The organism is Brevibacterium mcbrellneri ATCC 49030 (assembly GCF_000178455.1).
Taxonomy (GTDB): domain Bacteria; phylum Actinomycetota; class Actinomycetes; order Actinomycetales; family Brevibacteriaceae; genus Brevibacterium; species Brevibacterium mcbrellneri.
The window spans coordinates 1-57,400 of record NZ_ADNU01000074.1 but is presented as its reverse complement, the minus strand read 5'-3'; the positions used below and the strand labels follow the sequence as shown (position 1 = coordinate 57,400).

At 59.1% G+C, this 57,400-nt stretch carries 49 protein-coding genes and 1 pseudogene (1 of these 50 cut by a window edge); 30 read left to right on the top strand and 20 right to left on the bottom strand.

Annotation, left to right across the window (positions count from 1 at the left end):
* The 5 genes from HMPREF0183_RS10985 to pknB form a co-directional block, all read left to right on the top strand.
* On the top strand, positions 1-677 hold the 3' portion of the coding sequence (locus HMPREF0183_RS10985; RefSeq protein WP_005886086.1) for a PP2C family protein-serine/threonine phosphatase. The gene continues 997 nt to the left of window position 1, outside the view; only the last 677 of its 1,674 coding nucleotides appear in the window; its start codon lies beyond the left edge, outside the window; the stop codon is at positions 675-677.
* Complete coding sequence (locus HMPREF0183_RS10980; RefSeq protein WP_005886084.1) at positions 674-2,257, top strand: FtsW/RodA/SpoVE family cell cycle protein; 1,584 nt, start codon at positions 674-676, stop codon at positions 2,255-2,257. Before HMPREF0183_RS10985 ends, HMPREF0183_RS10980 begins: the two co-directional genes overlap by 4 nt.
* On the top strand, positions 2,254-3,723 hold the full coding sequence (locus HMPREF0183_RS10975; protein ID WP_005886082.1) for a peptidoglycan D,D-transpeptidase FtsI family protein: 1,470 nt from the start codon (positions 2,254-2,256) through the stop codon (positions 3,721-3,723). Before HMPREF0183_RS10980 ends, HMPREF0183_RS10975 begins: the two co-directional genes overlap by 4 nt.
* Complete coding sequence (locus HMPREF0183_RS10970) at positions 3,720-5,333, top strand: protein kinase domain-containing protein (RefSeq protein ID WP_005886080.1); 1,614 nt, start codon at positions 3,720-3,722, stop codon at positions 5,331-5,333. Before HMPREF0183_RS10975 ends, HMPREF0183_RS10970 begins: the two co-directional genes overlap by 4 nt.
* Before the next feature lie 78 nt (positions 5,334-5,411).
* Entirely contained in the window at positions 5,412-7,283 is a 1,872-nt protein-coding gene (pknB, locus tag HMPREF0183_RS10965; RefSeq protein WP_005886079.1) for a Stk1 family PASTA domain-containing Ser/Thr kinase, read from the top strand.
* Positions 7,284-7,304: 21 nt separating this feature from the next.
* Here pknB and HMPREF0183_RS10960 read toward each other — a convergent pair whose 3' ends face one another.
* Genes HMPREF0183_RS10960 through HMPREF0183_RS10950 form a run of 3 tightly spaced genes read right to left on the bottom strand, consistent with a single transcriptional unit; the run spans position 7,305 to position 9,366 of the window.
* Positions 7,305-7,955: an anthranilate synthase component II gene (locus HMPREF0183_RS10960; RefSeq protein ID WP_005886077.1), complete on the bottom strand. Its 651-nt coding sequence runs from the start codon at positions 7,953-7,955 to the stop codon at positions 7,305-7,307.
* Positions 7,952-8,152, bottom strand: coding sequence for a hypothetical protein (locus HMPREF0183_RS10955; RefSeq protein WP_005886075.1), 201 nt, complete (start codon positions 8,150-8,152; stop codon positions 7,952-7,954). Before HMPREF0183_RS10955 ends, HMPREF0183_RS10960 begins: the two co-directional genes overlap by 4 nt.
* The gene (locus tag HMPREF0183_RS10950; protein WP_245527163.1) at positions 8,152-9,366 is read right to left on the bottom strand and encodes a class E sortase; all 1,215 of its coding nucleotides are present in this window, start codon (positions 9,364-9,366) and stop codon (positions 8,152-8,154) included. The genes HMPREF0183_RS10955 and HMPREF0183_RS10950 overlap by 1 nt, the downstream gene beginning before the upstream one ends.
* Positions 9,367-9,545: 179 nt before the next feature.
* Here HMPREF0183_RS10950 and HMPREF0183_RS12660 point away from each other — a divergent pair, with 179 nt between their 5' ends.
* Together HMPREF0183_RS12660 and yczE are read left to right on the top strand one after the other, a co-directional pair.
* On the top strand, positions 9,546-10,223 hold the full coding sequence (locus HMPREF0183_RS12660) for a cell division protein CrgA (protein ID WP_005886071.1): 678 nt from the start codon (positions 9,546-9,548) through the stop codon (positions 10,221-10,223).
* Positions 10,224-10,247: 24 nt separating this feature from the next.
* Positions 10,248-10,907 carry a membrane protein YczE gene (yczE, locus tag HMPREF0183_RS10940; RefSeq protein WP_245527162.1) on the top strand — a complete coding sequence of 220 codons (660 nt, stop codon included), beginning with the start codon at positions 10,248-10,250 and terminating at the stop codon, positions 10,905-10,907.
* A gap of 74 nt (positions 10,908-10,981) precedes the next feature.
* On the opposite strand, the gene HMPREF0183_RS10935 is transcribed toward yczE, so the two are convergent.
* Together HMPREF0183_RS10935 and HMPREF0183_RS10930 are read right to left on the bottom strand one after the other, a co-directional pair.
* Positions 10,982-11,668 (bottom strand): rhomboid family intramembrane serine protease, encoded by a 687-nt coding sequence (locus tag HMPREF0183_RS10935; RefSeq protein WP_005886068.1) that lies wholly within the window; start codon positions 11,666-11,668, stop codon positions 10,982-10,984.
* Between the two features lie 9 nt (positions 11,669-11,677).
* On the bottom strand, positions 11,678-12,211 hold the full coding sequence (locus HMPREF0183_RS10930; RefSeq protein ID WP_005886066.1) for a peptidylprolyl isomerase: 534 nt from the start codon (positions 12,209-12,211) through the stop codon (positions 11,678-11,680).
* A gap of 240 nt (positions 12,212-12,451) precedes the next feature.
* Here HMPREF0183_RS10930 and HMPREF0183_RS12305 point away from each other — a divergent pair, with 240 nt between their 5' ends.
* The 6 genes from HMPREF0183_RS12305 (at position 12,452) to HMPREF0183_RS10900 (ending at position 20,108) form a co-directional block, all read left to right on the top strand.
* On the top strand, positions 12,452-13,330 hold the full coding sequence (locus HMPREF0183_RS12305; protein WP_005886064.1) for a hypothetical protein: 879 nt from the start codon (positions 12,452-12,454) through the stop codon (positions 13,328-13,330).
* Positions 13,331-13,820: 490 nt separating this feature from the next.
* Positions 13,821-15,704, top strand: coding sequence for an acyl-CoA dehydrogenase family protein (locus tag HMPREF0183_RS10920; RefSeq protein WP_005886060.1), 1,884 nt, complete (start codon positions 13,821-13,823; stop codon positions 15,702-15,704).
* A gap of 119 nt (positions 15,705-15,823) precedes the next feature.
* Positions 15,824-16,597 carry a DUF5058 family protein gene (locus HMPREF0183_RS10915; RefSeq protein WP_005886058.1) on the top strand — a complete coding sequence of 258 codons (774 nt, stop codon included), beginning with the start codon at positions 15,824-15,826 and terminating at the stop codon, positions 16,595-16,597.
* 10 nt (positions 16,598-16,607) lie between these two features.
* Positions 16,608-17,318 (top strand): hypothetical protein, encoded by a 711-nt coding sequence (locus HMPREF0183_RS10910; protein WP_040349056.1) that lies wholly within the window; start codon positions 16,608-16,610, stop codon positions 17,316-17,318.
* 67 nt (positions 17,319-17,385) lie between these two features.
* Positions 17,386-18,621, top strand: a complete 1,236-nt coding sequence (locus tag HMPREF0183_RS10905) for an amidohydrolase (RefSeq protein ID WP_005886055.1) — start codon at positions 17,386-17,388, stop codon at positions 18,619-18,621.
* Positions 18,622-18,686: 65 nt separating this feature from the next.
* On the top strand, positions 18,687-20,108 hold the full coding sequence (locus tag HMPREF0183_RS10900; RefSeq protein ID WP_040349071.1) for an amidase: 1,422 nt from the start codon (positions 18,687-18,689) through the stop codon (positions 20,106-20,108).
* Positions 20,109-20,393: 285 nt separating this feature from the next.
* Here HMPREF0183_RS10900 and HMPREF0183_RS10895 read toward each other — a convergent pair whose 3' ends face one another.
* Positions 20,394-21,575, bottom strand: a complete 1,182-nt coding sequence (locus tag HMPREF0183_RS10895; RefSeq protein ID WP_005886051.1) for a phosphotransferase family protein — start codon at positions 21,573-21,575, stop codon at positions 20,394-20,396.
* Positions 21,572-22,372, bottom strand: coding sequence for an SDR family oxidoreductase (locus tag HMPREF0183_RS10890; RefSeq protein ID WP_005886049.1), 801 nt, complete (start codon positions 22,370-22,372; stop codon positions 21,572-21,574). The genes HMPREF0183_RS10895 and HMPREF0183_RS10890 overlap by 4 nt, the downstream gene beginning before the upstream one ends.
* A gap of 157 nt (positions 22,373-22,529) precedes the next feature.
* Between HMPREF0183_RS10890 and HMPREF0183_RS10885 the strand changes: the two genes are divergently transcribed.
* The 4 genes from HMPREF0183_RS10885 (at position 22,530) to HMPREF0183_RS10870 (ending at position 24,947) form a co-directional block, all read left to right on the top strand.
* Entirely contained in the window at positions 22,530-23,243 is a 714-nt protein-coding gene (locus HMPREF0183_RS10885; protein ID WP_211205350.1) for a TetR/AcrR family transcriptional regulator, read from the top strand.
* 220 nt (positions 23,244-23,463) lie between these two features.
* On the top strand, positions 23,464-23,718 hold the full coding sequence (locus HMPREF0183_RS10880; protein WP_005886044.1) for a type II toxin-antitoxin system Phd/YefM family antitoxin: 255 nt from the start codon (positions 23,464-23,466) through the stop codon (positions 23,716-23,718).
* Between the two features lie 2 nt (positions 23,719-23,720).
* A complete protein-coding gene (locus tag HMPREF0183_RS10875) occupies positions 23,721-23,984 on the top strand; it encodes a Txe/YoeB family addiction module toxin (RefSeq protein ID WP_005886042.1) in 264 nt (87 codons plus the stop codon).
* 138 nt (positions 23,985-24,122) lie between these two features.
* Positions 24,123-24,947, top strand: a complete 825-nt coding sequence (locus tag HMPREF0183_RS10870) for a crotonase/enoyl-CoA hydratase family protein (RefSeq protein WP_005886040.1) — start codon at positions 24,123-24,125, stop codon at positions 24,945-24,947.
* Positions 24,948-24,967: 20 nt separating this feature from the next.
* Here HMPREF0183_RS10870 and efeB read toward each other — a convergent pair whose 3' ends face one another.
* The 3 genes from efeB to efeU are packed head-to-tail and all read right to left on the bottom strand — an operon-like array spanning position 24,968 to position 28,575.
* Positions 24,968-26,275, bottom strand: coding sequence for an iron uptake transporter deferrochelatase/peroxidase subunit (gene efeB / locus HMPREF0183_RS10865; protein WP_005886038.1), 1,308 nt, complete (start codon positions 26,273-26,275; stop codon positions 24,968-24,970).
* A complete protein-coding gene (gene efeO, locus HMPREF0183_RS10860) occupies positions 26,275-27,525 on the bottom strand; it encodes an iron uptake system protein EfeO (RefSeq protein ID WP_005886037.1) in 1,251 nt (416 codons plus the stop codon). The genes efeB and efeO overlap by 1 nt, the downstream gene beginning before the upstream one ends.
* A 45-nt stretch (positions 27,526-27,570) precedes the next feature.
* The gene (gene efeU / locus HMPREF0183_RS10855) at positions 27,571-28,575 is read right to left on the bottom strand and encodes an iron uptake transporter permease EfeU (RefSeq protein WP_005886035.1); all 1,005 of its coding nucleotides are present in this window, start codon (positions 28,573-28,575) and stop codon (positions 27,571-27,573) included.
* A 269-nt stretch (positions 28,576-28,844) separates the two neighbouring features.
* Between efeU and HMPREF0183_RS10850 the strand changes: the two genes are divergently transcribed.
* Positions 28,845-29,780: a 3-hydroxyacyl-CoA dehydrogenase NAD-binding domain-containing protein gene (locus tag HMPREF0183_RS10850; RefSeq protein WP_005886033.1), complete on the top strand. Its 936-nt coding sequence runs from the start codon at positions 28,845-28,847 to the stop codon at positions 29,778-29,780.
* Positions 29,781-29,797: 17 nt separating this feature from the next.
* Here HMPREF0183_RS10850 and HMPREF0183_RS10845 read toward each other — a convergent pair whose 3' ends face one another.
* A complete protein-coding gene (locus tag HMPREF0183_RS10845) occupies positions 29,798-33,568 on the bottom strand; it encodes a proline dehydrogenase family protein (protein WP_005886031.1) in 3,771 nt (1,256 codons plus the stop codon).
* Between the two features lie 332 nt (positions 33,569-33,900).
* Here HMPREF0183_RS10845 and HMPREF0183_RS10840 point away from each other — a divergent pair, with 332 nt between their 5' ends.
* The gene (locus HMPREF0183_RS10840) at positions 33,901-34,662 is read left to right on the top strand and encodes an SDR family NAD(P)-dependent oxidoreductase (RefSeq protein ID WP_005886029.1); all 762 of its coding nucleotides are present in this window, start codon (positions 33,901-33,903) and stop codon (positions 34,660-34,662) included.
* An 89-nt stretch (positions 34,663-34,751) separates the two neighbouring features.
* Here the strand turns inward: HMPREF0183_RS10840 and HMPREF0183_RS10835 are convergent, their stop codons facing one another.
* Positions 34,752-34,913: a hypothetical protein gene (locus HMPREF0183_RS10835; RefSeq protein WP_040349055.1), complete on the bottom strand. Its 162-nt coding sequence runs from the start codon at positions 34,911-34,913 to the stop codon at positions 34,752-34,754.
* 175 nt (positions 34,914-35,088) lie between these two features.
* Between HMPREF0183_RS10835 and mgtE the strand changes: the two genes are divergently transcribed.
* The 3 genes from mgtE (at position 35,089) to HMPREF0183_RS10820 (ending at position 37,982) form a co-directional block, all read left to right on the top strand.
* Positions 35,089-36,453, top strand: coding sequence for a magnesium transporter (mgtE, locus tag HMPREF0183_RS10830; RefSeq protein WP_005886025.1), 1,365 nt, complete (start codon positions 35,089-35,091; stop codon positions 36,451-36,453).
* Positions 36,454-36,520: 67 nt separating this feature from the next.
* On the top strand, positions 36,521-37,561 hold the full coding sequence (locus HMPREF0183_RS10825; RefSeq protein WP_005886023.1) for a threonine aldolase family protein: 1,041 nt from the start codon (positions 36,521-36,523) through the stop codon (positions 37,559-37,561).
* A gap of 7 nt (positions 37,562-37,568) precedes the next feature.
* On the top strand, positions 37,569-37,982 hold the full coding sequence (locus HMPREF0183_RS10820; protein ID WP_005886021.1) for a hypothetical protein: 414 nt from the start codon (positions 37,569-37,571) through the stop codon (positions 37,980-37,982).
* Positions 37,983-38,086: 104 nt separating this feature from the next.
* Here HMPREF0183_RS10820 and HMPREF0183_RS10815 read toward each other — a convergent pair whose 3' ends face one another.
* Positions 38,087-38,635, bottom strand: a complete 549-nt coding sequence (locus tag HMPREF0183_RS10815) for a YceI family protein (RefSeq protein WP_005886018.1) — start codon at positions 38,633-38,635, stop codon at positions 38,087-38,089.
* A gap of 225 nt (positions 38,636-38,860) precedes the next feature.
* Here HMPREF0183_RS10815 and HMPREF0183_RS10810 point away from each other — a divergent pair, with 225 nt between their 5' ends.
* The 3 genes from HMPREF0183_RS10810 to HMPREF0183_RS10800 all read left to right on the top strand — a co-directional run bounded on the left by HMPREF0183_RS10810 (position 38,861) and on the right by HMPREF0183_RS10800 (position 42,034).
* Positions 38,861-40,333 (top strand): MFS transporter, encoded by a 1,473-nt coding sequence (locus tag HMPREF0183_RS10810; RefSeq protein WP_005886016.1) that lies wholly within the window; start codon positions 38,861-38,863, stop codon positions 40,331-40,333.
* A gap of 20 nt (positions 40,334-40,353) precedes the next feature.
* Positions 40,354-40,974, top strand: a complete 621-nt coding sequence (locus HMPREF0183_RS10805) for a universal stress protein (protein ID WP_005886014.1) — start codon at positions 40,354-40,356, stop codon at positions 40,972-40,974.
* A 115-nt stretch (positions 40,975-41,089) separates the two neighbouring features.
* Positions 41,090-42,034: an acyl-CoA thioesterase gene (locus tag HMPREF0183_RS10800; protein ID WP_005886011.1), complete on the top strand. Its 945-nt coding sequence runs from the start codon at positions 41,090-41,092 to the stop codon at positions 42,032-42,034.
* 79 nt (positions 42,035-42,113) lie between these two features.
* Here HMPREF0183_RS10800 and HMPREF0183_RS10795 read toward each other — a convergent pair whose 3' ends face one another.
* The 3 genes from HMPREF0183_RS10795 to HMPREF0183_RS12300 all read right to left on the bottom strand — a co-directional run bounded on the left by HMPREF0183_RS10795 (position 42,114) and on the right by HMPREF0183_RS12300 (position 45,649).
* Positions 42,114-43,691 carry an MDR family MFS transporter gene (locus HMPREF0183_RS10795; RefSeq protein WP_005886008.1) on the bottom strand — a complete coding sequence of 526 codons (1,578 nt, stop codon included), beginning with the start codon at positions 43,689-43,691 and terminating at the stop codon, positions 42,114-42,116.
* 197 nt (positions 43,692-43,888) lie between these two features.
* Positions 43,889-44,938 carry an ankyrin repeat domain-containing protein gene (locus HMPREF0183_RS10790; protein WP_005886004.1) on the bottom strand — a complete coding sequence of 350 codons (1,050 nt, stop codon included), beginning with the start codon at positions 44,936-44,938 and terminating at the stop codon, positions 43,889-43,891.
* Positions 44,939-45,028: 90 nt separating this feature from the next.
* A complete protein-coding gene (locus HMPREF0183_RS12300) occupies positions 45,029-45,649 on the bottom strand; it encodes a TetR/AcrR family transcriptional regulator (RefSeq protein WP_050775420.1) in 621 nt (206 codons plus the stop codon).
* A 212-nt stretch (positions 45,650-45,861) separates the two neighbouring features.
* Here HMPREF0183_RS12300 and HMPREF0183_RS10780 point away from each other — a divergent pair, with 212 nt between their 5' ends.
* Positions 45,862-47,505 (top strand): MDR family MFS transporter, encoded by a 1,644-nt coding sequence (locus HMPREF0183_RS10780; protein WP_005886000.1) that lies wholly within the window; start codon positions 45,862-45,864, stop codon positions 47,503-47,505.
* A 174-nt stretch (positions 47,506-47,679) separates the two neighbouring features.
* Here the strand turns inward: HMPREF0183_RS10780 and HMPREF0183_RS13355 are convergent, their stop codons facing one another.
* Entirely contained in the window at positions 47,680-49,452 is a 1,773-nt protein-coding gene (locus tag HMPREF0183_RS13355; RefSeq protein ID WP_342610927.1) for a choice-of-anchor M domain-containing protein, read from the bottom strand.
* A 242-nt stretch (positions 49,453-49,694) separates the two neighbouring features.
* A pseudogene (locus tag HMPREF0183_RS10770) lies at positions 49,695-50,789 on the bottom strand (ISL3 family transposase); the annotation flags it as partial.
* A gap of 40 nt (positions 50,790-50,829) precedes the next feature.
* Between HMPREF0183_RS10770 and HMPREF0183_RS10765 the strand changes: the two are divergent.
* From HMPREF0183_RS10765 to HMPREF0183_RS10750, 4 genes are all read left to right on the top strand, one after another.
* A complete protein-coding gene (locus tag HMPREF0183_RS10765) occupies positions 50,830-51,360 on the top strand; it encodes a DUF2975 domain-containing protein (RefSeq protein ID WP_005885993.1) in 531 nt (176 codons plus the stop codon).
* Position 51,361: 1 nt separating this feature from the next.
* Positions 51,362-51,571 (top strand): helix-turn-helix domain-containing protein, encoded by a 210-nt coding sequence (locus HMPREF0183_RS10760; protein WP_005885991.1) that lies wholly within the window; start codon positions 51,362-51,364, stop codon positions 51,569-51,571.
* Between the two features lie 305 nt (positions 51,572-51,876).
* On the top strand, positions 51,877-54,324 hold the full coding sequence (locus HMPREF0183_RS10755; protein ID WP_169309676.1) for a DUF5979 domain-containing protein: 2,448 nt from the start codon (positions 51,877-51,879) through the stop codon (positions 54,322-54,324).
* Between the two features lie 550 nt (positions 54,325-54,874).
* On the top strand, positions 54,875-55,381 hold the full coding sequence (locus tag HMPREF0183_RS10750) for a hypothetical protein (protein WP_005885987.1): 507 nt from the start codon (positions 54,875-54,877) through the stop codon (positions 55,379-55,381).
* Between the two features lie 207 nt (positions 55,382-55,588).
* Here HMPREF0183_RS10750 and HMPREF0183_RS10745 read toward each other — a convergent pair whose 3' ends face one another.
* Positions 55,589-56,446 (bottom strand): endo alpha-1,4 polygalactosaminidase, encoded by an 858-nt coding sequence (locus tag HMPREF0183_RS10745; RefSeq protein WP_005885985.1) that lies wholly within the window; start codon positions 56,444-56,446, stop codon positions 55,589-55,591.
* Between the two features lie 198 nt (positions 56,447-56,644).
* Positions 56,645-57,247, bottom strand: a complete 603-nt coding sequence (locus HMPREF0183_RS10740) for a recombinase family protein (protein ID WP_005885981.1) — start codon at positions 57,245-57,247, stop codon at positions 56,645-56,647.
* Between the last annotated feature and the right edge of the window lie 153 nt (positions 57,248-57,400).

Genomic DNA, 57,400 nt, shown 5'->3' with positions numbered 1-57,400 from the left:
CCGCCGAGGCGGTTTCTACTACCGCTGTTGGAGCGGCTGCGAGTTCGGCCGCGGCCGTTGCTGGTGACGGTAAGCGGGGCGGTCGGGGAAAAGCGCGAGCGACCAAGAGTCGCAAGCGTAAGGATCTTGGCGCTGACACTGACGATTTTGATGAGTTCTCTGACGAGGAACCTCGCCGTCGTTGGATTCCGTGGGCTATCGCTGGGGCGGTCATTGTTTTGCTTATCGTGGCCGGGTTTGCCGGGAAAGCGTTTATTCAGTCGCAGTATTACGTGACGGAAGAAAACGGCAAGGTCGCTGTTTATCAGGGGGTTTCGCAGAACCTGGGGCCGTTTAAACTGTCGAACCTGAACGAGACCACGGACATCGAAGTCGAGTACCTTCCTGCGTACACGCAGAGCAGGTTGAAAGAGACGATCCCTGCGTCCAGTCACGACGAAGCCCAGAAGATCGTTGAGAATCTGCGTTCTGCAGCAGATAAGACTCGCCAGCAAAGCGTTAGCGGTGGCGCAACGGACGGCAGTAGCACGGACCCCGCACCTTCTGCGCCGGGCGAACCTGGAAACAACCCTGAAAACAACCCGGCGCAGGGCACACAGCAGCAGCCGGGCCAACCTGATCAGCCGAACCAACCTCAGCAACCCGCGCAACAAGCCGAACAAGGTGAAAACCCATGAGTGTTGCCACGTGGAGTGTTGACGCAGGCGGAGACCAGGGCACATATCGAAACGCAAACGCGCAGTCACCTCAAACCAAGGGCCCGCGCACGTATCGCATTGCAGAACTTTTCCTGATTCTGCTCGCTATTGCTGTGTCCGCAGGTGCGTACGCACTGGTGGGCTTGGGAACCGACAAACAGATTCCAGCCAACGTTATCGAGTACTCAGTGTGGTTGGCTGCGTTGAGCATCATTCTTCACGCGGTCACCTGGTGGCGCGCCAAGTACGCCGACCCGGTGATCGTCCCCATCGCAGTGCTTCTCAACGGCTTGGGTTTGGCCATGATCTTTAGGCTTGACCAGGCAAAAGACACGCACGTGGCCGTCAACCAGCTCATCTGGATGACGCTGGGAGTGCTTTTGGCCTCTGCCACCGTCATCTTTGTGCGCGACCACCGCGTTTTGCGTCGCTGGACGTACACATTTGGCCTGGCTGCGTTGCTTCTCCTGGTGCTACCCCTGGTTCCAGGTCTTGGGAAGACCATTAACGGTGCCCGCATTTGGATCCACTTGGGCCCTTTCAGTTTCCAGCCTGGCGAACTCGCCAAAATTTTCCTGGCCATTTTCTTCGCAGGCTACCTTGTGACGTTCCGCGACCAGCTCACCGCCGCGGGCAAGAAGTTCCTGGGTCTGAGCTTCCCCCGTTTGCGCGACACCGGACCCATCGCAATCGCTTGGGTCGCGTCAGTTGGAATCTTGGTGTTCCAGCGTGACCTGGGAACGTCGCTGTTGTTCTTTGGACTCTTCGTGGCCATGCTCTACATCGCTACGAACAAGAAGTCGTGGATCCTCATTGGCCTGACGCTTTTTGTTGCCGGTGCAGTCGTCGCCTCGCAAATGTTTTCGCACGTCAACCAGCGTCTGAGCGGTTGGCTCAACGCGTTGAGCCCAGAAGAGTACAACAAGTCACCAGGTGGGTCGTACCAACTGGTGCAAGGCTTGTTCGGCATGGCTAAGGGTGGACTGGTGGGCACCGGTCTGGGCGAAGGACGCCCCAACGTGGTGCCGTACGCCGAATCCGACTTCATCTACGCCTCCCTTGGCGAAGAACTGGGTCTCATTGGGCTTTTCGTCATCCTCATCCTGTACGTCATTTTGTTCCAGCGTGGATTCAAAACCGCGTCCGAACTTCGTGACGGATTCGGCACCCTACTTCTCGCAGGCCTTTCGTTCACGGTCGCGCTACAGACGTTCATCGTGGTGGGTGGCGTGACGCGCCTCATCCCGCTCACGGGTCTGACCACGCCATTCTTGGCCGCCGGTGGTTCTTCCCTGGTTGCCAACTGGATCATCATTGGCCTGTTCTTGCGCGCCTCGGACAACGCCCGTCGCCCTGCGGAAGAGCTCGCTACGGGTGTTTTGCGGGTTGCGCCTTCCCGTGTGTCGGAACGTAAGTCTGGCAAGGGCACTGGAGGTTCCAACGCCGAGGCGGCCCCCACTTCCAGCGCTCGTTCTACTTCCGCTGCTGAAGACGCCCAGACTGACCAAGCTGGGTCGGAAGCACCCACCACCGTTTTGAACCAGAAGGAGGTCGAATGAATAAGCCGCTCAAGCACGTCGCTGTCGTGGGCTTTGTGATGTTCGCGTTCCTGTTTGGTTCCACCAGCTACGTTCAATACTTCTCAGCAGAGTCACTAAATGAGAACCCGCTCAACAACCGCACAGTTCTTGAGGAACTGTCGCGCAACCGTGGCCCCATCCTGGTGGATGGTGAGCCCGTGGCCCTTTCAACCCCCGTCGACGATCAGTACAAGTTCCAACGGGCTTACGGATCCGACAACCTCCCAGCCAAAATGTACAGCCCCGTAACAGGCTTCTTTTCGATCACCTCGGGCGCCACTGGACTTGAACGCACGGAAGGCAGCCTGCTGGCTGGAACTGACGACAAACTCTTCTACGACCGGGTATCCGGCTGGCTCACTGGGCAGGAACCCACGGGTGCCGCCGTCGAACTGACCCTCAACCCCAAGGCTCAGCGCGCCGCGTACCAGGCGCTGGATGGCCAGAAGGGTGCGGCCGTGGCCATGAACCCTAAGACTGGTGAGGTTCTGGCAATGGTGTCCACGCCTGGGTTCAACCCCAACGACATGGCGACGCACAACCGCAAGGACGCCGAGGCGGCGTATAAGTCGGCGCTAAAAGACCCGGACAGACCACTGTACAACCGCGCAATCGGGGGTAACTTGTACCCGCCAGGAAGCGTGTTCAAGCTGGTGACAGCCGCAGCAGCGATCGAATCAGGCGATTACAACGAAGACACTGAAATCGACGCACCAAACGCGCTGAAACTACCCCAGACCACTCACACCATCAAAAACGCGGGTGGTTCCACGTGTGCCGACGGGAAGAAGGCCACCCTCAAGCACGCGATCATGAAATCGTGCAACACTCCTATCGCCAAACTGGGCATGGACTTAGGTGCTGACGCGATGAACAAACAGGCCGAAAAGTTTGGTTTTGGCGACAACTTCACCATGCCGTTGCGAGTCAGCGCATCGACCTTCCCTGAATCGCCAAACGAACCAGAACTCGCACAGTCAGCAATTGGACAGTTCGAAGTGAAAACCACGCCCCTGCAGGTGTGCATGGTGACCGCGGCGATCGCTAACGGTGGCACAGAAATGCGCCCCAACCTGATCTCCGAAGTTCGCAATGCGCGCACCCTAGAAACCATTGAGAAGCCACGTCCGCGCGAATACTCGCGTCCGATCTCCAAAGACACGGCACGTCAACTCTCCGACATGATGGTCGACGTTGTGGATAAAGGAACCGGTACTGCCGCGCAGATATCGGGAGTGAAGGTAGCCGGGAAAACTGGAACAGCCCAGCACGCACAAGGAGCAGCACCGCACGCGTGGTTCACTGGTTTCGCTCCAGCGGATGATCCTCAAGTGGCTGTCGCAGTCGTCGTGGAATCCGGTGGAAATGCAGGGAACCAAGCCTCCGGCGGTCGAGTAGCGGGACCAATTGCGAAGAAAATCATGGAAGCGGTGGTGAACGAATGAGGCCTCAAAAGGGTACTCGTCTGGGTAGCAGGTACGAGCTCACCGGGCGGATCGCCGTCGGTGGAATGGGCGAAGTCTGGCGCGGCAAAGACACCGTGTTAGACCGTGAAGTCGCCGCGAAAATCATGAAGGAAGAGTACCGGACGGAACCGGGCTTCCTGGCACGCTTTAAGTCCGAAGCCCGCTCGATGGGTTCGGTTTCGCACCCTGGAATCGCCGCCGTGTACGACTACGGCGAAGAGGACGGAGCACCGTACCTGGTCATGGAGTACGTGCCAGGTGAAGCGCTTTCCACGATCCTGGAACGTAACGGCGGTTTGCCCGAAGGGGATGCGCTAGAAATCGTGGCACAGGCTGCCGAAGCCTTGAACGCCGCGCACAACGCGGGGGTTGTTCACCGTGACATCAAGCCGGGAAACCTGCTCATCACCCCTGACTTCAAAGTCAAAATCACTGACTTTGGGATTGCCCGCGTAGCCGACCAAGCGCCCCTGACCAAGACCGGTCAGGTCATGGGAACGGCCCAGTACCTGGCCCCAGAACAGGCCACAGGTAAAGGGTCCCGCCCGCAGTCTGACCTGTACTCGCTTGGTGTCATCCTGTATGAAGCCCTGGCTGGAGTGCGCCCGTTTACTGGCGAATCGCAAGTTGAAATCGCAATCGCCCAGGTCAACCGCAAACACCCACCGCTTCCGCAGTCGGTGTCAGAACCTGTGCGCCGACTGGTTGACGCTACCCTGTCGAAGAAACCAGAAGGACGCCCAGAAAGCGGAAAAGCTCTAGCAACCGCAGCGCGTGCCCTCATCGCCGGTGACGTCGCTGCAGCCGAAGCAGCCGTGCCGCAGATGAACCCGCGGCCAGAAACGGCCTCGGAAGCGGTCACCCGCGTATTCAACCAACCCGCACCCACACAAGCCACCCAGGTACTCCCCCAAACCGCGGTCAACCCGGTGGTGGAAGACCCGGAGGCGGGCACCTCGGACGTGGAGGAACCCCAAAAGAAATCCAAGGGTGCAGCCATTGCGATTGTTATTTTGTCGATTCTGGCAATAGCAGCGATCGCATGGGCCGTGTGGCAATTTGCAAAAACAGACGAAGAACCAAACCCAGAAACCACGGCCACCGCAACGCCTACGGAAGAAAACAAAACCGTCACCATCAACCCCGACGACTACGTGGGCCAAACAGCAACCACTGCTAAACGCAACCTCGAAAACCTGGGGCTGAAGGTCAAGCACGTGGACGTGGAATCCTCAAAACGCTCCGGGCGCGTGGTGAACGTACGCGAAGGCAACCGGGGTTACACGTTCGAAGAGGGCGACACCGTCACAATCGAAGTGTCCACCGGCCCTAGCGAGCCCGAACCCAAACCAGAGCCCACTCAAAAACAGAAGCCCAAGCCCACCAAACAGGCGCCGGGTGAAGGCAGCGACTCCGGCGACAACGGTGGCGACAATGGCGGAAATGGCAGCGTTGACGGCACCGGATCTGACGGAAGCGGCTCTGACGGCGGCCAGGACAAAGGCGACTCTGGTGACTCTGGTGACGGCGACGGGTCCGGAGGCAACGACAATGCGCCTAAACCTGAAAAGACAGCAGGCGGAAACTAGGCGTGGTCAACAGGTTAAGCGTTAATGAACATGGCACAGTAAAGTTGAACATTCACAATGCGTGGTTAGGAGGTCAGTGTGAACGCCGAGCGAATTCTGTCGGGTAGATATGAGATCAAAGAGCTACTCGGCCGTGGAGGCATGGCAGAAGTACACGCTGGGTGGGACACCCGGCTGGGTCGCCGTGTCGCGATCAAACTGTTGCGCTCCGACCTGGCACGTGACCCTTCATTCCACGAACGCATCAAGCGGGAAGCCCAATCAGCAGCCCGCCTGAACCACCCTGGCATTGTAGGTGTCTACGACTCGGGAGAAGAAACCTTCACTGAAAGTGGAGGCGGGGAAGTTCAAGTTCCCTTCATTGTGATGGAGTTTGTCGAAGGACAGACCCTCCGAGAAGTCATCACACAGCACGGACCACTCACCACACAAGAATCCCTAGACGTGGTCGCGGGGATACTGGCACCGCTGGACTACTCCCACCGCAAGGGAATTGTTCACCGTGACATCAAACCCGCCAACGTCATGCTCACCCCCGAAGGTGACATCAAGGTCATGGACTTTGGGATCGCGCGTGCACTGGAAGACACCAGTTCACTGACCCAAACCCAATCTGTTGTGGGTACCGCGCAGTACCTGTCACCCGAACAAGCAAAGGGTGAAGTGGTTGATGCACGGTCAGACCTGTACTCAACCGCGTGCGTTCTGTACGAACTGCTCACCGGGCGGCCACCGTTTGTGGGTGACTCGCAGCTGGCCGTTGCGTATCAGCACGTTGGGGAAACTCCCAAGGCTCCGTCTGAGCTCAACCACAATCTAAGCCCGGCTGTTGACCGCCTGCTCATGCACGCGCTTCAAAAGGAACGTGACGACCGGTACCAAGAGGCGTTCACATTCCGTGAAGACGTCCTGTGTGCCCGCGACGGCCGGCCTATGAGCATCGACAGCGAAGCGACCACGCAGCTGATGAACCAGCCGTACGCCTCAGAAACGGCTACGCGAGTCATGGCCACTCCAGCTGATTATCAGCCGGAGTACGGTTCCGGATCGGCGCACGCCTCCCAGCCAGGAACAGAGCCAGGAATTATGACCTCGGCGGTGGCTACCGTGCAAGAGGAAGAGCCGGACCCTGAGCGCGACCGCAAGAGGCGCGGGCTCATGTGGACCGGTATCGCCATGATTGTTTTGGTGCTGGCAGGTTTGGCGTTCTGGGTTTACCAAGCGTCGAAACCGCCAGAGATTGTCACCGTGCAGCTGGCTGACCTTTCCGACAAGTCGGTTGAGGAAGCTAAAGCGTACCTGCAGCAAAACAACCTGGTGGCTAAAGAGGAAGAGGTAGCCGACAACGACATTAAAGAAGGAAACGTTGTCAGCACTGATCCTGGCCCGGGCACCGAGGTGCCCGAAGGCGAGACGATTGTTCTCAAGGTCTCAACCGGGCCCGAGGACGTAAAGATTCCTGACCTTAAGGGCATGAGCGAGGCTCAAGCCCGGCAGGAACTGGAAAAGGTGGGACTCAACGCTGGGTCCAATATTGAAGAGAACTCGCCCGACGAAGACAAGGGCACAGTTCTCAGCACTGAACCCAAGAAGGGCTCAACCGTGAAGGCTGGGTCCACCGTGGACCTGGTGCTGTCCAGCGGAAAGGTCAAAGTACCCGACGTTATTGGCATGACCAAAGACGACGCCTGTGGTGCGCTTGAAGACAAGAAGACGCAGCTGAAGTGTGACGTCAAGGAAGTCGAAACAAGTGACCACACTGAAGGTGAAGTGTTTGAGCAGTCACTGCAGGGCGGTTCCACGGCCGATCAGCACTCGACGGTGACGATCCGCGTCGCTAAGGCGCCGCCACCGCCATCACCAGAGCCGTCGGAGGCACCGGAGCCATCACGCCCGCCGTTCTTCCCACCAGCACCGTCAGAAAACGACGTGCAGCAGAGGATTCCGTAGAGGGCTTGGGCTAAGTAACTGTTACTTATTCAGCGACGCAGTTGCAACAGGCGACCGGCCCGCGGCCTTGGCGGGCGCATCGGCAAGACCGCACCTAGCCAAGAAGTTCCCCACCATGAGGTAACCGTCCTCCGTGCGAACGGACTCAGGGTGGAACTGCACCCCGGCCAACGTTGCGTGACGGTGTTCAATCGCCATGATGACCCCGTCATCGGTGTGCGCGGTCGCTTCAAAAAGTTCGGTGGGAAGTGTGCTGTCGACAATCGCCAAAGAGTGATACCGGGTCGCAGTCAATGGGTTCCTGCATCCGGCAAAAATGCCAGACTCGCTGTGCCGAACAAGCGACGTCTTCCCATGCATCAGAACAGGTGAGTGCGCAACGGTGGCCCCGAACACCTCGGCCAGGGCTTGGTGACCCAAACACACGCCAAACATGGGTAGCGAGTGCGCCTCACACCAGCGGATCACCTGCGGGCACACACCCGAATCTGCCGGAGTACCCGGGCCGGGCGACACCAAGACCCCGTCGAACTGGGGCAGGTAGTCGTCCAGCTGGTCAGCGTTCACGTCATCATTGCGGATAACCGTGGTATCCGCGCCCAGTTCCTGCACATACCCAACGAGCGTGTACACAAAGCTGTCGTAGTTATCGATCACCAAAATGTGAGTCATGAGCCCAGTCCCGTCAAACCTTGCGCCGGGGCGAACGCGCCTTCTTCAACCGTGGCGTCGTTAAACGGCATGTACGGCGCGATCACGGGGAACACGTACTGCATGAGCACGAACACGATCCCAGCAATCAAAATCAGTGAAATCAAGGTCTTGACGAACCAGTTGCCTGGCAGAATCCGCCATATCAGTTCATACATCACTGACCTCCAGCCTTCTTGAACGCCGCAGAATCCTTAATGGCGTCGGGTGGCCCTTCAGATGCGGGGCGCCATTCGGTGAGCTCGGCGTAGATCACGTAGCGCTCTCGCGCCGAAAACATGGGGTTACACGCCGTCAACGTCATGAGCCGTTCTTTACCCTTGTATTCCGGGAATCCGGGAACTGGGGCGAGCACCTCGGTCTGATCAGGCAAAATGATGTCGAAGTTACGCATGGTGTACGTGTAGAAGCCTTCTTGGGTCTGAATGACAACCGGGTCGCCGGGGCGCATTTCAGCGATCAAGTTCAGAGGCTTTCCGTACGTCACGCGGTGCCCAGCCATAGCGAAGTTGCCCACTTCACCGGGCCGCGCGCTCGACGGGTAGTGACCCATCCCCATGCGGTTCAGAACGGGTTCGAGCTGCACACCTTCAGCAATGGTGCGGTAGTAGTCGTCGCCAAAACGTGGCACGTACATGATCCCGAACGCCTGGTTCTCTTCTGGCGTCTGGGCGATCACGGGCGTGTCGGGGTCGTTGGGGGTCTTGTCGCGTGGATTGTCTTTCCACTGCGTGACCAGGTTCGATGCGAGGTTTTCGTTGTCGCGGTTGGCTTCGATGTCAGTCCACCACAGCTGCCACACCACGAACAGAATCATGATCAGCCCGGCCGTGATGCACAGTTCACCGAACGTGCGGATCGTCCCACGCACAACCCCTAGCGGCTGTCGTTCGGGTTTCTGATTCTTGCGGTGTTGGGCGTGCGCCGCCTGGTCCTGCTCGCGTTTTTCGGCGCGGGTGGGCAGCGGTTCGTCCTGGGGGCGCTGCTCCGCCTGATCCTCCGGGCGTCCCTGCACGGCCTGGAACGGCTGCGTGTGGTCTATGTCCCTCTGCGCGCCGGGTTGCGCGCCCGGCTGGGGGTTGTGCTGGGCACCCGGCTGGGTGCTGTAGGAGTTGTTAGCGGCCGCCGAGGTGGCACTGGGTTCCGCTGGTCGAATGAACGGCCGCGAAGCAGCAGGCGCCTGGTAGGCCGTTTGTGGGAGCGTCACCGGCGAGAACTGTTCGGTAGGTTGGTCGGATTCTGGCGTGGCCCCACCTGCTCCACCAGCGCCTGACTGGCCAGAAGCAGGTTGCGCCGCTTGACGGGCTTGCTCAGCTTCTGCTCGGGCGCGCTCCATTTCGCGACGTTCCCTGCGGGTTCTGGGCTGTTCCACGAACACCTCACCATGCCTGTAACTGGCATTTAGACGACCAAACGAGCACCCGGCATAGCTCGCACACCGAGTTTCTCCCCATATATATTACGGTCTACTCTTAGAAGTCGGTGTAAACATGCGGTAATTCGACTCGTACCAAGTACAATCTTTGAGGACTTAACGAAAAGAGGAGAATCGTGGCTAAGCCCAACCGAGTGCAAAGGACTTCGCGAAACAAGGCAACGCAGGCTTCGCGGGATGCCCAGGCAAAGGACTCTGCGAAGCAACCGGTCGATTCCTCTGTCGCTGAGGATACTGAGAACGTAGAGACCGCCGAGGTGGAAGACGCGGACGTCGAGTCTGCAACCGACGCTGACAAGGGTTCCGAGGCTGGTAGCACGGCCGTAGGTGCCAAGGACGCCGCGGAGAAGGACGACGCAAAGTCGGAAACAACCTCGGCGAAGAAAGAAACCTCCTCCGAGAAGGACTCATCTTCCAAGACCGGCAAGTCCGAGTCCACCAAGAGCAACAAGGCTGGTAAGGACAAAAAAGGCAGTAAGGAAACTAAGAGCGGCAAGAGCGAGTCTGCGAAAAGCTCTGCCAAGCGCACCTCGAGGTCGGGCAACCCAGCGAAGCGCGCCTCGGGACGCAAAACCTCCTCCTACTCTTCTGCCGACCACGGCAAGGTCAACCGCCCCAACCCACGCTGGTTCCTGCCGGTCATGTTGGGGATCCTGTTGTTGGGTCTGGTGTGGCTCGTGGTGTTCTACATTTCGACTGGTAAGTGGCCGGTCGAGGCGTGGGGCAACTGGAACTTGCTGGTTGGGTTCGGGATCATGGTCGTGGGCCTTGGCATGTCGACTAGATGGCGATGATTCGCTGAGCTTATACTGCCCCTCGTGGGAGCTTCCGGAAAAAACTTCAGATTGCTAGCAAGCGCACCGATGTGGGTGCGCTTGCTCGCATTGTACGGCGGGCTCGTGTTGTACGGGCTGTCGTGCAGGTTGTTGCTGCAATCGGACCTGGGAAACATGCCGTGGGACGTGTTGCACCAGGGGCTGTCGAAGATGCTTGGGTTCAGCGTTGGGACGTGCACCGTCATGGTGTCGATTGTGGTGATGTTGCTGTGGATCCCTATTCGCAAGCACTTGCGCCCGGGGTTGGGCACCATTTCGAACGCGCTTTTGGTGGGCGTTTTTATTGACCTGTGGGGACTGGTCATTCCGGTGGCACCCAACCTGGTGTTGGCAGTGGTGTTCATGGTTGCAGGAATCGTGATTAACGCGTTGGCCACAGCGCTGTACATTGTGCCCAACTTTGGGCCGGGGCCGCGCGACGGCCTCATGACTGGCCTGGTCAGCGCCACGGGACGGCCGGTGTTTTTGGTGCGTTCTGTTCTCGAAGTTCTGGTGATGGGTCTGGGCTTTTTCATGGGCGGGCGACTGTTCGTGGGGACGATTCTGTACGCGTTCTTCGTTGGGCCGCTGACTCAGATCTTTTTGCGTGTGGGCGAACGGATGATTGGCCCCGCCAGCCCGTTTGATTCTGATGATGCTTAAGGCTGAAGGAGCTTAAGCAACCGACCAAACGGCGCAAAGTGAGCGAAACTACGCGTTATAACGCGTAGTTTCGCTCACTTTGCGTCGTTTCGCTTCATCGTCCACAGCCTGATCGCGCCCAGAATAAACCCAACGATCAGCCCGCCGAGGTGGGCTTCCCACGCAATGTTCGGCTCAACGAACAGCATGAGCACGTTTAACAACACAAACCCCACGACGCCGCCCCAGTTGCGGTCCAAGCGTTTGGACGGCACCAGCAGCACGCCCACCAAACCGAAAACCGCACCAGATGCACCCACGTACAGCGCGAACGGGTGCGCGATTCCTTGCGTGGCCAACAGCCACACCATCGCCGAACCGCCCACCCCAGACAGCACATACGTCACAGCAAAGAACACCGATCCCAACGCGCGTTCCAAGAACGTCCCAAAGATCAACAGCCCCATCATGTTGAACAGCACGTGCGTGGGGCTGGGCTGGGAGTGAACCAGCATCGTGGTGGCGAACCGCCACGGCTCGTCCAAGGCCCACAGCGGAACAAACGCCAGCCGCTCCTGCACATGCCACCCGGGAACAAACTGGGTCAGCCACACCAAGACCGTCACTGCGGCGATTGTCACGGTGACAGGGCTTTTGCGTAACGCCTCGACTGCTGGTGAGCGCCGGGCAACCGGGGTCTGCCCCACCTCGGGCGAATTATGCGAAAACGAAGACCGCCCACCGTTGGTGGGCGGCTCGTTGTGATCCGGGTGATCAGTCACAGGTGCGGTCTACTTGATGATTTCAACCGACTCGATGACAACAGGTTCCTGCGGGCGGTCCATGGCGCCGGTGGGGGTCGCTTCGATGTCGGCGACAACCTTGGCGGATTCCTCGTCAGCAACCTCACCGAAAATGGTGTGCTTGCCGTTGAGCCATTCGGTAGGAACCGTGGTGATGAAGAACTGCGAACCGTTGGTGCCCTTGCCGCCGCGAGTTCCAGCGTTTGCCATAGCCAGCAGGCCAGGCTTGGTGAACTGAAGTTCAGGGTGGATTTCGTCGTCAAACGTGTAGCCAGGGCCACCAGTTCCCTGACCCAACGGGCAACCACCCTGGATCATGAACTGCTTGATGATGCGGTGGAAGCCCAAGCCGTCGTAGTAACGGGTGGGATTGGTGCGGCCCGCGTCGTCCTTGTATTCGCGGGTGCCTTCGGCCAGTTCTACGAAGTTGGCCACGGTTTTTGGCGCGTGGTTTCCGAAAAGGTTGAGTTTGATGTCGCCCTTGTTGGTGTGCAGGATCGCCTGCTGCGTTGCAATACTCATAACTTCATTGTGTCATGACCGGCCTGTGGCCTTGTCAAGTTTCATTAAGGGTTCCGTGGTGGGGGTTGGTGGGGCGCTGAAGCGGGGGCCGGTGGGGGCTGGGTGCGGTTGGTGTGGGACACCTCGGACCAGCGCGCACACAGCAAAGACTCAGTCTCAGAAGGCCTGCTCAGGTGGCACTGCACAGTCAAACACGTAGGATAAAGGTAACGAGTTTTTATTCTCGAGCTTGGGAGGGCCATGTTTAAAAAATCGCCGGCTAAAAAAGTAGCAAAGAAGTCAACCGCAACCGCAAAATCATTTTTGGAAGAGGTTAGTGACGTGGCATCGCAGATTGGTAAGACAGTTCGAGAAGGTTCGGCACAGGCACTCGAGGCCACTGGCCCTGGCCTGGAGCGCGCCAACGAATTCATTCACGACATCACCGACGCAGCTGGCCCCAAGCTGAGCCAGACGAGCGACCGTCTGCACGAGGTTGCCGACCGTGTTCGCGCCCAGGCCGGCCCTCGTCTGCAGGAGCTGTCGGAGCAGGGTCGCGACCGTGCAGCTCAGGCAAGCGAACGCGTAAGCGGGTACTCCACCAAGGCAGCTTCTGACGCCAGCAAGCGTTTTGCTGACACGTCTTCGCAGGTAGCTGGTCTGTTGGCTTCCGCGTCTGCTCCAAAGGGAGTGGAAGAGTTCGTGGGTCGCGTGACCGGCGACAAGAAGGCCATCAAGAAGGCTCAGAAGGCTGCGGCTAAGCGCGCTAAGGAACTTTCGAAGCAGGCGTCGAAGACGTCGAAGGAACTGGCCAAGTCCAACAAGAAGAGCAACGGTTGGAACTGGGTCGTGTGGGTTCTGGCTCTGGGCGCGATTGGTGCCATTGGCTACTTCGTGTGGAAGAAGCTCCAGCCGGTTAACGACCCATGGTCAGAGCCGCTGCCTGGCAACCGTCCAGCTGACGCTCGCCCGCTGGGTTCGCACGACGCTGAAGAGTCCACCGCGACCGCTCCTATTGTGACCGAGGTGGAAGTTCCCGAAGGTCACGGCGACGACGAAGAAGAAGATGCCGAGGTTGTCGCATCCGACCTCGAAGACGTCAAGGACGCTGACGCCTCGGGTACCCCTGGCAAGCACTGAGGTGTGAAGGGCTTGAGTGACTAGCCCTTAAACACAAAACCGGCCGTGTGTATGTGTTGCACACGGCCGGTTTTGTGTGTGCTGGTTTGGCGTGCGCTTGTCTCACCTGGTCGAGGCAGTCCTATGATCGATTCGCGCAACATCGTTTGGATACAGTCCAGGCCGAGTTAGCCCGTCGACTGTAGCCAAAATCCCTCAAACTAGTGATGCCGGACACTAAATAGAGGTGTACTGGGGTCATTTCTCTACAGTCGAATAGCTGGACTGTAGCCAAACGGCTTTTCGAGCAGGAAGCCAGCCCCACGTAGGCCGCGTGCTCAACCCAAACTTCCTAACACCTCGGGCACCTAGCCAAGCCCTAACGGCGCAAAGCGAGCGAAACTACGCAATATAATGCGCCGTTTCGCTCACTTTGCGCCGTCTCACCCAGCTCCACCTGCAAAAACTGTAGGATGACCCCATACTTAACAATCGATCGCAAAGGAGCGACATGTCCAAGTCCGTGGTCTTCAACGAACGCGACGCAGAGTATCTCTTGTACGAATGGCTCAAAGTCGATGAGCTCACTCAACGCCAAAGGTTCAAGGAACACTCACGAGAAACGTTCGACGGGATCTTGGACGTAGCAAAGCAGATCGCGCTGGAGCACTTCGAGCCGCACTTCCAAAAGCTCGACGCGAACGAACCGCGCATAAACGCAGACGGGAAAGTCGAACTCATCGATGACGTGAAGCTCGCACTCGACGCGTTTTCCGCGGCAGACCTGATGTCGGCAGCCATGGACGAAAAGGTGGGAGGGTTCCAACTCCCCATGACCGTGGCTCGAGCGGTGTACATGTGGTTCCAGGCTGCGAACGCCTCAACCTACGCCTACGCCGGGCTGACCACCGCAGCCGCCCAGACCCTCTACCAGCACGGATCGCAAGAGCTGATCGATCGGTTCGTGCCGCACATGGCCTCGGGCCGGTTCTTCGGCGTGATGGCGCTGTCTGAACCAGAAGTCGGCTCGTCCCTGGGCGACCTCACTACACGCGGCGAACCACAACCGGATGGCACGTATCGCCTGTTTGGCACCAAGATGTGGATTTCGGGTGGTGACCAGGAGATCTCGGAAAACATCGTGGCCCTTGTGCTGGCCCGCCACGCAGGTGAGAACGCGCAGCCCGGACCAAAGGGCTTGAGCCTGTTCGCGGTGCCCAAGTTCATCACTGACGACAACGGTGACCTGGGCGAACGCAACGCGATCACCCTGGTGGGACTCAACCACAAAATGGGTAACCGCGGGACCACGAACACGCTCCTGGAGTTCGGCGACGACAAACACAGGCCAGTGAACGCGCAAGGTGAGCCAACCTCGGGCGCGGTGGGATACCTCATTGGCCGTGAAGGCGAGGGCCTTGCGCTGATGTTCCACATGATGAACGAGGCGCGGGTGTTCGTGGGTGCGGCGGCGGCTTCGGTGGGGCAGCGCTCGCACCTGACGGCCGTGCGGTACGCGGGCGAGCGCCGGCAGGGTCGCCTCCCGCAGGACAAGGGGCATGGTGGGCCCATGGTGCCTATCGTGGAGCACGCGGATGTGCGGCGAATGTTGCTGGCGTCGAAGTCCTACGCCGAGGTGTCAGTCGCGTTGGTCATGTTCTGTTCCCGGTTGCAGGATGAGGCGCAGACGGCGGAACGTGAGGAGGACCGTGAGGCGGCGGCGCTGTTGCTCGATGTGCTGACGCCGATCGCAAAGTCTTTCCCGTCGCAGTACGCGCTTAAGGCGTCTGACCTGGCTATTCAGGTGCATGGTGGGTACGGGTACACGCGAGACTTCACGGTGGAGCAGTTGTATCGGGACAATCGGCTCAATCCGATTCACGAAGGCACCCACGGCATTCAGGCCAACGACCTGTTGGGCCGCAAGGTGGCCATGCGTGGCGGGGCCGGGCTGGATCTGCTGGTCAGGCGCATTGCGCAAACGTGCGAGGCGGCTGGTGCCGGGGCTGGTGCCGGGGCCGACACCCAGGTCTGGGCAGCCAAACTGCGCGACGCGGTTGAGCGGGCGGTGCAGGTGACACGCAAGGTCCACGGTCGCGACAATGCGAATGCTGCCTTGAAGGACGCTGCGCTGTACTTGGAGGCGATGGGGCACATCGTTGCGGCATGGCTGTGGCTCGACATGGTGAACACGATTGACGGCCCCGAGGCTGGTGCAGGTGAGGGTGGTGCTGCCTCAAACGATGGAGCCGGAAGTGACGCTACGTTCTATGCAGGGAAGCGGGCGGCCGCGCAGTACTTCTTCGAGTATGAGCTCCCCCACGCGATGACGTTGCTCGATGTGATGGAGAACGCCTCGGACGTCTTGCTCGATGTAGACCCCAAGAGCCTGTGACGCTAAGGGGCTATAACCCCAGGTCAGCCTCAAATTTTACCGTCCGCCATGTGGCCTCCGCTCCCCTAACGTATAAGTCGTTGCTACTGTGACTTAAATCGCAATGGAGCGGAGGGTACATGCACCACAAAACGAACTATGAGTTACTTGCATCCAGTAGTTCACAGAACGCTGGACCAAGTGTCACCGAAATCGCCAACAACCCCATTCTGTGGGTTCTGGCATGCTCAGTCCTTCTGGTGATCGTGCTTCAGTCAGCTATCTACATGCGTGCGGTTCGCCAAAACGCTGAAGCAGCTGACATGACTCAAGCTGAAGTTTCAAAAGCATTTCGAGCAGGTAGCGTCGCAGCGATCGGACCATCACTAGCCGTCGTATTGGTCGCGATTGCACTTCTTCCTCTGTTCGGCACGCCTCCTGTGCTGGTCAGGATCGGTCTTATTGGGTCTGCCGCCACCGAGGTCGCATCCGCGTCCGTGGCGGCCGGAACTACCGGCGCCGAGCTTGGCGGGGAAGGCTATGACGCCAACACCTTCGTGATCGCTCTGGCTGCCATGAGCATCTCTGGAGCCGGTTGGATGATCGCGACACTAATCCTCACACCGATATTCCAGAAAAGTGAAGCGAAAATGCAGAGGGTAAATCCTGCGCTTATGACTATCGTTCCAAGCGCAGCTCTTCTTGCAGCTTTTGCCAGCCTTGCGGTTACCGAAGTTCCCAAGTCAAACGTGCACTTCGTAACAGTTATTACTTCGGCAGCTGTAATGGGCCTCTGTTTGTGGATCTCTAAAGCACTGAACCAAGCGTGGCTACGTGAGTGGGGCCTAGGCATTTCCATGTTTGTGGGGCTCGCAGTCGCGTACTTTGCCCACTACAACGGACTCAATGGGTAGGGATGGGACTATGGCACACACACCATCACACGCCACGTATCAGAGGACTACTTTCATCTGGGGTAATCTCACCCTGGCAATTGGTCTGATCATTTCCACGTCATTGCCGATCTACCTCATGTACTTCGCAGACGTTGATGTTTCTTGGTCCCAAGTCATTAAAGCGTTTCTTGCCGTGTTCGCCGTTTACGGTGTTTTCTACGTGGTAGAACCTCTCACGTACTACCCCATCTTGGGACCGGCTGGCATGTATCAGGCATTCATGATTGGAAACATTTCGAATAAATTGTTGCCTTCTGCCATCGTTGCCCAGGCCGCAATTAATGAAAAGCCGGGATCGCGAAAGGCATCCTATGCAGCAACAGCAGCGATCTGTGGTGCCGCCTACATTCACGTGATCAGCATGTTTCTCTTCGTAGGGATTTTGGGTACGTGGCTAGTCACTGTTATTCCCGAACACATCACCGACATAGCTCGCCTCTACATCCTTCCCGCGATTCTGGGTGGTGTAGCCGTGCAGCTGATTGCCACAGTGAAACAGCTTCGCGCTACTGTGATCGCCTTGGCCTGTGCGCTGTTTGTGGTCTTCGGACTCATTGTTTGGGTGCCTGCCCTCAAAGCGGGCGCCGTGGGTCTCGCAGTGCTCATGACCATTGTCCTCACCTGGTTCCTTCGCAAACGTGACGGATCTGCAGACATGAACGCAGCCACAATTAACTAACTTCTAATCACTCAAAACACTTCATTCACTCGCGTGCATTGCACGGCAACTGACACAAGGAGAAGACATGCCAGCAACGACCTCGGCCATTATGAGTCAGGTTCCGGAGTTCGCAGACTATTTTGTGGAACTCTACAAAGAGTTTCACCAGCACCCAGAGCTATCGATGCAGGAAACGTGGACAGTAGAACGCATCGAACAGGAGTTGAAGTCCTACGGCCTCGAAGCCACTCGCGTGGGAGGAACTGGGACAGTAACGATGATCGAAAACGGGGACGGGCCTACCATCGGGTTCCGCGCCGACACTGACGGTCTCCCCATGGTTGAAAAGACGGGTGTGGATTGGGCGTCAACCGTAACCACCTCGGACGCGGACGGAAACAAGGTTGGTGTCATGCACGGATGCGGTCATGACACCCACATCACATGCGCCCTACTCCTAGCAAAACTCATGCACGAAAACCGTGATGCATGGGCGGGCACACTCATCATTATTTTCCAGCCCGGTGAAGAAATCGGAGCAGGTGCCAACGCAATGGTCGAAGACGGCCTGTGGGAAAAATTCCCCAAACCAGAAGCCATTTTTGGTCAGCACATTTGGCCCGGGCTGGCCGATGAAGTTACTTTGTCCCACGGTACCGCGATGTCCATGGCAGACTCACTCAAGGTCACCGTGCACGGTAAACAGGCTCACGGGTCGCAACCAGAAAACGCAATTGACCCAATTGTGCTTGGGGCACACATGGTCACGCGGCTACAGACCGTGGTTTCCCGGGAAGTCGCAGGCTCAGACATGGTGGTGCTCACAGTGGGCACGTTCAATGCAGGCACAAAAGAGAACATCATTCCCCAAACTGCAACATTCAAACTGAACATTCGCACACAGGACGAAGCCGTCCGTGAACGCGTGCTAGAAGCAGTGGACCGCATTCTGAAAGGCGAAGCAGTTGCCTCAGGTGCACCGGAGCCAACAGTCGAGCCCATGTACCGTTTCCCCCGTTGCGATAACGACGTGCAACTGGCAAAAGACCTTGAACAGAGCTTCCGCGAATCTCTAGGAGAAGACAAGGTCAACATCAGCGGACCCGCTACCGGGTCTGAAGACTTTGGCATTTTAGGTGACTCCATTGATGTGCCATACGTGTTTTGGTTCTGGGGCGCGTACTCGGACGCAAAATACAAAGGTCCCGGCAGTGTTGCAGGAAACCACTCACCATTCTTTGTCACAGATGTTCCAGAGCAGTCCCTAACAACTGGAATCAAAGTCGGCCTCACCGCTGTTCTGTCCCGCTTGGGCAAGTGAACTCGGCAAGTAAACCTGCCCGTATTGACTACAAAAACCCAAGAGACGCAGAACCCAAGAAACCCATGGATACCTATACCTACACCTCACTCCGCTACACCGCCCAGGCACTGAGCCGCAAAGAGGTCAGCGCAACGGAGCTGGTGGACGCGCATTTCGCTCGGATTGACGCGATCAACCCCCAGGTCAACGCGGTGGTGACGCTCGATCAAGACCGCGCACGCCAAACCGCACAACAGATCGACAACGACCGCGCCTCGGGCAAAACCTTGCCCCCACTCGCCGGTGTCCCCATGACCCACAAGGACACTCACGAAGCGGCGGGCATGCGCACAACCTGGGGCTCCCCCATTTACAAGGACCACGTTTCTCACACCGATGACCTCATCATCGCCCGCATGCGCGAGGCCGGCATCATTCCCACCGGGAAGACCAACGTGCCAGAATTCGCCGCGGGCGCTCACACGTTCAACCCGGTGTTTGGCACAACGGTGAACCCGTACAACACGACGAAGTCGGCGGCCGGTTCGTCAGGTGGTGCGGCCGTGGTGATCGCGGCAGGGGTTCAGGCGGCCGGCGACGGGTCTGACATGGGCGGATCGCTGCGCTTTCCTGCGTCGTTTAACAACATCGCGGGCCTGCGACCGTCAAACGGGTGGCTCCCGCACCTTGCCCCTAAGAACCCGTACGGCTGGATTGCCCAGTCGGGCTTCATGGCTCGCGAGGTAGCCGACATTGCCCTTCTCATGAAACTCGCCTCGGGCCCGCACCCTGCCGGTCCCGTGGCTGTTCCGCCCGGGTCCTCGACGGCCTGGGATGACGCCCTCACGGCAGAAAACCTCACAGGCGTGCGCGTCGGGTTCTCCACTGATCTGGGCGGCCGGGTGCAGGTTGATGCACAGGTGCGCCATGTTATTGACGCCCAGGCCGAGGTGTTCGCAGGTTTGGGCGCCCACGTCACCGGGGCGTGCCCGGATTTGGACGTGGCTCGCCGGTTGTTCAGGCTTGAGCGGGCATTTGAGTTCGCTTTTGGTTTCCGTGAGGCCTATGAACTGCACGGCGACTTGATGAAGGAGTCACTGCGCACCAACATTGAAGCCGGTTTGGCAATGACACCTGAGGAGCACTTTGAGCGCGTGCGTTTACGCGGTCTCATGTGGCCGGCTCTCGCGGAGTTCTTCGACACGCATGACGTGTTCGTGTGTACGACGTCTCAGGTTCTGCCATTTGATGCTTCGGAGGAGTTCCCCACGCACATCAATGGTGAAGTTATGGAGGACTACTTGTCGTGGATGGAGTCAGCCACGCTGATTTCTGCAACCGGTTGCCCTGCCATCAGTGTTCCAGCCGGGTTCAGCGAGGATGGTTTGCCGGTTGGTGTGCAGATCGTGGGACGCCCTGGGGCTGATGCACATGTTCTGCGGGTTGCGGCTGCCTATGAAGCTGCGACGAAACACGCGTGGCACCATCCGCCGCTGCAGGTGTAACCCACCCGAAACCTCACAATAAGACCACACAAGCCGAACGCCACACGCATTTTGGATACAGTCCAGAAATTGGACTGTATCCAAAATGCCTCTTTTCACCCCACATTAGTGACCTGCGCCACACTTTTAGACACTTTTGGCTACACGCGAGCCCCAAATTCGAACTGGACTGTATCCAAACGACTTTCTGAGCAAAGAGCTCCGAGCGATTTAGCCAAGCCCAAAGGGCGCAAAACGAGCGAGACTACGCAACATAACGCGTAGTCTCGCTCACTTTGCGCAGTCTCACACCCACTCAAGCCCGCGGGCGGCCAGCTGCGGAACTCCTTGCTCCAACCTCGGCGCGAAATCATCACCGGGACGCTCGCCAGCCTTCCACCTGGTGAACATCGCCTCGAGGAACACACACGACTTGAACAGTGCCAATGCCTTATACCAGTCGATCCGGGACAGGTCAGGGGCGCTGCCTGACACCTCGGCGACCTCAGCGCTATACCGCTCCACGACCTGCTCTGGGGACAGATACCCTTCCGAGGTGGTCACGCGCGACAGCTCCATGACGGTCATCTCTCGGCCGCCGGGCTGCCCGGCCCCGGGCTCAGCGTACGTCGCCAGGAAGTACCCCAGGTCGGCCAGCGGGTCACCCAGCGTTGCCATCTCCCAGTCCAGGATCGCCATGACGTCCGGCGACCCTTCCGGCCGCACCATCACGTTGCCCAGCCGGTAGTCCCCGTGCACAACCGCGTGGAGTTGTGAAGTGGGGATGTCGGCGGCGAGGCGGCGGCCCAGCTCAACCACATCGGGCACCTCGCGCTTGGAGTTGACCTCCCACAGGCGCGTGAACGTGGCCACCTGACGCTCCAGGTAGCCGTCCGGCTTGCCCAGGCGAGCAACGTCGGGGTTCTCCACGTCCACCGAATGCAGTTTCACCAGCGAATCCACGAACGACTCCATGACGTGCGCGCGGTCCGCAGGCGTGGTGACGTTCGCGGGTTCAGCCGAATCGATCACGAACCCGTCCAGGAACTCCATAATGTAGAAGTTCACGCCCAGGATCGACTCGTCTTCGCCCACCGCCAAAATCTTTGGCACCGGAACGCCCTGCGCGGCGACGGCCTGCTGCACGCGCGCCTCGCGAACCATGTTGTGCGTGCCCTTGGGCAGTGGCGGCCGAGGTCCGCGCCGCAACACGAACTTCTCCCCACCGCGCGACAACACGAACGTGATATTGGACTGCCCGCCGCCCACGCGCTCCCACTCGACGGGACCCGCGCCCAAGCCGTGTTCGTCCAAGAACGCTTCGATCCGGTCCAGCACCAGAACTGGGGCCGCGGACCCGGTGAGGACGCCGTCAAAGGTGGGAACGACCTCGGCCGAGGTGGTCCCAGACTTCCCCGAGGTGTCCGCCTGAGTTGCGGGTTGGTTGGCTGCTGGCGTGTTCTGCGGGTTCGAGGTGGTGTCGTTCATGCTGTGCCCCCTGCGGCGGTGAGGCCACCGTCGACCAGCAACACCTGTGCGGTGATCCAGCTGGCGTTGTCGGAGACGAGGAATGCGACGGCTTGGGCGATGTCGGCTGGTACTCCCAGTCGGGCCATGGGGTAGGCGCTTGCGACTTCTTCTTCTTTGCCTTCGTAGAGGGCTTTTGCGAAGTCGGTCTTGACCACGGCGGGAGCGACGGCGTTGACGCGGATGTCGGGCCCAAGTTCCACGGCCAGTGTGCGGGTCAAGTGCGACACAGCGGCCTTGGTGACACCGTAGAAACCAATTCCGGGCGGAGGGGTTTCACCGGCGACAGACGACAGGTTTACAACTGAGCCCTTGCGCTCGCGGAACTTCAGGTCCGGGTGCTTCAGCGCTGCCTGCACCCACGCCAGTTGCGCGAGCACGTTGACTTCGAAGATCTTGCTTGCGGCACCCAGGTCCAGGTCTTCGAGCTTGCCGTAGACCGGGTTGATGCCAGCGTTGTTAATGAGGATGTCCAGGCCGCCGAACTCTTTAGCGGCGGTGTCAAGAACCTGAGCGCGGTGTTCGGGGTCGTGGGCTTTTCCGGCGATTCCCAGGGCGGAGCCTCGTGGCATTGTGCTCACTGCCGCGTCGAGGTTTTCTTGGCCACGCGCAGTGATGATGACACGCGCACCTTGTGAGACCAGTTCCTGCGCGATCGCCAAACCGATTCCGCGGCTACCACCTGTGACGACCGCGACCTTCCCGGCTAGGGTGTTTGAGTCGCCTGCAGCGCTTGAGCCGTTTGAAGCGTTGTCCATTGCAAATCTCCCTTGTTTTGCTGTGCCTGGCGCGGGTGCGGTCGCGGGCGTGGGTGCGGAAACACTCAACCCCAACTACACTGATCGACCAGACACTACACCGATCGATCGCTCGGTGTCCTTCAAATACTTATACTCTGACCATTAGGGCGATTCCTTGTCAACCGACGATTACCAGTCAAACACCTCGGAACCACCCCGCAACGTCACCCCCACAGCCACACCCCCGATCGAGAAAAGCATGAAACCCGAAACCAGCCCCAACGAAGCCAGCTCCCCCGCGATCTGGCGCGACTACAGTGACAACCCGTGGACCCCAGTACTGGGGGCGGCGCTTAGGTGCTTTGCACGGGCTGGCTATCACGGGACGTCGATCCGAAGTATCGCAACGGAAGCGCACCTGTCTGTCCCTGGGCTTTACCACCACTGGCCGTCCAAGCAGGCAATCTTGCAAGCACTCCTTGCTCAGGGCATGGAAGAGCTGTGGTGGCGCACCGAGCTTGCACGCGAAGAAGCTGGCCCGGATCCACTGACCCAGTTCACCAATGTCATGAACTGCATGCTGTGGTTCCACACCGTGCGCAAAGACGAAGCGCTGGTCAACGCCTCAGAAATCAGGTCATTAGATGCGGAAGGTTTAGCGACGCACCGGAAAGCTCGTTTACGGCAGCAGAAGCAGATCGACGGCATTGTGGTTGCCGGAGCCAAAGCTGGCGTGTTCACCGCACCTTACCCCTTGGATGCATCGCGAGCCGTGGTGTCTATGTGCGTTTCGGTTGCCTCGTGGTTTCAGCCCGACGGCGAGCTAACCGCCGCCCAAGTTGTGGAGCGTTACACGGATCTGTGCCTTCGCACCGTGGGGGCTAAGTGAGTTTCGCGGCGGTTTTGTCTACAACCCAACGCGCTTTGTTCCGAGAGGTGTAGAGTAACGGCTCGATTTTGGGCGAAAAACGTGAACAAAACGAACAAAAAGGGTGTCTACTCTACACTCCGGTTCGAAGGTTGTAGAGTAATGCAGCTCCGCGTCGATCATCACCCAAAAAGCTACTGTACAATTACCTGTACATCTACCTGCTTGAGGAGCCGCCAGCATGAAAACGATGAGCTATACCGAGTCCCGCGCAAACTACGCAAAAGTCCTTGACGCCGTGGTAAACGACCGCGAAGAAACGATCATCACGCGTGCGGGCCACGAACCCGTCGTGATCGTTTCTCTCACCGAGTACGAATCGTTGCGCGAAACCGCACACCTACTTCGAACACCGGCCAACGCCCGCCGCCTACTTGACTCAGTCGAAAGGCTTGAAAAGGGTCGTGGAACACGGCATGACCTCATCGAGGACTAACCATGGCGCTCCTCGTGTGGGATGAACACGCATGGGGGGACTATGTGTGGTGGCAGAAAGAAGATCGCCGGACACTCAAACGCATCAACCAGCTCATTCGCGACATCGCGCGCAACGGAAACGACGGGATTGGAAAACCTGAAGCCCTCAAGCACAGCCTGTCAGGTTATTGGTCACGCAGGATCACTGGTGAACACCGGCTCGTTTACAGGATCGTCGACGATGAGATTCGCATAGCAAGCTGTCGGTATCACTACGAACCCTAGCCGGGCCCTCACAAACTGGCCCACACCTCGGCACACCCACCCTCAACCCATACACTCTGTGAGACAACGCACACAAAAATCGCTCGTGACACAGCTCACCGAATAGGCTGGACGAAACCCTTGATCGAAGGAGATCCAATGACCCAGAACGAAAACCCAGCAGGCACCCAGCCTGACACCGCCCCGGCAACCAATGCAGAAAACCAGGTAGTACTGACCGAGGTCGTGGACAACGTCCTCGTCATCACCCTCAACCGCCCCGAGGCCAAGAACGCCGTCAACAAGGACGTGGCCCAGGGTGTCGCCTCCGCGATTGACCGCTTCAACGACGATGACGAGCTGGCCGTGGCCGTGATTACGGGTGCTGGTGGGACGTTCTGTTCGGGCATGGATTTGAAGGCGTTCGTGCGCGGTGAGTCCCCGTCCGTTGAGGGCCGCGGGTTTGCCGGGCTGACCGAGGCGCCCCCCGCCAAGCCGCTCATCGCAGCTGTCGAAGGGTACGCGTTGGCGGGCGGGTTTGAGACCATGCTGGCGTGCGACCTAGTGGTGGCCGCGGATAACGCTAAGTTCGGGCTTCCCGAGGTGAAACGCGGTCTGGTTGCCGCGGCAGGTGGCGTGTATACGCTTCCGGAACGCACGCACCGGGCCATCGCGATGGAGATGGCGCTGACCGGTGACCTCTACCCCACCGAGTTCGTGGCCGGTCACGGGCTGATCAACCGGGTCGTTCCCGCAGGTCAGGCGCTTGAAGGTGCACTTGAGCTGGCACGTACGATCGCGGCAAACGGGCCGTTGGCGGTGCGCACGTCCAAGCAGATCATCGTGGAATCCGCTGACTGGGCCAGCGACGAAAAAGCAGCCAAGCAGGAACCGCTCACACGCGACGTGTTCAGCTCGCACGACGCGATCGAAGGATCAAAGGCATTCGCCGAAAAGCGCGCACCGCGCTGGACTGGTAAGTAAAGGCGCCCGCCCTAACAGCCCTACGCCTCCAGGAGCGACTGCCCCACGTACCCGTCTGAGCCCACACCCGGCGGAACCAAAAACACGCCAGAACCAGTGGTCTTGAGGTATTCCACAAACATCTCGTCGCGTGACATGTTGCTGTGCACGCGCGCAAACCGACCGGGGTCGTTGACGAACGCAATGAAAAACAGTCCAGCGTTCAAACGACCCTGTTCGTCGTTTCCGTCCACAAAGTTATAACCGCGACGCAACATGCGGATACCCCCGTTGTTATCTGGGTGTACGCGCGCAACGTGCGAAGTCTCTTCCACCAAGGGGCGGCCTCGGCTGTTGAGCTTGTGGAAGTCCACGGGCGTGAATTCGTCTCCACCGGAAAGCGGGGCACCGTCGTGTTTGAACCGCCCGGTGACGCGTTCTTGCTCGGCTAGCTGGAGCGTGTCCCACACTTCGATCGTCATGTTGATACGCCTGGCAACCAGGTAACTACCGCCGTGCGCCCACGCAGGACCGGAATTGATCCACACGTGATCGTCCAGCGCCACCGTGTCCTCCGCTTTAATGTTTGCCGTTCCGTCCTTTTGCCCAAAGAGGTTTCGCGGAGTCTCCTGACTACGTGTGGTCGACGAAGTTCGCCCAAACCCCAGCTGCGACCATTTGATGCGGGTCTTGCCCACGCCCATCCGCGTGAGGTTTCGGATCGCGTGGACTGCCACCTGTGGGTCGTCCGCGCACGCCTGGATGCACAAGTCGCCGTCGGAGCGCTTAGGGTCAAGGAAGTCATTGGTCATGACGGGCAGATCGACAAACTCCTTTGGCATGTGTTTGCGCAGGCCAAAGCGGTCTTTCCCGTCGGCGGTGACAAACAGCGAGCGCCCAAACCCAAACGTCAGCGTCAAACCTGCCGGGTCCAGGCCGAATGCTTCACCTGTGTCATCGGGTGGAAAGTTGGGGCCACCTCCAAAGGCACCGCGCGCTGAAACCTCGCCACCTATGACCAAGCGGCGCGCCGCTTCGGTCCACTCCTCGAGGAGTTCAATCAGGTCCTCCCGCGTGGTCCCGTCTGTGAGGTCAAAGGTTGCGAAGTGCATGCGGTCTTGTGCTTCGGTGATGATTCCTGCCTGGTGATCGCCTTCGAACGGGAAAGTCTTTGGCGCCGAGGTGGTTGGCACCTGTGCGCGTTCACGTCCCCACGCGAACCCGGACACCCCGCCCAGAGCCAGCCCGGCCGCGCCGGCGCCCATGGCGCCGAGCAGACCGCGGCGGCCCACACCTCGGGCAGATTCTGGTGTTTCCTCTTCACCAGTTTGTTCCTGGCGTTCCACCATTATTTGATCTCCAGAACCGTTCCGGTCAGCTTGGACAGTGGTTCGCGAAGTTCGTCGATTTGGTGAGTGAGTTCTGCCTGTTGTTCGGCGGTGACGGTGTCGTAACTGACGAAGCCTTTGTCCAGGTTGCCGTACTTGCCCAATAGCTTGTTGAGTTCTCCGTACTCTTGCTCGATGTCTTTGACTAGTTGCTCGCCTTCGGAGCCTTTACGTTCCGCAATGGGTTTGACCAGGTCAAACGCAATCTTCGAGCCTTCTACGTTGGCTGCGAAGTCGTAGAGGTCTGTGTGTGACCACCAGTCTTCTTCACCTGTGACCTTGCTGACGGCAACCTCTTCGAGCAGACCGGAAGCACCGTTGGCAACGGTTGCAATGTTGATCTGCTGGTCTTCAATGAAGTTGTCTGCGTCCACGGTTTCGCGCAACTTGTGCACATCTTCTTTGAGGGTGTCCGCGATTCGTTTCCGGTCTCCGGGGCTGGACGGCTTCCACCCGTCGAAGGCGTCGGCACCGTCTGCGTTCTTGTCGCCCTTCTTGGGTGGGAAGAGGTCCTTTTCCATTCGGTGGAAGCCCAGCCATTCGGTGAAGGTTGGGTCGTCCTTTTTCAGGATGTCGGCTTCGGCTAGGTAGTCGACTTCGCGATAGTCGATACGCGGGTCGAGCACGCCCAAAGCCTCAGCAATCGGCTCGATGCGTTCGTAGTGTGTACGGGTTGTGGCGTACAGTTTCCGCGCTTGTTCGTCATCACCCTTTGCGTAGGCGTCAGCGAATTCGCCCACTTTTGGTTCAAGTTCAGCGACCTCGTTTTTCACGAACGCGATGTAGTCTTTCACCGCTTTGTCGAACAGCTCTTTGTCTTCACCGGAGACTTCCACGGGTTCGCCGGTGACCGTGAACTTAGCTTCCCCAACGTTTTCTCCGCGCAGTCCAGGTTTGCACGCGGTGAAGTAGGTGCCTGGTTGCAGCGAAACGGACAGTGTGGCTTCTGAACCGGGAGCGATGTTTTCTTTTTCGGCGACAATCCGCAGCCCGTCTTCACCCAGCAAATAAAACTCGGTGACGATGTCGCCCTCGTTTTTAATGGTGAATTCGCGAGTTCCCGACTCAGCCGTGTCGGCTGACACTGCGCACTCTGTGTTCGTTGCTTTTACGTTGAGCGCGCCGTCGCTTGCGTTGGGTTCACACGCGGCTAGAGCTGTTGCTGCGAGTGCTAGAACGGGCACTGCAGACATGCGGACGATCTTTTTCATAGTTTTCTCCTTGCTGGTTAAAAAGGGTGTGGATGGCACGCCCACTTAGGGGGTGGGGGCTGGTTGAGGGTTGGTGCCCGAGGTGTCCACCACCGGACGCTTGGGCGGATCCTCTTGCGCGTTCGGGGTTGCCTTCTTTGCCAAGGTGATGTGCTTGTTTTCACGGACTCGACGAATAAATTTGGGAATCACAAGGGCCATGTAGACGAACCATGCGAGTACTTCGAGCCATGACATTTGCGGAACGAAACCAACTGTTCCTTTGAGGAAGGTGGCGAGCACTCCGGACGGGTCGATCACATCGGAGACGTTGAATGCCCACCCAAAGGGGAATGCGGCTCCCCAGAACGGGTAGGTGAAGAACCCGGTGAGAACTTCGCCGGTGCGCGGGTGTGTGGGGGTGATGGGTGCTCCCGAAAATGGCCCGGGGAGCACTGCGGCTTCTTGCAGGTCATGGATGCCGTATGCCAGCACTCCGCCGGCGACCACGATGAGGGCGGCTCCTGACCACGTGAAAAAGGTGCCCAGGTTGAATCGAATGAGTCCTTTGAAGAGTGCCCAGCCGAGCACGATCGCAACAATGACGCCAACCAGCGCTCCGATTATGGCCAATGGGTTGTTGACCCACCCCCACAAAATGATGGTAGTTTCGATTCCTTCGCGGGCTACGGAAACGAATGCGACCGCGAAGACTGCAAGGCCCACACTCATGCGGCGGGCGCGCGCCTTTTCGATGTCCCCTTCGAGTGCGGCTTTCATTTTCTTGCCTGCGCTCATCATCCAGAAGATCATTCCGGTGATCATGATGACTGCCAGGATCGACATTGATCCGCCGATGATTTCCTGGGTCTTAAACGACAAGCGAGAGCGTCCAAACGTGCTGACTGCGCCTATTACTGCAGTGAGTACGACAGCGATGGCCACTCCGCTCCACATGTGGCGGATGGCTTCGCGACGTCCAAGTTTGCCTAGGTATGCAATCAGGATGCCGATAATCAGCGAGGCTTCAAGGCCTTCGCGCAGCCCAATTAAAAGTGACGCTAGAAACATTGAGATCCGAACTCGAGATTGTGAGTGCACGAGTCCGGGGACTCGCAACAGGAAGTATTTAGTTAAGGTTGGCCTTTCCTATTTAGGTAAGGCTCACCTACAGTACCATGAAATTTCTGTGCTCTTCGTTCTCACATCTCAAGGCGTAGATTGGGAGTACCCCTGGCGAAGCGGGTCGCATAACCTCGGAGTTCTATAGCCCGGTTGCACAAGCAGGTTCGTACTGTCAGTTCAGTCACCCCAAACCCGACCACCCCAAAGGAGTTCTTGTGAAGAAAGTCGCTGTTGTAGGTTTCGGAGTTATTGGTCAATCGTGGGCACGTCTATTTGCCAAGAACGGACTCGAGGTCACGGTCTCTGACGTTCGTGACGACCTCGACAAGCTCATCTCCCACATCAACGAAGACCTCCCCGACGACGAGCAACTCACAACCGCGCCCCTCGAGGAAGCCGTCAAAGACGCCGACCTCGTTCAAGAGTCCGGCCCCGAACGCGAACAGATCAAAAAAGACCTGTACGCAACCATGACGCAGGCAGCCAAAGACACCACGATCTTCGCTTCTTCGTCCTCGGGCATCCCATCATCCGTCGTCGCACAGGACCTACCCGCTAACGTGGCCGCCCGCATCCTCATCGCCCACCCCTTCAACCCGCCAGAGCTCCTGCCCCTGGTTGAAATCGTGCCCAACGAGCACACCTCGGAAGACGTACTCAACACCGTCACCGACTTCTACACACAACTGGGCAAAGTGCCAGTCCGACTCAACCGCGAAATCCCCGGCTTCGTCATCAACCGCCTGCAGTGGGCCATCATGAAAGAAGCGTCCTACCTGGTCAAACAGGGAATCGTGAACCCCGCCCAGTTGGACACCGCAGTGCGCAACTCAGTGGGTGTGCGCTGGGCATCCGTGGGACCGTTCGAGGCATTCCACCAAGGCTCCGACCACGGCTTCCGCGGCCTAGTGGACCACGTTCTGTCCACCTTTGACTCCTTCGAAACCGAAGCCACCACGTTTGGCGACAACTCCTACACCCCCGTCGTCGACGCAGTCGAAGAATCGTACGGCACCACCGCAACAGAAGAGTCGAAGGTAGCCCGCGACCGCCGCCTCATCGCGATCAGCGATGCGCTGACCAGGGCCGACGGCAACCAACGCCTCGCCGCAGTCACGGAAACCCAGAACCAAGCAGACGACGAAAAATAGCGGCGCGATCAACGCCTCTACCTCAGCCGCTTGGCCAGCTCCTGGAAGTCGCGGTCTGGGTTTCCAAACCGGTGCATGGTCATCGACACGGCCTGTTCGCGCATGTAATACCGTTGCTCAACCCGGCCGCTTACGGTCACCGGATCGGTGACCAGGGTGACGTTGATGTGACGCGCCGCCACCTCAACCAGCTCCTGCGGCACCTCGCCGATCATCCGAACCCGCACACCCATCGGGTCACTCACGGCGTCCAAGCGCGCGGTGAACGTTGCAACGTCGCTGACGTCCACCTCGGGCGCCATCGAACCGTCCTCCACATCCGCGCGAAGCTTTTCAATCACGCCCTTGACCTGCGGAAACACATCCGCGTCCACCGACCACTCGACGGGCGCACCCACCCGCGTAGCCGCGAGCGCACACCGGCGCATCTGTGCCTCCAAGCCGGCTGCCACCTCGGCGGTGTCCCCGGCCCCGGAAATCCCAGCACCCGCGGCCCCTGCGGGAGCCGTGCCCCCAGCTCCTCCAGAAGCCCCCGCACCCACGCGCAGGATCACGGGGCAGGGCCGGTAACGCAGAATGTTCGCCTCGGCTTCAAAGCCGTTGGGGTCGTGCGCCACGCCAAATTCGGTGTCCCACGCCTCCCGGTCGCTTTCCAGCGCCCGGTCTACCCACGCCGAGGTCGCCTCCACTGAGGTCGCCGCCTTGTCTGTCCACGCTCCGAGCATCATGAGGTAATTCGGTCCCCCGGCCTTGGAACCGAGCCCCGCCGTGGATTTCTTCCACCCGCCAAAGGGTTGCCGCTCCACGATGGCGCCAGTGATGGACCGGTTGACGTACAGGTTGCCCGCGTCTACACGGTCCAGCCAGGTTTCGACTTCGGCGGTATCCAGGGAGTGAATCCCTGCCGTGAGCCCGTAGTCCACGGCGTTCTGGAGCTCGATCGCGTGGTCGAGCGAGTCGGCGCGCATGAGCCCCAGCACCGGGCCAAAGCATTCGGTGAGGTGGAAGAACGACCCCGGTTTCACACCAGTTTTCACACCTGGCGACCACAGACGCCCGGAGCCATCCAGCCGCCGAGGTTCAACCAGCCACTCCTCACCCTCCTCAAGCTGGGTGAGCGCGCGCAGGAGCTTATCCGACGCATCGACGGTCAGCGGCCCCATTTCCGCACGCAGATTCGTGGGCACGTCCACCACCAGCGACTGCGCGGCGTCAACCAGTTGCTTCCGATAGCGCTCGGACTCATACACCGAGCCCACCATGATCCCCAACGAGGACGCCGAACACTTCTGGCCGGCGTGCCCAAATGCGGAGTACACCAGGTCGGCCACGGCCAGGTCGCGGTCCGCGGACGGGGTAATCACAATCGCGTTCTTCCCGCTGGTTTCCGCGTTGACCTGCAAACCGGGGCGGAAGGACTTAAACAGTTCCGCCGTTTCCGAGGCACCCGTAAGGATCACCCGGTCGACCGCCTCGTGCCCAATCAGCGCCCGCCCAAGGTCTCCTTCCATCGACGGCGCCAGCTGGAGCGCGGACTTGGGCACCCCGGCCTCCCACAGGCATTCGGCAATGAGGGCGCCGCACCGCGCGACCGCCCCGGCCGGTTTGAGGATCGCCGAGGCGCCCACCGCCAACGCTGCCACCGCACCTCCCGTGGGAATCGCCACAGGGAAGTTCCACGGCGGAGTCACCACGATCACCCGGTCTGGTTCAAAGTGCACACCGTCGCGTTCCTGGATGCGTTCGAGTTCGCACGCCTGCCGCGCGTAGTAGCGGATGAAGTCGATCGCTTCGGAGACCTCGGGGTCGGACTGCGCCAATGTCTTGCCCGCTTCATGCGCCATGACGCTTAAGAACTGCCCGCGTTTGGCGGCGAAAATATCTGCCGCCCGGTCCAAGACTTCGAGCCGTGCTGTGGGGCTCATGGCGCGCCATTCGTGCTGGTCACGGGCGGTTTCAACGCATCGGTTGACGTCCTCAACCGAGGTGAAAGGTTGGGCTTGCGGCTGTTCGTCCAGCCAGCCCGGCGCACTCGACTTCTCCATGAAATCCCGCACCCACGCCTGGTTGACGGGAAGGGAAATGTCGGTGTCGGGTTCGTTGCGGAAGCTGGAGGGAGTGGTGTCCGCGGGGCTGGTATTGGCGGGGCTGGTCTCGCTGGCCCCGGCAGTGCTCCCAGGCTCGCCGACCCCAGCACCTTCCTTCCACCGGTCCTGCTCCCGGTTGGGCGTGGGTGGTTCGCCTTTGGCCAGCAACTCGCCGAGGTCGTCCACAGACGCGCGGAACCTCGCCTCCTCCTTCTGGAAGGCGGGGCTACCGTTGGCGATCTCAAAAATTGAGGCCATGAAGTTCTGTGGTGAAGTGTTTTCTTCAAGCCTGCGCACCAGGTAGCTCACGGCGGCGTCGAACTGATCGGGATGGACGGCCGGCACGTACAGCAGCAGGTCACCCACGTCAGCGGAGATCACCTCGGCCTGTTTGGTAGCCATCCCCTGCAACATCTCAAACTCAACGCGGTCCGTGAGCCCCCGAGCCACGCTGAGCTCATGCGCGAACGCGATGTCGAACAGGTTGTGCCCGGCGACCCCTAAGCGCAGTCCCGAGGTGTTTTCCGGGGTGAGCGTCCAGTGGAGGATGCGTTTGTAGTTGGCGTCGGTGGCCTGCTTACTGGGGTTGACGGTGAGCGGCCAGTTGGCGAGTTCCGCGTGGACGCGCTCCATGGCCAGGTTCGCGCCCTTGACCAGGCGCACTTTGATTTCCGCGCCACCAGCCTCAACACGCGTTCGCGCAAATTCGCTCAAGCGCTGAATCGCAGGCAGGGCGTCCGGGAGGTACGCCTGAATGACGATCCCGGCTGACAACTGATGGAACTCTTCTTCCGACAGCAGTCGCATGAACACATCGATCGTGAGGTTGAGGTCGTTGTACTCCTCCATGTCGAGGTTGATGAACTTGGCACCTCGGGCCGCCTCTTCCTCACTCCCCGCCTGCTCCATTGCCTGCCGGTACAGTGGGCGCAACCGGTCCACAACGTAGGTGACTGTTTCGTCATAGGACCACATGTTGATGCGACTGGCCACGGACGACACCTTGATGGACACGTAGTCCACATCGTCACGGGCCAGCAGATCGTGAGTCTGTTCTAAGTGGTTGTCGGCCTCTTCTTCACCCAGGACAGCTTCACCCAGCAGGTTGATGTTGAGCCTGTGGCCGCCACGTTTCAGGGTGGCCACGGTTTTGCCGAACTGTTCCGGGCGCGCATCCACCACCATGTGCCCCACCATGTTGCGTAGCCGGGCGCGAGCTGCGGGGATGACGAGGTCGGGCATTGTGGTGGCGAGCGCAGCACCTGCCTGGATCTGCGCGCGGTCCGCAAGCGACATACTCTCAGGCGTCAGGCGGGCCACTTCCGTGAGTGCGCGCGCAGCCGCTTTGGTGTCTTCGATCCGGATGACTCGGTCCACAAAACCGCTGGTGAACGGCAACCCGTTGAGGTCAGACAGCACGGCGGCCAGGCGCTGTTCTTGTTTGAGCGCTTGGGTGCTTGCGTTCCGAGGTGAAGACCGCCGAGGTGACCCGGAGTTAAGTGACTGGCCGGACTTGGCGGCGAGCCAGCCGGACTTGGCTGGTTTCGCCGGTTTCGCTGTGGACAGTCGCAACCAGCGGCGCACCCGGTCAACGGCTTTGTTTGCGAGTTCGTCCAGGTCTGTGGTTGTGGCTCCGCCAAGTTCCCTGTTGGCTTCACTATTGGCGTGATCAGTTGGGACCTTGTGTGGGTCGCGCGGCATGTTTGGAGCGTGGTTCACAGTGCATCCTAACTGGGTCACTCACCCCGTTGAGCACCGCTCATGGGTAGGTCCTACCAGCTGTTTGGCCAGCAGTCCTACCTGCGAGGTAAGCCTCCCGTATGTCGTTGATTCGCCATTAAATCGTGTGCCCGAACGTTCGGTTATCGTTCGGTTCTCCCAGGCTACCCCTCAAACGGCGCAAAGCGAGCGAAACTACGCATTGTATTGCGCAGTTTCGCTCGTTTTGCGCGGTTTCACCCACACTCCACCACCAAAAACCTAGCCGCGCTGGTAGCGTCAGAACTGGCATTGGACTGTATATAGGAGTAGCCATGACAACCCTGTCCGACCGTTCAATCATCATCACTGGCGCTGGTTCCGGAATCGGGCGAGCAATCGCCCAAGAAGCCGCCGCAGCGGGCGCCCACATCATCGTTTCAGACCTCAACCAAGACACCGCTAACGAAACTGTCGAACTCATTCAGCGAGCCTCCGGGCACGCAACCGCCGTCGCTGGTGACGTCTCCTCGCCCGAGGTCGTCGACCAGCTGGTAGCTGCTGCCACCTCGGCGGGCCCCCTTTTAGGGCTGGTCAACAACGCCGGAGTCATGGACGACTTCGCAGGTGCCGCGGAAACCACCGACGCCACGTGGGAACTGTGCATGCGCGTCAACGTGACTGCACCGTTCATGTTGACCCGCGCGGTTCTTCCGCACCTGCTGGAGGCCGGTAAGGGTTCGATCGTGAACATGGGCTCCGAGGCCGGCCTGCGCGGAGGTGCCGCCGGAGCTGCGTACACGTCGTCGAAGCACGCGCTCGTGGGACTTACCAAGTCCACGGCGTTCCAGTACGCGCGCCAAAATGTGCGCGTCAACGCGATCATGCCCGGCGGCGTGGAAACCAACATCATCGAAACGGACTATTCCAAGCTCAACCAGGCGGGTCTCGCCGTCATGGGGCCACTGCACCAGACAGCAACCCGCATGGCGCAGCCTAGCGAAATTTCGGCTCTGGCAGTGTTCCTCTTGTCAGATGCGGCCTCGAACGTCAGCGGCGCAATCATTCCATGTGACGCAGGCTGGTCCGCGGGGTAAAGCCTCAGACGGCGCAAACGCCCAACGAAAAACTCAAGCCCGGCACATCACGTGCCGGGCTTGAGCTTTTATCTAAAGATCAGTGCAGATCAGTGCTCGTCGTAGTGACCTTCGTGTTCTGCGTGGCGGTGTCCGTCGTGAACGTAGTCAACGTGGTCACCGTGCTGAACGGCTTCGTGGCCACAGTTTTCACCGTGCTTGTGGTCTTCAACGGTGTGTTCTGCATGCTTGTGTTCGGTTCCAGCGGTCATGACTGCCTCCATGTGGTCAGTTACCTATGTCAGCTCGGACGAGCTGTTCTCACGCCTCAATTCTTGCACACTTATAAGCGCATAGCAATATGTTTATGAAAAAACGTCGCAGACCCCCACTCCTACCCACTCAACAGGCCCTTAAGATGAATGTGGTCCAGTGGGAGGAGCAGGCATGACGGTTGATGTCCACACTGCAATTGAACAGCTCGAAGATGAGCTCGCGAGCTCGCATCTTGATTCAGCGCACCTCGATGTCATTAATAGTCTTGCTAAACAGATTCCCACCCACGAACTGACGCGCCTGGTCAGCAACCGACCCATCGTGCAGTCGGCCGTACTGTTCCGGGTGCTTAAAAAAGATGAAGCCCTTGCCGTCTTCGAAAACCTCCCGCCCAGCTACCAGGCTGACTTAATCCAGGCGCTCCGCGGCCCCGATGTCGCCGAAATCATCGAAGGTCTGGACCCTGACGACCGCGCCGAACTCTTTGGCGAACTCCCCGCAATCGTCGTGAAGTCCATGATGAAGGGGCTGTCACACGACGAACGCACCAAGACCTCGATTGTGTTGGGCTACCCGCGTGAGGCGATCGGCCGTTACATGTCACCTGAGGTCCTGTCGCTCCACGACGACTGGGACGCCCGCCGCGCCTTAGAGGTTGTGCGGGAACGCATTCACGAACCAGAAACTGTGTACCTCCTGCCCGTCCTCGCCCGAGGTCGCACCCTAGCTGGCGTTGTGTCCTTGCGTACGTTGGTGGGGGCTTCACCTGATACACCAGTCACTGAGTTGATGCGTGAACCGTCGTCCGTTGAGGCCATGACTGACCGTGAAGATGCGGCGCGTAGCTTCTTGGATCAGCGGCTTATTGCAATGCCTGTGGTTGACGCTGAGAACCGCCTTTTGGGCATCCTGACCATGGATGACGTTCTTGACATTATTGACGAGGAAGACGCCGAGGACGCCGCCCGCGGATCTGGTTCGGAACCTTTGGACCGGTCCTACATGTCCTCGACCATTATGCAGATCGTTAAGAGCCGTATTGTGTGGCTGTTGGTGCTAGCTGTTTCAGCCGTCCTGACTGTGCAGGTCCTTGACCTGTATGAGGACCGCCTGTCTCAGGTGGTTGCCCTGGCTCTGTTCATCCCGCTGCTCACGGGTACTGGTGGGAACGCTGGTAACCAGGCAGCGACCACGGTGACGCGCGCGTTGGCCGTTGGCGAGGTGCGTGTACGTGACCTGATGATGGTGATGTGGCGCGAGGTCCGCGTGGGCGCTTCCCTGGGACTGGTGCTGGGAAGTCTGGGGTTCCTGATTTCTGGCGCCATTTACGGGTTCCAGCTGGGTTCCGTCATTGGGCTCACCCTGCTGTGTATCTGCACGATGGCCGCGTCCGTGGGCGGGCTCATGCCCATCCTGGCGAAGAAAGTTGGCGCCGACCCGGCCGTTTTTTCCAACCCGTTCATTTCGACATTTTGTGACGCAACGGGCCTCATCATTTACTTCACGATCGCTACTGTAAATTTGGGCCTGCACTAGTAACGTCGCGCCCGTACTCACCAACCCGCGCTAACCCGCCCACACTGACCCAACCCAGGAGGAAACCGTGAAACAACTGCACAACAGCGAACTCGTTCATTTTGGGTCGGATAACTACGCGGGAGCCCACCCCGAGGTGCTCGAGGCTCTACGTGTCGCCTCGGGCGGGCACGTGCCTGGGTACGGTGAGGACCCGTACACCCAGCGGTTGCGTGAGTGGGCACGCGAAACCTTCGGGCCTAATGCCCTCATCTTCCCAGTGTTCAACGGCACGGGCGCCAACGTCGTGTCGCTTGCCGCTCTCAACCCCAGGTGGGGGCATGTAATCGCGGCACCGTCGGCACACATCAACACCGATGAAACCGCGGCCCCTGAGTCTTCTGCCGGCCTCAAGGTTAAGCCTGCACCCGCCGTTGACGGCAAGCTCACCCCCGAGGCCGTCACCAGCACCCTGTCCAGCCGGGATTTCATTCACGAGGCCCAAACGACCTCGGTCAGCGTGTCCAACTCCACTGAGTTGGGCACCGTCTACCAGGTGGAGGAGTTCCGGGCCATCGCCGAGGTGGCCCACACCTCGGGCCTGTCTGTCCACCTTGACGGCGCACGGCTTGCGTGCGCGGCGGCCGCCACGGGGGCCGGGCTGGAGGAGCTGACTCGCGGCGCGGACGTGATCTCGCTGGGCGCGACGAAGAATGGCGCCTTGGGTGCAGAAGCGGTTGTGGTGCGCAATCCCGAGGCGGTTTCCGGGATTCAGTATTTGAATAAGTCGTTGTTGCAGTTACCGTCGAAGGCGCGCTTCATTTCAGCACAGTTGCTGGCCCTGTTCGATGGGGACCTGTGGTTGCGCAACGCCGAGCACGCGAACGCACAGGCCGCGAAGTTGGCGAAGGGCCTCATGGATGCTGGTTTTGACGTGCCGGTGAAGACGCAAGCGAACGCGGTGATTGCCAGCGTTGAGCCTGTAGTGGTAGAGCGCGTGCTGGCGCAGGGCGTGATTTTTTATGCGTGGCCGTTTGTGGAAAACGGGATTCGCCTCATGACCGCGTGGGACACTCCAGACTCTGCAATTGACGAGCTGATCAGCACTTTTGTAGCTGCCCGGGGGTAAGGACATCATGTCAGCACAGAATCAGCCAATTCACCAGTCCACGCCCATGTTTCACAGCTTCGAATCTTGGGAAGAGCAACCGCTTGAGAACAAGTGGGTCTACACGTTTGACACACGAAACTTCTACCAGCTCAAAAGCGCGTCACAGATCATGGATTTGATTCAGGGTCTGCGGCACGACGAATTCCTGACCGTGGAGAACGTCCAAGACCCATCGCACTTCACTCAATGCAAGCGTCAGGACAGCGGATTTATGGCTGAAGCGGCCATGCCCCACCAGCTCACCGGCTTTGGAGACAGCCCTGAATGTCTAGTTGTTTCCATGGCCACGTGCTACCAAATCATGTCCCACTATGTGACCACCAACGGGAGCGCACCAGCGTTTGAGTCGCTGTACACGTTCCCCATCGAAACGTATTAGCCACAAAAAGTGGGTTGTAGCGGCGTCACTGCGAGTGACCGGTCGCTACAACCCACCTGTATGGCACTACCTGTGTGCCTTGGCTGAACTACGCCGTTGTTGGCTTAGGCCTTGACAAGCTCTACGTCGATTTCCAGGTTGACCTTGTCTGCGACCAGCAGGTCGCCGCCTGGCATGGTGGCGCTGAAGCTCATGCCAAAGTCCTTGCGGTTGATCTTCGCGGTTGCTGATACACCGGTGATCTGGTTGCCGTTAGGGTCTTCGTTTGCACCCAGGAATTCGGCGTCGAAGACGACTTCTTTTGTCACACCAAGCAAGGTGAGCTCGCCCTTGAGCGTGAACTCTGAGCCGTCGAAGTCTTCCACGGAGGTGGATTTGAACACGATTTCTGGGTGCTCTTCGGTCTGGAAGAAGTCACCGGACTTCAGGTGCTCGTCGCGTGTCTCGTTTCCGGTGTTAATGCTTTTTGGGTCTGCAGTTGCGGTAACGGACAGGGACTCGAACGTGTCGCCCAGGGTCGCGGACCCAGCGATGACGTCGAACTTTCCGCGAGTCTTGGAAACCCCACCGTGGCGAACAGTGAATCCGATTGTCGAGTGAGCGCCATCAATGTTCCACGTGCCTGCAGAGAGTCCTTGAGGTAGCGAAGTCATGTGTACATCCCCCTAAGTAGTTGAAAGTTGTACTATTTATTCTAACGACCCTCAGGCCAAAGCGAAAGAGCATAGAGAAGAATCTGAATGTGTCTCTCATCACGTCATTGAGAAAGATACGTGCTATATCTGGAAAATGCTCGGCGCGCCCGAGGCCTCAGACTGATGACGCGACGAAGATAACCGAACACTCCCCCATCCCCGCAGTTAGCAGAAGGTGATCGCATGTCGACAGCGCAGTCAGCAACCGAAAAACCAATCAAGACCAGCATTCCCATCCGCATGCACGACATGCCGTGGTCACGATTCCACTGGATGGTCATTGTTGGTCTAGGCACCGCATGGATTCTCGACGGTGTTGAAGTCCAGATCGTCGCAGCTGGAGGTTTCGAATCCTCACTGAACATGACCACCCTGCAGGTCACGTTTGCTGCGACCATCTATTTGCTTGGCCAAGTCACGGGAGCGCTCTTATTTGGGCGGCTCACAGACACGGTGGGGCGCAAGAAGATGTTTGTGCTCACGCTTTTCCTCTACCTTGGGGCGTCACTGATCTGTGCGGCATCCCCAGCCCCCTGGTTCTTCTACATTTTCCGGTTTCTTGCCGGCATGGGAATCGGCGGTGAGTACTCCGCCGTCAACTCGGCAATCGACGAACTCATCCCCGGAAAACACCGCGGGCGCGTAGACCTGGCCATTAACGGAACCTACTGGCTAGGTGCCGGTATCGGTGCCGCCGTGAGCAGCGTGTTCCTCAACGAAGGGTACTTCGACCAAAACATCGGGTGGCGCCTCGCGTTCCTGGTGGGCCCAATCCTGGGGCTGGGAATCATCTACCTGCGCCGTCACATTCCGGAAAGCCCCCGCTGGTTGGCAAAGCACGGCCGCGAAGAAGAAGGCGAAAAGATTGTGCAAGCCATTGAGCAGGAGGTCAAGGAATCAGGACGTGAACTCCCAAAGCGCACCAAGGACGACTACATTTGGCTGCGCCGCACTGAAGGCCTGAACTTCAAACAACTCATCTGGGTATTCTTCAAGCTCTACCCCACGCGCACAGTGTTGGGCGCGACCCTGATGATCACGCAAAGCTTCCTCTACAACGCCATCTTCTTCACGTACTCGTTGGTCCTGCAAAACTTCTATGACTTAAAAGCCTCCGAAGCCGCGCTGTACTTCTTCCCGTTCGCACTAGGAAACCTGTTAGGCCCCATTCTGCTTGGCCCCCTCTTTGACACAGTTGGGCGCAGGAAGATGATCGCCGGGTGCTACAGCATCTCCGGTGTGGTGTTGGCGGTCTCGTCACTCATGTTCGTCAACGACATGCTCAACCCGCTCACCCATACACTGTTCTGGTGCGTATCGTTCTTCTTCGCATCCGCAGGAGCCTCCGCGGGATACCTGACAGTGTCTGAAATCTTCCCCCAGGAAGTACGCGGACAAGCAATTTCATACTTCTTCTCGATTGCCCAAATCGCAGGTTCGCTAGGTCCCGTCTTGTTTGGTGTCCTCATTGGTGAAGGAACCTCACGCGAACCCATGATGTGGGGCTACCTCTTAGCCACCGGAATCATGCTTATAGGTGCGGCAGTCGCTGCCGTGTGGGGTGTCGACGCTGAAGGCAAGTCGCTTGAAGAAATCGCACCACCACTGATCGAATTCGACGAAGATGGTAACGAGATCTCACACCTGCCCAAATAAGTTTCACGAAAGGGAAAACAATGACAACGGACCCTCGCTCACATGACGTTCAACCTGAAGTAGAGGACACCTCGGAACCACCTGCCACGGGAGTCCCTGACGAATCCCGCGAATACGTGGTGGTTGTGGGGGTTTCAGACACGTCCAATTCGCCCAAAGCGCTGGCGTGGGCAATGGATATGGTCCGCGCCCGAGGTGGCCGCCTGATCGCTGTTCGCGCATCTACCGCTGGTGGCGGGTTCAATGCGTACGCCTCACCGCCCACCACCGGTCGCAGGCCCTTGGAGCCAGAAGTGGCGAAACTGAAAGCCGATGTGATTTCCGTTCTTGGCGCAGAAGCCGTAGAAGGCCCCGAGTCCGTGGTTGACGTGCACGTTTTCCGTGGCGAAACCTCAAGGGTGCTGCGCAACGTGAGTAAGAACGCCAGCTTGTTGGTACTCGACGCTCCCCGCAACCCCGTAACCCAACCACTGTTGGCACCGCGGGTGGTGTACAACGTGGACTGCCCAGTGGTGATGATGCCACCCACCATTTCTGGGGACCGCCCAAGTCGTTGGTTGCGGGCGTTTGACTCGATGGGTCGGGCGATTGCGCGAGGCACCGGCACCGCCGGCCGTCCCGGATTGGGCGGTCACCTCTAGGCCACCGTCCCGGAACGGGTGCACCGTCCCGGAATCGGCGGGCGTTTCTCGGTGCAGTTGCTCCTCGTGGCACAATAGTCGGAACTTCCGTGTCCACAGTCAGAGGAATGCCCACATGCACGACCGCATCACGCTCCGGTTTCTTGCCGCCCCCACAGATGAAACCAAAGACGGTTCAAGCATCCAGGCGGGCCGAGTTCTCGAGTGGATCGACAAAGCCGGGTTCGCGTGTGCGGCCGGGTACAGCGAGCGCTACTGTGTCACCGCATACGTGGGAAACGTGCACTTTTCACAGCCCATCCGGCCTGGTGCGTTGGTGGAAGCCTCGGCCCGGATCATCTACACGGGGCGTACCAGCATGCACGTGTTGGTCACGGTGGAATCGGCCAATCCGCGCACGGGTGAGTTCGCGCTAGCAACGCACTGCCTGCTGGTGTTTGTGGCTATGGACGATGACCGCAAACCGGTGGAGATCCCCCAATGGCGCCCACGCACACGTGAAGACGAAGAGCTTTCGCAAGACGCTTTAGAACGCATCGAAGCGCGCAAGGCCATTCACCACGTCACGCTCGCGCAAACGTTCAGCGATGAGGGCACAACGCCTAAGCTGACCCTGCGGTTCTTGGCGAACCCGACAGACGTGAACTGGGGTGGCAACGCACACGGTGGAATTGTCATGCGCTGGCTGACCGAATGTGCACAGACTCTGTCCACCAGTTTTGTTGGACAACCCACGGTGTGTGTGTACACCGGTGGCGTGCATTTTCACGGCCCCGTTCACATTGGTGATGTTGTTGAAGTCGACGGGCGGATCATCCACACCGGCCCGCACTCAGTGCACATTTCCTTGCGTGTGCGTTCTGCCAACCCACGCGATATGAAGTTCAGGCTTACCACACGTTGCACCATGATTTTTGTGCACGTCAACGAACTGGGCAAAGCCAGCGAGGTGCCTCAGCTGGAACTCACAAGCGAAGAAGACCGGCTGTTGGACGCTCACGCCGTGGACCTGGTTGCTCGTCGCCAACGCCTCCCCCACCTGCCGCTACCCAAGCGGTGACCGTCGCCGAGGTGGGGCTCGGGTCGCCGAGGTGAGGCACCAAAGTGTCTGACACCTCGGGACGGTTGCGCTGACAGTTCTAGTCGTCCGCGACGACGGTGCGGGTTTGCGGTTCGTCTTCTTCTGGTTTGCGCACAAAAACCGACAGCACAACGGCCACGAGCGCTGCGATCATGGCGATGCGGAAAGCAGAGTGCGCTCCCGGTTCACCGGCTTGGACAGCGGTCAGTCCGGCGGTTGTTCCCGAGTGAAGCGTGGCCGAGTACACGCCAATGAGCATCGCGGTCCCGGCGGCTCCGGCCACTTGTTGCAGTGTGTTGAGCACTGCTGAACCGTGCGAATACAAGTACCGTTGCAAGGACCCCAGGGATGCAGAGAACAGCGGGGTGAAGGATCCGGCTAGACCAAGCGCCATGACGATCTGCGTGGTTACGATCCACCACACAGGGGTTTGCGCGCCCACGGTCGAGTACGAAAGCAGGGCGCCTGCAACGAAGATGGTGCCGGGGATCAGTAGGATCTTAGGCCCGCGAGCGTCGTAGATGCGTCCCATGACCGGTCCCAGCAGACCCATCAGAATTGAACCGGGCAACATCACCAGACCGGACTGGGTGGCTTTCAGCCCCACAACAGACTGCAGGTACAGGGGTAGCAACGAGAACGTTCCGAACATGGAAAGTGCGATGATCGCCATGATGGCCACGGACACCACGAAGTTGCCAGACAAGAACACGCGCAGGTCCAGCAGTGCACCGTTGCGTTTTTGCAGGGACAGCTGACGCAAAACGAACAGCACCAAAATCACAAGGCTGGCGCCAAGAATCGTCCATGTTCCAACAGGTGAGGAGAAGAACCCGCCCAACGCTGCCACACCGGAGCCACCGGAGGCAGATTCAGGTGAGGACACCTCGGCGGCGGAACCGCCCTTTGCGAACTGATTGAGCGCAAACACGATCCCGCCAAACGCGAACGCGGACAGCCCCACGGAGAGCACGTCGATGGGCGCGGTGGTGGTCTCACCCAGGTTGGCGAGCCAGCGCCAGCCCAGGATCAGCGAGACAAGAGCGATGGGCAGGACGATGCCAAAAAGCCAGCGCCAGCCCAGGGTGTCCAGCACGATGCCAGACATGGTGGGGCCCAGGGCGGGGGCCAGGGAAATGACCATGCCGACTCGGCCCATCATGCGTCCGCGCTGGTGAGAGGGCACAACCTCCATCATGGTGGTCATGAGCAGGGGCATCATGATGCCGGTTCCGGAGGCTTGGATGATGCGTCCGATCAGGAGCGGGAGGAAGCCGTGGGACAGCATACATACGGCGGTTCCCAGGGCGAAGAGGCTGGCGGCGGCCAGGAACACTTGGCGGGTGGTGAAGCGTTGGATGAGGAACCCGGTGGTTGGGATCACCACTGCCATGGTGAGCATGAATCCGCTGGTGAGCCACTGGCCTTGTTCAGGTGGGATGCCCAGGGCTTCGTTCAAGGTGGGAATGGCGATCGCCATCGTGGTTTCGTTGAGGATCGACACGAACGCGGCGACGAGAAGTAGCCAGATGGCACGCATTCCGGCAGGGTCGATCGCATCGCTGCCCTGGTTGGAGTGATTATTGGAGTGACTGCGGTCAGGGCCGGATGAGTTGTTTTGACGACGCGAAAGCACAAACAAACTCTACGCCACCGGAGACTTGGTCACTGGGTGATGCTCAACACGCGCGAAACCCGCACCACTTACGCGCGTGAAAACGCAAGCAGCGCGGACGCTGGAGGACTCTGAGCATGTTTTCATCAATGGTCCCTGCTAACGACCTCCCGCCACAGGAGTAGCTTCGCAATTACGAGGTTATTGCGATTAGCGCGTCATCGCTGGTAAGGGAGGTCGCTACTGTTCGGCACCGGTTCAGGGTGGTCGATCACGTACTGCACGGATGCCGCCTCGATAGCCTTGATCGCATTCTCGTCAAGGAGCCCCCGCCTCAACGTCGCGATGGCTGTGGGGTGGGTTCCGACGATGTCCAACCAGGTATCGCACATAGCCCGGTAGTCGTCGTCCCAATTCCCGCCGCCGTTGTTGAACAGCTCGCCGCCGATCCTGCCCGCGATGCGCACCACTTCACCCTGCACGGTCTCTGCTGGCCCACCCATGGGCACTAGGTAATCCCACAGCCACGAGAACTGTTTCCGCACCGGAAGGTCAGGGACCTCGATGCGGCTGGTTCCATCGTGCGGTTCGATCAGTTGCACTGGCGGCACTCCGGAGAGCCGGTACAGTTCCGCCATAGCGGCGTCGACGGCTCGGGTCCCGTCGGTGTTCTCCTTCCTCAATCGTGCGGTCTGGGCATGTTCCTTACCGAACTGTGCGACGAAGCGGCGGCCCTCGTCGGTTAGGTGCGCGCCGGCGTCGAGCAGGAAGGACAGGGTCTCCAGTATGGAAGGTAGGTTGTAGCCTTCGTAGGACTGAGCCACAGCCTTATCAGCTGCGGTGTACTCGTGTGGCCATTCGAGGGCGTGGATGTTGGCGCCGTACTCAAGGAGCAAACGTACGGCTTCGACGCGGCACGAGTGCGCCGCGATCATGAGCGGTAGGTGCCTGCTTTCAGGATTGGGGTTGGCGCCGAGCTCCAGCAACAGCTGCATACGTGACTGCATACGTGGGGTGTCCCAGTCGCTCGCGGCGGCAGCCAGCGGCGTGTAGCCGAAGTGGTCCTGAATATCGATGTCAAGACCCTGCTCGACCAGCCACCGCACCAACTCTGGCGGGGATTTAACCAACGCGAGCGCTGTTCGCTTGTAGTACCCGGTGGTCGCCTCCAACAAGCAGGTGTCGTAGACCGCTTTCATCGCATCGAGGTCCCCGCCTTCGAGGATCTCAGTGAAGTTCGCCGGGAGGGTTTTACGCTTGTAAGCCATACGGTGATGTTACACGTGCCCGGCGAGCGAAGAGCTGATGAAGCTGGCGATAGAGGACAGACTCGCCCATGGCCGCACCGCCCACACCACCTATGCGCGTGAAAACGCGAGCAACCCGTCCGCACGGTAAGCGTTGATGCGCGTAAGCGCTTCGAACAAATCAATGTCGTGGCTCATGGACAGAGCAAAGGCCGCGCGGACGCTCGCGAACATGTCATAGATCGCGACAGTCGCCAAGTCACAAGCAACATCCTGGTCGAAGTTGGCTTCCAAACGCCCGGCCAAGGTTTCGATCAGTGAGCGCTGCACATCGTTGTGGTAGTTGACAGACATTTGCGCCAGCTGCGGTTCCCGTCGCATGACTTTGCGCTTAAGTGTGCGAATTGACCTGTCTGGAGTCACGGATTCGAGGTACGCCTGCTGTACAACTGCCAAGGATTCGGCAACGTCTTCGTCTGCCGGGCGGCCCTGAAGAACTTTGACAAGGGCTACGTCCGAGGCGGGTTCGGCTCCCAGCACCACGGCCTCTTTACTGCCCCAATAGTTAAAAAGGGTGCGGGCGGACACACCTGCGCGTTCCGCTATCTGCTCAACCGTAACGTTGTTCAACCCGTGCGCGCTGACCAGTTCGAGGGCCGCGCGGTGCATGGCGTCGCGGGATTCGCGTTTGCGTTTTTCGCGTACACCCTGAGGTTGTTTGTGAGTGTCCATGTTGTTCCTCGCACTCATGCTAGACAAGCATCTGTTCACGCGTGGCGTTCATTCCCCCAGCTCAGTGGCGCACTCAGCCGGGCCGTCATACAGAACACAAGCGTTCCGTTCGTCACAATTTTGGGCCCTAGTACTTCACTTTTCAACCGAGCGGGCATAAGCTCGATTCGTCACAAACTTTCACAGACTGCAAGTTTTTCAGGACGGAGTTCATGATCGAACCTTCCCACGCATCAGGCACCGGCGAATCTACCCAAAGTGCAACGCGTCGCACCCGCTTAGAGCTGCCCGATGAAAACACCGCACCCGAAGCCACCGACCCCAACTCCACCGAAACCCCGCGCGAGTTCACGGGGCTTGACCGTCAAGGCAAACTCGTCATCGCCGGGCTGATGCTGGGAATGTTTGTGGCCGCGATTTCCCAAACCATCGTGGGGCCTGCGCTGCCACGAATCGTCGCTGAGCTCGGTGGCATGGAGCACTACTCGTGGATCGCAACGGCTGCGATGCTGATGTCAGCAGTAACCGTGCCGGTGGTGGGAAAACTGTCCGACATGTACGGGCGCAAACCCTTCTACATCGGCGGCCTGGTGGTGTTCATGCTTGGAGCAGCGCTCGCCGGGATGGCCACTAACTTTTGGTTCCTCGTGTTCGCTCGCGCCCTCCAGGGCGCGGGGATGGGAACCCTCATGCCGCTGAGCCAAACGATCATCGGAGACATCATCCCACCTCGGCAGCGGGGTAAATACCAGGGGTTGATGGGGGCGACGTTTGGGATCGCCTCGGTCGCGGGGCCCCTCTTGGGCGGCTGGGTGACGGACACGCTGGGGTGGCGCTACTTGTTCTACCTGGCGTTGCCCATTGGGGTCGTGGCCTTGGTGTTCCTGGCAAAGTTCATGCACGTGCCTCAGCAGCGCTCGCACGGCAAGTTGGACTACCTGGGCATCATCACCCTGACGCCGGGGCTGGTGATTGGATTGCTGGCGATCTCGTGGGGTGGAAACACGTACGAGTGGACCTCGCCGGTGATTCTTGGCATGGGGGCTATTTCCGTGGTGTTGCTGGCGGCGTTCGTATGGGTTGAGACCCGGGTGGAAAACCCGCTGATTCCGTTGCGCATGTTGCGCAATTCCACGGTGTCGTTGTCGATTCTGGCATCGTTCTTCATTGCGGTGGCCATGTTTGGGGCGATCATTTACATCCCGGTGTATGCGCAGGGTGTGTTGAGTGTTTCGGCTACGCAGTCGGGGGCGATTCTGATTCCGCTGAACGTGGCGATGATTGTGACGTCGATCCTGATGGGCGTCGTGATTACCAAGACCGGCAACTACAAAGTGATTTTGATTCTGGGCGCCATGATGCTGCTGGGCGGGTACGTGCTGTTGTCGATGCTGTCGTGGCAGTCGAACCTGTGGGATCTCACGCTTGCGATGACGGCTGTGGGTATGGGCTTGGGCATGTCCATGCAGACGTACACGCTGGTGGTGCAGAACGCGGTTGACCGCACTGAGCTTGGGGTGGCGACCGCGGCGGTGCAGTTCTTCCGCAACGTTGGGTCCACGATTGGGATTGCGGTGCTGGGGTCGATTATGAGTTCGGCGATGATGCCTAAAATTCAGGAACACCTGCCCGCAGGGGCCAAGGACATGGGCAGTGCGATGGGTGCGGACTCAGGAGTGGGATCGGCGTTGGATCCGGCGAAACTTGAGTCCTTACCAGGGCCAATTGTCGATGCCATTCACCAGGGCATGGGCGAGGCCATGCACTTGGTGTTCGTTAGTGGCGTGCCGTTTGTTGTGGCCGCGCTTGTGCTGGCGTTGTTCGTCAAGCAGCTGACCCTGCGGACCACCCACTAGGGTCGTTTGTCTTCCGGGCCTGCCGTTCCCGAGGTGGTTGCAGGCCTGCCGTTCCCGAGGTGGTTGCGGGGCGCCCGCACCTCCCGAACCGCGACCTGCCAGTATGAACTGATTTTCTCAGAACACCTGGCGGGAGCGCGTTAAAGGGAAGCGCGGGCCTTTCTTGCGCCGGACTTAGTTGTTGCGACGGCGTGTAGCTGCAAGGAGCGCAGCACCAGTGACAACGAGCAAGCCCGCAGTCAGGCCGATCGGCAGGACCGAAGCACCCGTACGTGGCAGGAAGCTGCCGTTGTTCGAGCCGGAGCCGTTTGACCCGGTTCCGTTCGAGCCGTTCGAAGTGTTGTCACTTGAACCGCCAGAGGTGTTGCCCGCACCGTTGTCCGAACCGCTTTCGTTGACATCGGCAGGGGCTTCAGTCTGATTGTCATCAGGCGTACCGCTGTCGTCAGTATCCGACTCACCAGGCTTGGCCGGATCATGTGGTTCCTGCGAAGGATCCTTACCAGGTTCCTCACCAGGCGCCTGCGTAGACTCCTCGCCCGGCTCCTGTGACGGCTGCTCGCCGGGTTCTTCACCTGGCTCCTCACCAGGTGCTTCCGACGGTGCCTGCGTAGGCTCTTCACCCGGAGCCTGAGTGGGGGCCTGCGTAGGCTCCTCGCCAGGCGCTTCCGTCGGAGGGGTCGAACCGCCACCGTCATCCCCACCAGACTTGTGGTCTACGACGAACGTGAGGCGTTGGGTCTTCGCAGTCACGTCGCCACCCGCGCTTCGCGCACCACCGGTCGCCTGCTTAGCGCGCGCCGTCACATCGATCGTGTACGTTCCAGGCTTGGTGAATGCCCATGCGGTGTGCATGTGCGTGCCGGGTGGGAGTGGAATGTCAGAAGCCTTGTCGCTCGACGCGTACATGGTCTGAATGGCGCCAAGGTTTTCTGTGTAAGCAAACCACTTGCCGCCCTCAGGCACGCTCACTGGGGTGAGCGTCATCGTCGCGCCCTCAGGGTACTTCTCTCGGTCCAAGGTTTCGCTTGAGAAACCTGGCCACACGCGACCTGACTGTTGAGCCTGCGGAAGAATGTAGAACTCAGTGCCTTTGGAACCAAGCACGTCGTAGCTTGGGTCGGCAAGCACGTCACCTTCACGCTTCACTTTCGCAAGTTTCGTCACTTCCAGGGTCGTTGAGTCGATCGTGCGGGTCACGGACTCCGGGGCGTGCTGACGCGAATCGTCGCCAAGCGCCACTGAAAACTCGCCGTTGACGTCCATAGCGCGCAAGTCCACGTGCCCTTTGTTGATAGTGACAGGCGTGTTCAAAAGACCACCGTCGGAACTGTCGTTCCCGTCATCCGGGTTGGGTGTTTCGTTGCCCTCGCCTGGGTTAGGAGTTTCGTTACCCTCACCTGGGTCTGGGGTGGTGGTAGTGCCACCATCAGAGAACTGGGTCTGCACCACCTTGCCCGCACCAGCTACCTGCCCAAGGTCAATGGTTTCCGTGTTACCTATTCTGGCGCGTGGCTGTGGCTCCAGTGTCAGCCGTAGCGTGTACTGGTCGCCCTTGCAGTATTCGCGATCTACCTGGAGGCTGCGACGCCCAGGACCACTTACGACATCAACCGAACACGTTGGCTCGTCGTAGCCTTCTTCGTAAAAGCCACCGGTCACGTTGTAGATGAGCGAATCATCGGCGGGTTTCGTGTCGATTGTGGCGAGGTTGCCGTCACCTTGCGTGTGGGCGTTAACAGACACGTCACGCGAGCTGACCTGCACTTCGCCTGTGGAGAAGTCACCGGCAGGTGCGTCGGGGGTTTCCATAGGGAACTGCCCTGCAGCCTGTGTGGTCACCGCCTTTTGCCCGGTGCTTGAAGTCAGAGGCGCGCTGACCCAGCGTGCTGCCCCCTTGGTGGGCACAAACACGGCCTGAAATGCCGAGGTGTTGGAGCCAATCATTTCGCTCCACGTAGCCTTGCCACCTTTGACGGGAACTTCAGCGAGGTGGTAGCCGTCGATGTAGAACACAACAGTGCCTTCAGCGGCGTCGTTACCGGCGTTGAAGGTGAGGTCGGTGAGGTTCTTGTCGCCGTCCTTTTCGCTACCGGCATGTGGGGCGATGGTGAAGCTCGGAGCGGAAGGTCCGGTGACGCCTGCGGCCTTGTCGTAGGCGGTCTTTACGTCGCCGAGTTTTTCATGGCTCATCCCATTCCAAGGTGTAGTTGTGGTTCGAAGCCTCCGGCCTCCAGGAGGCTCCTGGCGATGTAGTTTGGTCAGGTTGCAGAACCCCAGGGCCGAGCCGCGTAGATGCTCAAGCCGTCCGTTCAGAACCTCAGTGGGTCCGTTGGAAGTGCCGGGCCGGTCGAAGAACGCGACGATGTCGTCGGCGCGTTTGGCCAGCGTCCGCCCCATGCTCATGACCTCGACCAGCACGGCGGGGACACCGTGACTGACGAACTCGATCAACTTCACCGTCAGTTCGCGACCACGGCGCTGCTCCTCGTGACGGTAGGCGGCGATCATGCGCTGGTAGATGCCCCAAGTGGCCTCGACGTGGTCATCGGTGGTGAACAGGGCGGTGAGTCGGGCGGACTGATTGTCGGTGAGGAGCCCCGGCACCGGAGTGGAGGGTCCAGCGGTCGGAGTAGAGCCGATCACCCTTGAGCCCGCGGCGGCCGAGGATCGCGAGTTGCACTCGGCGTCGGCACCGGTCGAGAGCATCGCCGGCCAGCCGGACCACATAACGGGTCCATGACCGTCACCGCGTCGGGCAGTTCCTCGGCGGTCGCGGTCTTGAACCCGGTGAACCCGTCCATCGCGACCACCTCAACACGACCGCGCCAGGCTTGAGGTCTGGCGGCGAGCCAGGTCTTGAACGCCTGTTTGGAGCGTCCTTCGACTATGTCGATCAGCCGGGCCAAGCCGGTGCCGTCACGGACTGGAGTGAGATCGATGATCACGGTGACGAACTTGTCCCCACGCCTAGTGTGGCGCCACACTTGCCCGTCGACGCCAACATCCTTCACGCCGTCGAAACGGGCCGCATCGTCGATCAGGACCCGTCTGCCTTCGGCCAGGACAGCGTCATTCGCGGTGTCCCACGCAACCCCGAGGCCCTCAGCGACCCGTGCCACGGTGAGGTGGGTGACCACGATTGCTTCGAGTGCCTACCGCAGCCCACGACGTGAGAGCTTCGCCCGCGGCTCAGCCGCACGGCTGGTGTTCTGGCGCCACACGTGCCCGCAGCCGGTGCATCGGTAGCGGCGGATGGTGACCATTAAGATCGTGGGCCGCCAATCGATTGACAAACGATAGATAGCTAATGATAATCGATACATGAATTCTTTATTTGTGCGTCACACGCTCATCGTCACTCTTATCTCATTCTTGGCTTTGGGGTTTCTCGTATGCCTATTCGCGCAGATCGTCATCGTGCCAGGGTCTCTCGCCGCCGAGGCTCAGTTTGATCCTGTCATCGCACGCGCATATACCGGGTTGACGTTCATTGGCATCATCGGGATCGCCTGCTTCGAAGCGGTGCTCGTCGCCACGGCGATGCTTTCGCTTCAGTGCTGGGGGGACAAGGTCTTTTCTCGTGCTTCCATTATCTGGATGAACGTCCTCATCGGGGCGTGCCTTGCCGCCGCGGTGGTGTGTTTTTTCGCTACTTTTGTCGACCTCGTATCGCCCGAACTGCCTACCGGCGCATTCCCTGACGATGCAGATGACAGCACGTCCAATGCGCTCCTTATCTTCGGTGCCGCGGGCGCTGCTGCCTGCGTTACTGCCAGCTTGGTCCTCGTTGTGCTTCGCGACCTTATAAAACGTGCTACCGGCATCCATTCCGAACTGAAGCAGGTCATCTGAGATGGCCATTGATGTGAAGATTGATGTTCTCCTCGCAGAACGTGGCATGTCTGTAGGGGACTTCGCGGCCGCGATCGGAATTACTCCCGCCAATGTTGCGGTACTCAAGAATGGCCGCGCCAAAGCTGTGCGTTTCGAGACTCTCGATGCTATTTGCAGAGTGCTCGACTGCGAGCCCGGCGATGTCCTCAAACACTCACCCGATAGCTGACAGCACACACTGAGTGGGAACGCTTGGGCAGGGAGGCCTAGGGTAACGCTGAATCTCTGCCGGTTTCCTCGCCACGGATCCCCTGTTGAGGGTGAACGGTTCAGCGTTGGCGGAGTGTCGAATCGTTTAAGGGGAGTGCTGACGCAGGGTGCGTGCGCCTCGCGATTGAGTGGAGACTCACACCGTTTATGTTCTACGTCTCCTGAACAGAACTTCCGAAGAAGCTGTACTCATGCCAGACTACATGTGACTAGAAACAACAGCTACCGCCCGGTAGCCGAAGAAGTGGAAGGTGCTGTATGCATTTGATATCGAAAGTAATCGCGTTGACGTGCGCGATGTTTATGGTGACGGGAATGGGTGTGACTGCAGCTCAAGCTGCGGACTCATTCGCTACAGAGGCCACAGTGTCCAACTTGCACTTCGTGAAAGAGAGCGTCGAAGAGAACAAGAAGGCCGAGCTCTCCGGTGAGTGGTCGCTGCCTGACAATCCGGGTACGCCTGCAGGATTCACCCTCGCCCTTCCGGAAGAACTCCAGGGCAACGTCGACAGCTTCAACCTCACGTCCAGTGACGGCAGCGGCGAGATCGTGGGTCAATGCAAAGCGACTGCTACTGAGCTGACGTGCACGATCAGTGATGACTACATCAAGAAGAACCCAATCGGGCTCAAGGGTACTTTCAACTTCTGGGTCACTGTCAAAGTCGATGTGGAAGAGATTGAGCATAAAGAGTTCACTTTCGACAACGTAGAAGGCAAGATGCCTGGCATCGATGTCACACCACGCAAGTGCACCGTAGGCTGTGATTTCACGGGGCAGGACTCGCGGAAGTTCGGTTACTACCATAACGACGGTGAGTTCGTCAGCTGGTGGATTGACATCGAGGCACCTAAGGAGGGTATGGCCGGTGGCGAACAGATCGTTGTCGACGACATCATCGGCCCGAACCAGAGAATTGACGCCGACAAGATCAAAGTCCAGAAAGCCACCGAGATTTACGATGCAGGCGATGGCAAGCAGACCCCGCATTACACCAAAGATCTCCCCAAGAGCGATTTCACTGTAGAGAACGACGGTGCGAAGGTCTCCTGGACGGCTGAAAAGGGCGCCTATTACCGAATCAACATTCCGGCAGATACCACCGACTCCGGAGCTTCGGGTGAGTACACGAACCAGGCGAAGGTCACAGTGGGCACCACTACTCGTACCACTGAAGTCGTGACCGTCAAGCGCACCGGAGGCGGCGGAACCGGTATCGGTACCAACGTTGGCCGTTTCGATATCACCAAGAAGATCGCAGGCGATGCGAAAATCGCTGCCGATCAGGCTTTCACCGTCAACTACACGGTGACGCAGCCTAATGGCGAGAAGAAGACGGGAACCCTCACTGTCAAAGGTGGAGAGACTGTCAAGAGCCCCGAGTTCCCCAAGGACTCAACAGTCCACCTCGACGAGGTGAAACCTGCCGACTCAGCGTCAGTGAAGTGGGAAAAGCCCAAGTTCTCTAAGAACGATTTCACGCTTGTCGGCGGAACAGCCACCGCAGTGGACCTGACTAATACGGCGAACCTGCAGAAGGGCAAATTCTCAGCCAAGAAGGCTATCGAAGGCACGGGCAAGCATCGTGTCGATGATTCGACAACGTTCACCCTGAACTACTCCTATCCTGCGGGTGATGGTTTCGAAGCTGGGTCCGGGAAGCTCGAACTCCCCGCCAGTGGCGAGACGGTGGAAAGCGACGCTCTCCCCGTGGGTGCTGAACTGACATTGTCGGAAGAGGCCCCTGCCGAAATTCCTGGAGCTACCTGGGGTGAACCGCAGATCAGCCCGAATACACTGACTATCAGCGCCGACGGGACTGATGCTACTGCCGTCACTGTGACCAATCCGATCACCGATAACGTCGGTGCGTTCTCAGTCACCAAGTCGCTCAGCGGCGACGGGGTCGACACTGTGCCAGAAGGCACCGTGTTCACGGTCAAATACTCCTACCCAGCCGATGATTCACTCGGAATCAAAGCCGGTGAGGGCACCGTCGAGGTCAAGGCAGGCGACACTGCCAAGGTCGACAATCTGCCAGCGGGCGCGAAAGTCACACTGACAGAGGTCACCGCCGAAGATCCCGACGGCGCAGAATGGGGCGAACCTGTATTCGACCATTCGGAGTTCACGGTTCTCAAGGACAACACCGTTGCCATCAACTTGGATAATCCGGTTCATCTCCGCACTGCTGCGTTCTCTCTCAAGAAGCAGCTTGACGGATCCGGTAAGGAACTCGTCGATGACAATGCCGTTTTCACCGTCGAGTACTCCTACCCGGCGGGTCCAGGTTACGACGCGGGTCAGGGAACTCTGGACCTTCGTGCTGATGGCTCGGCAGTTGAATCTCCACAGCTTCCGGTGAACGCGAAGATCCATCTCGAGGAAAAGACGCCAGAGGCTGTTGAAGGCGGATCATGGACGGGACACAAGTTCTCGGACAATGATTTCGCCCTCACCGATTCTGCGGATGTCAGCGTTGTTCTCACCAACACGATCGACAAGCCAAAGGAAGAAACACCGTCGACCCCGCCGAGTACCCCGAGTTCTCCGGCACCGTCGACGCCCGGAAGCACTCAGCCGCCGAAGGACAGCGGTGACAATCTGCCGCGGACCGGTGGAGCTGCCTGGGGCGTTCTCGGAGCAGGTCTCGCGCTTCTTGTTGGAGGCTCGGCTCTCGTTCTCGCTATGAAGCGCAAGCGTTTGAACTGATCGTTCTTCAACGCAGAGCCATTCCTCTACCTGAGGTGTTTTGGCTCGACGGTTGATGGTCTGAACGGAAACTCTAGCCACGTCCTGAGTGCTTCTTGATGAAGCTACTCGGGGCGTGGCTATTGTTGTAGCTCCTACAGAACGCGCACGCAGTGGCCGGTATTGCCTCTCGAGATCATCGGCCGCGCCAACCCTCTGTCTTGCGCCTGCCAGATTGGCAAGACGCCGGAGGCATTGGACAAAACGCAAAGGGACTACTCGCCCATTTTTGACTCCACAGGCTCACAGAAAACTATCAGTAAAGTTCTCACGCCACGCCTTAACGATGACTGCAAACAAGCGATTTTCGATGTCAAGCCCTTCGGATTCCTCGGCTTGGGGAAACTTCTACTTTCCCTGAACAAAAACTCAAAACCTTTCACCAAGCCTTGCGTAGAGCAGACACGTCAGATTTGCTGAATGTACTCGACATGCCGAAAAGTGTCGATGCAGGAATAAGCCAGACAGTAAGCAATTCCCTGACGGGAAGCCCAATGAAAGGCCATCAGAAATGACCAAGAAGAATCACATCCACCGCGCACTCGCCACTACAGCTATCGCTGGTGTTGCCTTTGCTGGTATCGGTATTGCCGCCGCGAATCCCGCAGCAGCTGCCGATGAGAAGCCAGCCAGTTCTTCTTCATCGTACTCAGGTTCAGGTAACGTCAATGTCAACTTTGACCCGGTCGCTATCGTGGACTCCATTGTCGCTGCAGTCAATGACCAAGACGATCGCTCTGGCGCTGTCAAAGCCGCCACGGAAGTCGGTTACTACAGCAAGGACAATCCGGATCGCATGTCGGTGGCCGTGGTCAATAAGAACCAAGACATTCAGGTCTCCGGAGAAATCGCCGATGCTAAGAACATCGACATCAAAGGCGGGAACTATGTCATCTATTGGTTTAGCGGGCCCGGCCAGGTCGTCAACAACGGCGACGGCGGATGGTTGAACTGGGGAACCTACGGCAATATCGAACGTGCCGACGACAATCTCATCAAGATCAACGGCGGCCTCTGAGTACTGTCAGACGCATCCCAGGCAATACCATGATGGTTGGGCCCTCAAATAGTATTTGGGCCCAACCATCATCTTGTCGAAAGGGTGGACCTCGCTTGAGGTGGTCCGCCTGCGATCGGTATCCACAGTGCGTCGTTCTCGCGGTGAAATATGCCAGAAGCACTGCGCACCATCTGATCAGTCTCTGACGCGCATATTAGGTCTGGGTCAACATGATTCCAGGCGATAGCCTTTAGCGCCGCGGGCAACTAGGGCACGGTCCCTGAGTATCGTCAGTGGTGCCCGGTCCGGAAGAGCGCAGACATCGGCAAACGTCATCCCAGCTTCTTCGAGGCTATCTGGATATTCGATCTCCAGGACGTGAGGGCCATAGACGCTCGTATACGCGTCGCATTCGTCATAGCTGCCGCATTCCTCGGTGACTGCGAAGTCGAAGCCGAGGTCCTCGTGTGCCGATCTCGCGATCTCAGCGGCGTTTTTCTGGGCTATCGCGAGCCCTGCATCGTGCGCGATCTCGACATAAGCTGATGCAAGTGTCATCGCGGCGTTCTGTTCGATTTGAGCGAACCGGTCAAACGAGTCGAGATTATCGATCTCGACAGCGTCATATCCGGCATTCGCGCAGCCTGTGATGATCGGAGAGATGATCTTCAATATGTCCGCACGCTGGTCTGGAGTAGAGGGGTCGAGAATGTACTCGTCGTCCCAATCGGGATCAGTGACCAAGTCCCCGTGCTTGTTGTGGAGAAGAAGATCAGCATGTTCTTTCCACATTGCGGCATCATCGGGCTGTGTTTGGAAGCCGTTGACATAACAGACACTGTAGGCATCGCTTAAAGGTTCGGCGGACGCATCTCGCACGACCACATCAATCGGGGTTGGCAACGAATACGCGCCGCCAAGCTGATAGTCGAAGACACCGGTGATAGGCGGGAGGCTGTGGGCGCTAGTCGCGCCGACGGAGATTTCCGGGGAGTCGGAGTGAACATCAACGCCGGAGTTCTCACTACACCCGGACGTCATCAAGAGAAAAATGAGGATCGGGAGAGTTGCTCGTCGCGCCACTTTCTGTGTTTCCTTTCTTCAAGGCTAGTCGAACCTTAGTATGTGAGCTTCAGCGATAAATGGCGGTGATATGACATCCCTGCGTGCCAGCGTTGCAGGGTCCGGAAGCCAAGGCCGGTGTCGTGGGCCATGGTTGTCAGAGGAATGTCGTCTTCGACGTGGAGTCGAAGTATTCGCCACTTCTCCGGCCCGTCCATCTCACACCGGTTCGGCCAACGTGTCGTCAGTGCCGGCGGCCTGACGGTGTCGATACAAGGTTGCTCGCGACCAGCCCACCAAGCGTGCTGCGTCTTCAGCGGTGCGCCCTTTGGCGCGGGCGTCTTCGGCGATCTCGAGCTTCTGAGCGATCTCGTCCGGGTCTACTGGCGGCCGTCCGAACTTGGTGCCGTTCTGCTTAGCTGCCGCGATGCCGGCGTTGACGCGTTCAGTGATGAGTTCACGTTCATACTCGGCCAGGGTGGCGAGCATTCCCAGCATCATGCGTCCCGACGAGGTCTCAGGGTCGATGTTGTCTGAGACGGAACGGACTTTCACTCCGCGGTCGCGGAGATGGTTCACAGTTGCCAGCACGTCGAGGAGTGATCGGCCAAGTCGGTCGATGCGCCACACAACGACGGTGTCGCCGTCTTCGGCGTAGTCGAGGAGCCGTTTCATTCCCGGTCGCTGTTTCGCTACTTTGCTTCCGGACGTCACGTCTGAAAACACATCGCGTTTCTGAACCCCTGCGTCAAGGAGTGCATCGAGTTGGAGTTGGGCATCTTGTCCAGCGGTACTGACTCGCGTGTATCCCAGAAGCCTCATGCTTCCAGAATGACTCACAAACCCCAAAAAGTCACGGGGGTAAGACAATTTTCAGCGAGACGGGTTATCGAGACGTTTCTCGCCCCGTCATCTCGGGCTGTCATGGCAGTGGTGGTCCTTCGATTGGAGTGTCTTATAAAGCTAAAGGTTTAA

Bases quoted from the DNA above. Each gene is read 5' to 3' on its own strand.
- HMPREF0183_RS10980 (WP_005886084.1), top strand. From the start codon at position 674: ATGAGTGTTGCCACGTGGAGTGTTGACGCAGGCGGAGACCAGGGCACA.
- HMPREF0183_RS10975 (WP_005886082.1), top strand. From the start codon at position 2,254: ATGAATAAGCCGCTCAAGCACGTCGCTGTCGTGGGCTTTGTGATGTTC.
- HMPREF0183_RS10970 (WP_005886080.1), top strand. From the start codon at position 3,720: ATGAGGCCTCAAAAGGGTACTCGTCTGGGTAGCAGGTACGAGCTCACC.
- HMPREF0183_RS10960 (WP_005886077.1), bottom strand. From the start codon at position 7,955: ATGACTCACATTTTGGTGATCGATAACTACGACAGCTTTGTGTACACG.
- HMPREF0183_RS10955 (WP_005886075.1), bottom strand. From the start codon at position 8,152: ATGTATGAACTGATATGGCGGATTCTGCCAGGCAACTGGTTCGTCAAG.
- HMPREF0183_RS10930 (WP_005886066.1), bottom strand. From the start codon at position 12,211: ATGAGTATTGCAACGCAGCAGGCGATCCTGCACACCAACAAGGGCGAC.
- HMPREF0183_RS12305 (WP_005886064.1), top strand. From the start codon at position 12,452: ATGTTTAAAAAATCGCCGGCTAAAAAAGTAGCAAAGAAGTCAACCGCA.
- HMPREF0183_RS10920 (WP_005886060.1), top strand. From the start codon at position 13,821: ATGTCCAAGTCCGTGGTCTTCAACGAACGCGACGCAGAGTATCTCTTG.
- HMPREF0183_RS10915 (WP_005886058.1), top strand. From the start codon at position 15,824: ATGCACCACAAAACGAACTATGAGTTACTTGCATCCAGTAGTTCACAG.
- HMPREF0183_RS10910 (WP_040349056.1), top strand. From the start codon at position 16,608: ATGGCACACACACCATCACACGCCACGTATCAGAGGACTACTTTCATC.
- HMPREF0183_RS10905 (WP_005886055.1), top strand. From the start codon at position 17,386: ATGCCAGCAACGACCTCGGCCATTATGAGTCAGGTTCCGGAGTTCGCA.
- HMPREF0183_RS10900 (WP_040349071.1), top strand. From the start codon at position 18,687: ATGGATACCTATACCTACACCTCACTCCGCTACACCGCCCAGGCACTG.
- HMPREF0183_RS10895 (WP_005886051.1), bottom strand. From the start codon at position 21,575: ATGAACGACACCACCTCGAACCCGCAGAACACGCCAGCAGCCAACCAA.
- HMPREF0183_RS10890 (WP_005886049.1), bottom strand. From the start codon at position 22,372: ATGGACAACGCTTCAAACGGCTCAAGCGCTGCAGGCGACTCAAACACC.
- HMPREF0183_RS10880 (WP_005886044.1), top strand. From the start codon at position 23,464: ATGAAAACGATGAGCTATACCGAGTCCCGCGCAAACTACGCAAAAGTC.
- HMPREF0183_RS10875 (WP_005886042.1), top strand. From the start codon at position 23,721: ATGGCGCTCCTCGTGTGGGATGAACACGCATGGGGGGACTATGTGTGG.
- HMPREF0183_RS10870 (WP_005886040.1), top strand. From the start codon at position 24,123: ATGACCCAGAACGAAAACCCAGCAGGCACCCAGCCTGACACCGCCCCG.
- efeB (WP_005886038.1), bottom strand. From the start codon at position 26,275: ATGGTGGAACGCCAGGAACAAACTGGTGAAGAGGAAACACCAGAATCT.
- efeO (WP_005886037.1), bottom strand. From the start codon at position 27,525: ATGAAAAAGATCGTCCGCATGTCTGCAGTGCCCGTTCTAGCACTCGCA.
- efeU (WP_005886035.1), bottom strand. From the start codon at position 28,575: ATGTTTCTAGCGTCACTTTTAATTGGGCTGCGCGAAGGCCTTGAAGCC.
- HMPREF0183_RS10845 (WP_005886031.1), bottom strand. From the start codon at position 33,568: ATGCCGCGCGACCCACACAAGGTCCCAACTGATCACGCCAATAGTGAA.
- HMPREF0183_RS10840 (WP_005886029.1), top strand. From the start codon at position 33,901: ATGACAACCCTGTCCGACCGTTCAATCATCATCACTGGCGCTGGTTCC.
- HMPREF0183_RS10835 (WP_040349055.1), bottom strand. From the start codon at position 34,913: ATGACCGCTGGAACCGAACACAAGCATGCAGAACACACCGTTGAAGAC.
- mgtE (WP_005886025.1), top strand. From the start codon at position 35,089: ATGACGGTTGATGTCCACACTGCAATTGAACAGCTCGAAGATGAGCTC.
- HMPREF0183_RS10820 (WP_005886021.1), top strand. From the start codon at position 37,569: ATGTCAGCACAGAATCAGCCAATTCACCAGTCCACGCCCATGTTTCAC.
- HMPREF0183_RS10815 (WP_005886018.1), bottom strand. From the start codon at position 38,635: ATGACTTCGCTACCTCAAGGACTCTCTGCAGGCACGTGGAACATTGAT.
- HMPREF0183_RS10810 (WP_005886016.1), top strand. From the start codon at position 38,861: ATGTCGACAGCGCAGTCAGCAACCGAAAAACCAATCAAGACCAGCATT.
- HMPREF0183_RS10805 (WP_005886014.1), top strand. From the start codon at position 40,354: ATGACAACGGACCCTCGCTCACATGACGTTCAACCTGAAGTAGAGGAC.
- HMPREF0183_RS10800 (WP_005886011.1), top strand. From the start codon at position 41,090: ATGCACGACCGCATCACGCTCCGGTTTCTTGCCGCCCCCACAGATGAA.
- HMPREF0183_RS10790 (WP_005886004.1), bottom strand. From the start codon at position 44,938: ATGGCTTACAAGCGTAAAACCCTCCCGGCGAACTTCACTGAGATCCTC.
- HMPREF0183_RS12300 (WP_050775420.1), bottom strand. From the start codon at position 45,649: ATGGACACTCACAAACAACCTCAGGGTGTACGCGAAAAACGCAAACGC.
- HMPREF0183_RS10780 (WP_005886000.1), top strand. From the start codon at position 45,862: ATGATCGAACCTTCCCACGCATCAGGCACCGGCGAATCTACCCAAAGT.
- HMPREF0183_RS13355 (WP_342610927.1), bottom strand. From the start codon at position 49,452: ATGATTGGCTCCAACACCTCGGCATTTCAGGCCGTGTTTGTGCCCACC.
- HMPREF0183_RS10765 (WP_005885993.1), top strand. From the start codon at position 50,830: ATGAATTCTTTATTTGTGCGTCACACGCTCATCGTCACTCTTATCTCA.
- HMPREF0183_RS10760 (WP_005885991.1), top strand. From the start codon at position 51,362: ATGGCCATTGATGTGAAGATTGATGTTCTCCTCGCAGAACGTGGCATG.
- HMPREF0183_RS10750 (WP_005885987.1), top strand. From the start codon at position 54,875: ATGACCAAGAAGAATCACATCCACCGCGCACTCGCCACTACAGCTATC.
- HMPREF0183_RS10740 (WP_005885981.1), bottom strand. From the start codon at position 57,247: ATGAGGCTTCTGGGATACACGCGAGTCAGTACCGCTGGACAAGATGCC.